Source organism: Pseudomonas sp. NBRC 111138, assembly GCF_001320835.1.
Classification (GTDB): domain Bacteria; phylum Pseudomonadota; class Gammaproteobacteria; order Pseudomonadales; family Pseudomonadaceae; genus Aquipseudomonas; species Aquipseudomonas paracarnis.
Map to the genome: position 1 here is coordinate 57,672 of NZ_BCBO01000096.1, position 51,339 is coordinate 109,010.

Consider the following 51,339-nt stretch of genomic DNA (forward strand, 5'->3'; position numbering starts at 1 on the left):
GCGGGATAGGTGCCCAAGCCCATTTCTCTTCGCTTTCCCGCAAGCTGGAAACGCAGCACCCAATATTTCTTCCCGTTGGGTTTGACCAAGAGGCGAAGGCCGTCTCCATCTTCGTAGGTGCCCGCGGTCGTTAGATTTTCAATTTGCTTAGCCGTCAGCTTTCCCAAGTGAGTATTCCTTTATCGATTCTGTCCCCCCACTTGTTCCCCCACAAAGGCTAGGAAGGTGACGAACGTTAGTGGATGTCTTGAGACGATGATAGGCTTATTATCCCTTTAAAATAAAGGGATAGCGAATTTTCATGGTTGTTGATGGATGTTAGTTGGGCGGACTCCTTCACCGCCAAATTCGATGTAAACAAAACCCCTGGTTTCGAAAGAAACCAGGGGTTTTGTGATTTCTGGGGTTTGAAAGGTACAACTTTTATCAGCTCAGTTGTCTGGCCTTTCAGTCTGCGGCCCCATGACGTCACACCCTATGCCTAAGCCCGCCCTCAATGCCTATGCCGATGATGCACATCCGGAAAGTGCGCATGGCTATGCCTCATCACTCCATGCGCATGCTCATGGCTATGAGGCACCTTCGAGTCCCACTCAAACCCATGCTCATGTTGATGATGCTCATCATGCACATGCCAGTGCCCATGTTGCGTTGCCTCATGCACATGCTCATGGGCATGCCGCTCCGTCAGGTGCAGCCACACGCCCACGGCCATCAGCGCCGAGGCAATCCAGAAGGCGACGGTCACCGACTCGCCAAACACCAGTAACGCCACTGCAGCACCGAGAAAGGGTGCCGTGGAGAAGTAAGCGCCGGTACGCGCGCTGCCCAGCCCGCGGAGGGCCAGCACGAACATCACCAGGCTGATGCCATAGCCGAGGAAACCTACCAGTAGAATCGGCGCCAGTTGCGCCATGCCCGGAATCTGCGCCCCCAGGTAAAGCGCCAGGCTGCAATTCACCAACCCCGCAATCAAACCCTTGGCGCCAGCGATAAAGAGCGCGTCAGACGCCGACACCTTGCGCGTCAGGTTGTTATCAATGCCCCAGCACAAACACGCCAGCGCAACGGCGAGCGGTCCGGTCCAGTCCTGATGGCTGCTGTCAGCACCGGACCACGACAACACCACGCCGCCCAGCACAATGGCGAGCATGCCGAGGACGATGCGTCGGTCGGCGTTTTCGCGGAACACGACCCAGGCGATCACGGCGGTCAGTACCGACTCAAGGTTGAGCATCAGGGAGGCGCTGGCGGTGGTGGTGCGGGTCAGGCCGAACATCAGTGCAACGGGGCCGAGGAGGCCGCCGAAGGCGATGGCGCCAAGTAGCCAGGGCCATTCCGATGGGGTTAGCCCGGTAGGTTTCCAGCCGCGATCACGGATCAAGCGCACACCGGCAAGGCCAATGCCGCTGCCGAGGTAGAGCAGGCCGGCGAGCAGGATGGGCGAGAGGCCCAGGCCAAGACTTTTGGCGAGCGGGGTGCTGGCGCCGAACAGGGCGGCGGCCGCGAGGGCGTAAATGATGCTGAGGTTCATGGGCCATCCTCGAAAGTCAGGCCCATGATACGTCGCTTGCCGGGGTCAGCGCCCTGGCAATTTCGTACTTTATTGCGCGGTTTTCAGCTTGATCACATCACCGGAGATTTTGGTGGTGTAACCGTTCAATACCCAAGCCCAGAACCACTTTTCCTGCACTTGTGTGTTGATCAACGCGTCGCCGCCCTTGGCCTTGATGGCTGCATCGTGGGCGCGTACGAAGCGGTTGTTCTGGCCGATGGGGATGACGCCCAGCAGCATGATGCCGGTGGCGCTGGCTTCGCTGTGGCCGAGGACGGTGTATTGGCTGGCGTCGTATTGCTGGGTTTTCATGGCGGTGCCGGTGCAACCTGCCAGGGTGAAACCAAGTACGGCTGCTGCAACGACTTTACTGACGTATTTCACTCATAACTCCATAGGTTCAATCTCGAGATTCAATTCTCGGGGGGGCGACACTCTAAGCGCTCAGTTGGCAGATTGAAATCAATCAGCGAGGCTGGGTCGCAGTCTGGCGGGTACTGCGCGGTGATCCCATTGCAGCCTGGTTGGGGCTCGACAGCGCCCACATTTATTCTTCGGCGTGTCAGAGATGCAGCCACGCCAGGCCACCCAACATCACCGCCACCCCGCCGGCGGTGTACGACATGCGTTTGAGCCATTCCTTGCGCGTGAGCAGGGTAATCGCCGCCAATGAAATCGCGATCTGAATCGCCGTCATCGCCTGGGCCCAGCGATGGTGCTGGTGCAGCGCTTCCTCGGATTTGTGGTCCCAGTCCCGTGAAGTGGCCTCAAGCGTTTCGGCCTGTTTACGCACTTCTTCCTTCTGGCGCTTGTAGCGCTCGATCTCCGCCTGGTAATGCGCCGCATCCACGCCGGGAATATGGCTGGCCAGTTCTGCCAGGTTCTGGCGGCTGGATTTGGCCTGGTAGTAGTTCCACTGGTTAGCGGCTTCGGTCTTGATGATGGCGGCGTTGTTCTTGTCCATCGCAGCTTCACTTTCGCTGGAGCCGGCCTGATAGCTGAGCATGGCACCGACGGTCGCCATGATCGCGGTCATCACGGCGATACGACTGGCAAAGCTATCGCCGCGGCCGTGAGCATGCTCGGTGGTGTGTTCAAGGTGTTTTTCGTGGGGGCTGGGAACTTCGAAGGCTTCGGACATGGGGCGACCGCGAACGGATTGAGGTGCGCTGATTGTTCACCAGCGCAGCTGTCTCAAGCCTGTACGTAACGCTGCAAACCTGCCACCAGTGCATCGAATGTCACCCGGCAGCGTGGGCTGTTGCGCAGGTCTTCGTGCATGCTGACCCAAGTGTCCATTTTAAACGCGAAGCCGTCAGGCAGCACTCGGCGCAGACGTGGGTCGCGCTGGGCCAGTTGTACCTGGCACCCACCGATGCCGGCACCGGCGCGGATCATTGCCAGTTGCGCCAGGTCGCTGTCGCTACTGATGGCGAAGGCGTTGCGCTCAAAACCCTTGATTGCCAGGCTGCGGATAAATGCAGTGGCTTGATCAAAGCCGATGACGGAGTGGCCGGCCAGGTCGTGCATGTGTTGGGGAATGCCGTGTTGCTGCAGGTAATCGTCACGGGCATGCAGGCCGACTTCGATCAGGCCGATACGCCGCGCCAGCAGCTGCTCCTGGCTGGGGCGCACCATGCGCACGGCAATGTCGGCTTCCAGCTGCAGCAGGTCGCTCAAGCGGTTGGTCAGCACCAGTTCCACCTTCAGGTGCGGGTGTTCCCGGTGCAATTGCGTGATGATCGGCGGCAGTACCTCCACACCCACCACTTCACTGGCCGATACTCGTACCACGCCGCGCACCTCATCGCCTTGGGACGAGGCGGCGCGTTCAAGGGCGGCGGCGGTACGCGCCATGGTTTCTGCATGCGCCCGCAGTGTGTGGGCGACCGTAGTGGGTAATAAGCCTGAGGGCGAGCGGGTGAACAACACGACGCCCAGCGCCGTTTCCAGCGCGGCGATGTGCCGCCCTACCGTGGGTTGGGTGATGCCGAGCTGCCGTGCGGCCCCCGACAGCGATCCTTCCTTGAGTACACCGAGAAATGACCGGTAAAGCTCCCAACCGATATTCGTAGCCATACATAAATGTATAGCGGCTCGATACTCTTGGGCAATTCCTCTATAGCTGTTCCGCATCCAACATACCCTCATCAACCAACAGTGGGAGAGGGTGATGAGCAAGGTTCTGGTTTTGGGTGCAACCGGTGGCATTGGTGGCGAAGTGGCGCGGCAGTTGAGCGCGGCGGGCTGGGAGGTGCGGGCGTTGACTCGGGATCTGATCAAGGCTCGCAGCCAAAATCCTGTTTTTACGTGGCTAAAAGGCGATGCCCTGAATCGCGACGACGTGATCGCGGCCGCCCGGGGCTGCGCGGTAATCGTGCACGGCGTCAATCCGCCGGGTTATCGCAAATGGGCCGAGTGGGTGTTGCCGATGATCGACAACTCCATTGCGGCGGCCATCTGCGAAGGCGCGACAGTCGTGCTGCCCGGCACGGTCTACAACTTCGGGCCGGATGCATTCCCTGTGCTGCACGAAGACTCACCCCAGCACCCGCTGACTCGCAAGGGCGCGATCCGTGTGCAGATGGAGCAGCGCTTGCGAGCCGCTTCCACTCAGGGCGCCCGGGTGGTGATTGTGCGCGCTGGGGATTTTTTCGGCGCCAGGGTGGCCAATAACTGGTTTGCCCAAGGCTTGGTCAAACCCGGCAAACCGGTGCACACCATCCGCTACCCAGGCGATTACGGCGTGGCCCATCAATGGGCTTATCTGCCGGACGTAGCGCGTACAATGCTTGAGTTGATTGAGCGTCGTGCCAGTCTTGGCGCCTTCGCCTGCTTTCATATGGCTGGGTACATGGATGCGGACGGTACGCAGATGGCTAAGACGATCCAGCGTGTGGTGCTGCGCAGGACGGGCCAGCAACCCAGGGTCGGCGCGTTTCCCTGGTGGTTGTTGAACTGGGCGGCGCCTTTTGTCGTCACCGTGCGTGAGATGCAGGAGATGCGCTACCTGTGGCAAACACCGTTGCGCCTGGATAACCAGCGCCTGCTCGCGACGCTCGGCCATGAGCCCCACACACCGCTGGAACAGGCGGTGGAGGCCACCCTGGTTGGCCTGGGTTGCCTGCCTACTTGCGTTTGATCAGGCGTGCATACACGGCGAGGTTGACCACCACCACCACGGCCCCCAGCACTAATTGAGTATTCGCAGTCAGCCCGGCTGGGTAGATCATCGTCAAAATGTAATGCTCGATAAACCCACCGCCATAACCATCCTGCCCTGCCAAGTGGCGAAACAGGTTTTCCCAACGGGTGAGTGGGCAGGGCAGGTGCAGCACCTCCACCGCGATGCCCCAGGCAACGGCGGGCAGGTGCAGCCACATTACCCTGGGCCACTTCAGGGTGAGCAGGCCGCCGAACAGCACGAACAGGATAAAGGCCAGGTGGAACAGCACGAGGCCGTCGGCGGCTAGGCGGTAGAGCATGTTTGAGCTCGATGTGAGGTGAAGGGGTACGTGAATTTTTGCAGCGCGCCGTTATAGCTCCAGTTGACTGGCATTGATACCGAACGCTTTGGCTATCTTTTCCCGCGTGGTGCGGCGGGGTTTGCTGACCGCTTCCTGCTGGGCAAATGCCGATTGTGAAATACCCAGGCGTTTGGCGACTTCTTCCTGGGTCAGGCTCAGATGCTCGCGCCACGCGCGAATAGGTGTTGCGCCATCCACCAGGCGGCTGACTACCGCATGGGGTATCAGGTTTGGATCGTTTTGCTGCGCCACATAGTGTTCATAGGGAATCACCACATAGGCTGGCTCGCCCTGCGTATTGTGGATGATCTGTACGGCAGTAGGTTCGCTCGTCACGTTTTTTACCCTCTTGGATGCTGACGACCTGGGTGCTGCCGTCCCAGTCGAAAATGCTGATGGTACGAATGCAACCGAAGCAATTATTTGACGGCTTTTCGCGTCCATTGGATTGAGTTTATGGAAGCTTAATAAGTCTTTTATAAGGTTTTCAATCGATATTTTCAGAACCGCGTCAACGGGTCATGAATCAACGGTCGTGGCCCACGAAGGTTGCTTGCAGGCAACGAGGGCCGTTATTGTGCTGAATCCTTTTAGTCCTCGCCCCAAGGTTGTGTTGTGATGAATGCACCGCGTACCGCTGTCCCGATCAAAGCCGTTATTTTCGATATGGACGGGTTGTTGCTGGATACCGAAGGCATCTACACCGAAGTCACGCAGATCATTGCCGAACGCTATGGTCGTACCTACGACTGGAGCATCAAGCAGCACATCATCGGGCGGGGTGCCCAGGATTTGGCCGATTACGTGGTCAAGGCCCTGGACCTGCCGATCACGCCCGCCGAGTTTCTGGAAATACGCGAACCGCTGATGAGCGAGCGCTTTCCCAAGGCCCAGGGCATGCCCGGCGCCGAGGCGTTGGTGCGGCATTTGAAGGCGCACAATATTCCGATTGCGGTGGGCACCAGTTCATCGCGTAACTCGTTTGGCCACAAGACCACCCTGCACCGTGAATGGTTTGGCCTGTTCGACACCATCGTCACCGCTGACGACCCGGAAGTAGGCGCTGCCAAGCCCGCGCCGGATATCTTCCTCACCGCCGCGCGCCGGTTGGGTGTAGCGCCTGAGGATTGTCTGGTGTTCGAAGATTCGCCTTTCGGCGTGACGGCCGCTAAGGCTGCGCACATGACCGCTATTGCGGTGCCCGATGAGGCGATGGCTGACAGCAAGTACCAGCATGCTGACCAGATTATTCGCAAGCTCGCCGACTTTGATTTGGCCGCCTACGGCTTGCCCCCCATGGCCTGACCCCGCGCGGTCAAAAATGTGGGAGCTGGCTTGCTCGCGAATGCAGGGTGTCAGTCAGTAGATTTATCAACTGACTCACCGTATTCGCGAGCAAGCCCGCTCCCACATTTGGGTTGCGGTTCTGCAAAAATCAGGCGCTGAAACCACCATCGATGGTCAGGCTGGCGCCCGTGATATAGCCGGCTTCCGGCCCGGCCAGATAGGCCACAAAACTGGCAATCTCCTCCACATGCCCATACCGTCCCACCGCCATCAACCCGATCAGACTTTCGGCAAAATCACTGTTCGCCGGGTTCATATCGGTGTCCACCGGCCCAGGCTGCACGTTGTTGATGGTAATGCCCCGTGGCCCCAGGTCCCGCGCCAATCCCTTGGTCAACCCCACCAGCGCCGCCTTGCTCATGGCGTAGGGCCCGCCACCGCCAAAGGGCATGCGTTCGGCGTTGGTGCTGCCGATATTGATCACGCGGCCGCCTTCACCCATGTGTTTGGCGGCTTCCTGGGTGGCGATAAACACGCTGCGTACGTTGATCGCCAGGGTCTGGTCGAAGTCTTCCAGCTTGAAGTCTTCCAGCGGCGCGATGGCCAGCACGCCGGCGTTATTCACCAGGATATCCAGGCGTCCAAACGCCTCGACCGTGGCGTTGACCGCAGCGCGAATCGCCGTGGCATCGGCGCTGTCGGCGTGAATCGCCAGAGCCTGACCCCCTGCGCTGATCACCTCGTTCTGCAGTGTTTCAGCCTTGGCGGCCGAGCTGACGTAGGTAAAGGCAACCGCTGCCCCCTGGTCGGCGAGGCGCTTGACGATGGCGGCGCCGATGCCGCGGGAACCGCCTTGAATCAAGGCGACTTTGCCGGTGAGGTTGTGTGTGGTCATGTCGATCTCCGAGGTAGTTGATGGAGCGAGTATCGACCTCACCCGCGCTGCTCGGTAGCCCGTGGTTGCTATAGTCTGTGTAAACCAAAAGTTTAGAGTTTGGCGATATGGAAAGCTTTGGCAGTATCGAATGCTTTGTGCGCAGCGCCGAGGGTGGCAGCTTTGCCGAGGCTGCTCGGCACCTGAGCCTGACCCCGGCTGCGGTGGGTAAAAGCGTTGCCAAGTTGGAGGCGCGTCTCGGTGTGCGGCTGTTCCAGCGCAGCACTCGGCGTCTGGCGCTGACCGAAGCCGGCAAGATGTTCCTGGCGGAAGTCAGCGGCAGCCTCACCACCATTCAGAATGCGGTCGCCAACCTGGCCAGTGCCGAAGGGCGGCCGGTGGGCACGCTCAAGGTCAGCATGGGGCCAGTGTTCGGTAACCGGTACGTGGTGCCGTTGCTGGGCGAATTTATGCGGCGTTGTCCGGATATCAGCCCGGACTGGCATTTCGATAACCGCCAGGTCGACCTGATCGGGCAAGGCTTCGATGCGGCCATTGGCGGCGGGTTTGAGCTGCCCCAAGGCGTGGTGGCGCGCAAGTTGACCCCGGCGCACCGGGTGCTGGTGGCGTCGCCGGATTACCTGGCGCGGTGCTCGCTGGTGCTGGCGCCCGATGACCTGTCGCACTGCCTTGGCATCTTGATTCGCTCGCCGCAGACTGGCCGGGTGCGTTCATGGCAACTGACCCACCGTGAGCGCGAGCACAGCCCACTGGTACTGAAGCCAGCCATGACCATGAGCGACTCCGAAGCCGCCTGCTGCGCCAGTGCCCAGGGCCTTGGCATCGCGCTGGTGAGCATGCCAATGGCCGTGCCGTTCCTGGACAGCGGTGCGTTGGTGCGTGTGTTACCCGACTGGTATGTGGACGACGGCAATATTTCCATCTACTACGCAGAGCATAAATTGCTGCCGGGCAAGACGCGGGCGTTTGTGGATTTCATTATTGAGCAGTTCGCCGAGCAGAAACTGGCTCAACGGTTCAGTGCTATCTGAGCAGGGCCTTGCATCGAGTCGTGGCCATCGCGGGCAAGCCCGGCTCCCACAGTGATCGCAATCCAATGTGGGGGCCGGGCTCACCCGCGATGCAGGCGCATCGGTCTACCGCCCGAACTTGCCCGGCCAGCCGATGACCTTCTTCGGCCGCGGTGTCGCATAAGTTCTGACCTTCGAAGTCGACAACCCCAACCGCACCAACGACTCGGCCACCATCACCGCCGCCGCTACCCCGTCCACCACCGGCACCCCGGTGCGCTGACGGATCTGCTCATCCAGCCCTGCCATGCCGCCGCAGCCCAGGCAGATCACCTCGGCCTTGTCGTCGCGGATGGCCAGTTCGGCCTGGCGCACGATGGCCTCCATGGCGCCCAGCGGGTCTTCTTCCAGTTCCAGCACCGCCATGCCGCTGGCGCGCACCGAAGCACAACGCTGGTAGAGGCCGGCGAGTTTCAGTCGGTCTTCAATCAGCGGCACAGTGCGGTCCAGGGTGGTCACCACCGAGTAGGCGTGCCCCAGGAACATCGCGGTGCTGGCCGCCGCTTCGGTGATATCCACCACCGGTACATTGAGCAGTTCCTGCAGGCCTTCACGGCCATGTTCGCCATAGCCGGCCTGGATCACCGCATCAAAGGGCTGGTCGTAGGCCATTACCCGATCCATCACGGCGATGGCTGCCAGATAGCTTTCAAAGTTGCCTTCCACCGATTCTGCGCCGAAGTACGGGGTGAGCCCGACAATCTCGGTGCCCGGTGAAGCCACGGCCCGTGCTTGCTGGGCAATGGTGTCGGTGATGGATTCAGTGGTGTTGACGTTGACCACGAGGATACGCATGGAAAGTCCTTGTTTAATGACTGACGTTATCGACGGCAATGCTTTCGCCGCTGACATCGGCGTAGTGCGGTTGACGCTTGGCAATCAGCAGGTACAGCAACCCGGCAATGCCGGCGCCAAACAACCAGGAAAACGGCGAGACGCTGGCAAACCCCGGCAGCAGCGCCAGTAAGATGGCGATCACCGCCGCAGGAATAAACGCCGCCACGGCGCGCATATTCACGCCTCGGCTGTAGTAATAAATGCCTTGGGGGTCTTCGCTGTACAGCTGCGGCACATCCACCTGGCTTTTACGGATCAGCCAGTAATCGACCATGATCACCCCGTACAACGGCCCCAGCAGCGCGCCGAGGCCAGAGAGGAAATACACGATCACCAGTGGGCTGTTATAGAGGTTCCACGGCAGGATCAGCACGGCAACGAAGGCGCTGATCAGTCCGGCGCGGCGAAAGTTCAGGTAGTTGGGCGCCAGGTTGCTCAGCACAAAGGCCGGGGCGACGAAGTTGGCCATGATGTTCACCGCCACGGTGACGATCAGGAAGGCCAGGCAGCCGAGCACGAGAAAGAAGGTGTTGGGGATCGCCGCGATGATTTCGGTCGGGCTTTCGATCACGCGGCCATTGAGCTGGAACTGTCCGCCGCACAGCAGCACGGTGATGGCGGCGAACACCAGGATATTCACCGGCAGGCCCCAGAAGTTGCCGACCTGGATAGTCCTGCGGCAGGGTGAGGAACGGGCGAAGTCGCAGAAGTTGAGGATCAAGGTGCCGTAGATGGCCAGCCACAGCGCGCCGCCGGCAAAGATATTGCGCCACATCTCCCCGCCACTCAGGGGCTCGCGGATCGACCAGGCAATCTGCCCGTTCGCCTGGAAGTACATCCAGCCGGCCAGCGCAGCCACGGTCAACAGAATCACCGGCCCGGCGAAGCCTTCATAGCGACGTACCATTTCCATGCCATAGGCGAGGATCACCAACTGCACCAGCCATATTGCCACAAAGCACGCCCAACCCAGGGTCGATAGCCCAAGAATCGAGTCGTGGTCATAATCGGCAAACCCTGGATGAATGGCCGTCAGCAGCACGCGGAAAACTACCGAGGCCAGGTAGGTCTGGATCCCAAACCAGGCAATCGCAATTACCGCCCGAATCAACGCCGGAATCTGCGCCCCGTGAATGCCAAAACTGATGCGGCTGATAACCGGAAACGGCACACCGGTCTTCTGCCCCATGTAGCCCGACAAGTTCATGAAGAAGTACACCAGCGCCGCGCCGATCCCCAGGGACAGCAATATTTGCCAGCCGCCCAGGCCCAGTGCATAGAGCCCAATGGCGAATGAATAGTTGGCGATGTTGTGCACGTCATTGGTCCACAGCGCAAAGATGCTATAGCGCCCCCAGCGTCGGCCTTCGACCTTGGTGGGCGCCAGGTCCTTGTTGTGCAGGCGCGGGCTGAGTACCAGCGGGCCGGGGCCTGTGGCTGCAGGATTCAGGGTGGAGGAGGGCAGATCCAGTGCGAGGGTGTTCGAGAGACTTGTACGCATTCCGGCAGGCTCCAGCGCATCTGCAGCAAAGCGGCGGATGGCAAAGTGTATGTAGGTTTTGTATTGATTGTATACAAAGCGTACTTCTGCCTAAGCCATATGCGTGCCAATTCTCGATATATGAAAATCTTGGCTAATTTCGTTTTTATATAGGTCGCGAATAACTTACTGAATTACGGGCACTATAAGTTGACCGTTTGAACAGGTATTTATTTTTTCATTAATTGCAGGGTTATTTATATGCAGCGCCATTGGCGCAGGGAGATGTTACGTTTTGGTGCGTTGTACATTAAGTTGCACACAAAAATGGCACCTATGGTTACAAGGTTGTGTACAGGTTTACCCGACCCCCAAAGCAAATATCGCGTTATGTAGGAGCGAGCTTGCTCGCGAAAAACGTCAACGATAACGCGGGCTTCCTGAATAAACGCGGCGTCCGTGAGTTTTTCGCGAGCAAGCTCGCTCCTACAGAGGCGGTGGCATCGGAGGCTCAAGCCTTGCTGATGATATTCCCCGCATGCAGCCCGCATTCCTTCTGCGTGGCTTCTTCCCACCACCAGCGGCCTTCGCGCTCATGCTGGCGGGGCAGTACCGGCCGGGTGCAGGGCTCGCAGCCGATGCTGATGAAGCCGCGCTCATGCAGGCTGTTGTACGGCAGCTCCAGCATGCGGATGTAGCCCCAGACCTCTTCGCTGGTCATCTGCGCCAGCGGGTTGAACTTGTACAGGGTGCGTTCCGGTGTGGAGAACGCCGTGTCGATTTCCAGCGCCGCCACCTGGCTGCGAGTGCCGGGGCTCTGGTCGCGGCGCTGGCCGGTGGCCCAGGCGCTGACGCCTGCGAGTTTGCGGCGCAGCGGTTCGATCTTGCGGATGCCGCAGCATTCGCCATGGCCGTCCTTATAGAAGCTGAACAGGCCTTTCTCTTTGACGAAGGGCTCCAGCTTGCTCGGGTCTGGCGAGACCAGCTCGATGTCGATCTTGTAGAACTCACGCACCTGCTCGATAAACCGGTAGGTCTCCGGATGCAGGCGGCCGGTGTCGAGGCTGAACACCTTGACGTTCTTGTTCAGCTTCCAGGCCATGTCCACAAGGACCACATCCTCGGCACCGCTGAAGGAAATCCACAAGTCATCGCCGAACTGGCTGAACGCCAGCTTGAGAATGTCCTGGGCAGACTTGTTGGCATAAGTCGTGGCGAGTTCAACGACGTCGAAGGCTTGGTTCATCAGGACGGTTCCTACAGGTCAGTGGCGCTGAGCGCTCTCTAGGAGGGCGATGGTATCAAAAACTGTCCCGCGTTGCGGCGGCGGGCTTGAGTCGCTAGAGTTCGGCAGTCCTTTTGCTCGCTCAACTAACAATATCTAACAGGAGTGTCGTGTGGAAATTGCCTGCCTTGACCTGGAAGGGGTACTGGTTCCGGAAATCTGGATCGCCTTTGCCGAGAAAACCGGCATTGAGTCCCTGCGGGCCACCACCCGTGACATCCCCGACTACGACGTGCTGATGCAACAGCGCCTGCGCATCCTCGACGAGCATGGGCTCAAGCTGGCCGATATCCAGGCCGTTATCGCCACGCTCAAACCGCTGGACGGCGCCATTGAGTTCGTCAATTGGCTGCGCGAGCGCTTTCAGGTGGTGATCCTGTCCGACACCTTCTACGAGTTCTCCCAACCATTGATGCGCCAGTTAGGTTTCCCGACGTTGCTGTGCCACCGATTGATCACTGATGAAAACGACCGGGTGGTGAGCTACCAGTTGCGTCAGAAAGATCCCAAGCGCCAGTCGGTTTTGGCGTTCAAAAGCCTGTATTACCGCGTGATCGCTGCCGGTGACTCCTACAACGACACCACCATGCTGGGGGAAGCGGACCGTGGGATTCTGTTCCATGCGCCGGACAATGTGATTCGCGAATTCCCGCAGTTCCCGGCGGTGCATACGTTTGAAGACCTGAAGAAAGAGTTTATCAAGGCGTCGAATCGGCAGTTGAGCCTGTAAGTTATGCGGCGCGGCTGATTGCCCCATCGCAGGCAAGCCAGCTCCCACCTTTGACCATGTAACGTCAAACGACGCGGTCAACTGTGGGAGTCGGGCTTGCCTGCGATGGCGCCGTCACCGCCTTACCCTCGGCCAGCAAGCGCTCATAAGGAATACGCAAGCCTTCATGCAGACGCTTGATCATCGACAGGCTCAGCTTGCGCTTGTGGTTCAGCACCTCTGACACCCGCCCACTGGTGCCGATAAACGGCTCCAGATCGCGGGCGGTCATGCCCAATTGCTCCATGCGAAACTTGATAGCCTCTACCGGATCCGAAGGGGGCATGGGGTAATGCTCGGCTTCGTACTTCTCGATGAGGACTGCCAGGATTTCCAGCTCATCACCTTCAGGCGAGCCGGGTGGTGCTCCCCATACCTGCTCGACTCGTACGAGTGCCGCAGTCAGGTCTTCCTGGGAGTGAATAGGTTTGATGTTCATCACACAGTCTCCGCGTTGATCTGGTCGTACTGAGCATGGGTTCCCACGAACCGTATAAACCCTAGTTGTCGCTGGTAGTCGATCGCCATGATCACTCGATACTTGTTGCCGCCAACGTTGAACACGACCCTGCCACCCTTAAGAATGCTCGCTGTTCTGAGTTCGGCCTTGAGTGCTTGCGGTGTTGGATAATTGGCCTTTTCCATGTGCCGATACAACTCGACCAGCGGTGTTCTGGCGTCGCTATAAGCTGAATGGCTTTCCCAGAATATTCGTAGGGTAGATAGAGCGATTATCCGCATCGCTTCAACCTCCCGTTTTGGGAGATCATAGGTGCGATTGCGTGGATAGGCAAACTCGGAAATATTTCCAGACGAGGAGGTAGTCGCTTCATGTGATCCTTCACAGGTGGCGGGTGGACGGTCGCTCCGGACGCTATCTGCAAGCGTCTATCCCGTCCACAGCGGTTCTGATTCAGGCTTTTTCTATCGCATGGCGTTCTACTCGAACGCTAGGAAGGGGCTGTGCCCTACAGATTTTCCAACGTTTGTAACAACACACGCACCTTTGTCAGCGACTCCTGATACTCCGCCTGCCACTCTGAATCCGACACAATCCCGCCGCCACCCCAGCAACACACCTGCCCATCCTTGACCAGCAAGCTGCGAATCGCGATGGAGCTGTCCATTTCGCCGCGCACGTCCAGGTACACCAGCGAGCCGCAATACAACCCGCGGCGGGTGGGCTCCAGCTCATCGATGATCTGCATGGCGCGAATCTTTGGCGCGCCGGTAATGGAGCCGCCAGGGAAGCTGCCGGCTATCAGGTCGAGGGCGTCTTTGTCGTCGGCCAATATGCCAGTGACACTGCTCACCAGGTGGTGCACGTTGGGGTAGCTTTCCAGGCTGAACAGCTCCGGCACTTTCACTGAGCCGATTCGGCAACTGCGGCCGAGGTCGTTGCGCAGCAGGTCAACGATCATCAGGTTTTCTGCGCGGTCCTTGGGGCTGGCGAGCAGCTCAGCGGCGTTGGCAGCGTCCTCTTCCGGTGTCAAACCGCGAGGGCGGGTGCCCTTGATCGGGCGGGTTTCGACCTGGCCTTCGCTGATGCGCACGAAGCGCTCCGGCGACAGGCTCAGCACCGCGCCGTCATCGGGCAAACTCTGGAACCCGGAAAACGGCGTCGGGCAGGCTTCGCGCAGCGCGCAGTAGGCTGCCCATGGATCGCCGATGCACGGCGCACGAAAGCGTTGGGCAAAGTTGACCTGGTAGCAGTCGCCGGCCTGGATGTAATCCTGGATACGCAGGATGGCCTGCTGGTACGCATCCACGCTGAGGTCCGGCGCCATGGTGCCCTGGAGCTTGAAGGTGGTGGGGGTGTCACCTGTTGCATGACTGAACAGGGCGATCAGACGTTGCCGCTCGCTATCGGCCAGCACCGGGTGAAACACCAGTTGGCTGGTGTGCGCCAGGTGATCGCTGACCAGTGCCCAGGCATACAGCCCCAGGCGCGCATCCGGCAGATGCAGGTCGTCCACGGCCAGGCGCGAGACCTGTTCCAGGTGCCGGCCGAAGTCATAGCTCAAGTAACCGATCAAACCGCCGGCAAAGGGCAATTCAACGCCAGCAGGCAGGGCCGCCTCACCCAACTGCGCCAGGTTCTCGCGCAGGCGTTGCAGGAAATCGCTGCCGCGTTCATCCGGCCCAACCGTCAAGGTCGCTTCGGGCCAGGCGCTGAGCAGGTCATAACGCCCCCGCTCGGCAGCCGGGCGGCCGCTGTCGAGCAGCACCGCGCCAGGCGCATGGCGAATAGCCGCAAAGTACTCGGCGGGGTTGGCCCGGTAGGGTAAGGGGTAAACGGAGCAGGTCGACATGCGAGGGTGAATCAGCCAGTGGCGGGGGGGAGGGGATTGTAGTCCTCTGTAGGACTTGCTCCTAGAGGGGATGTCGGTGATAGCTCGATAGAGGGTATAGCCTGAGGGGCAACTGGCTTGTCAGAAAGCTATCGCAGGCAAGCCAGCTCCCACCTATCGAGCCCGGGCTTGCCTGCGCTGCGCTGCTTAGCCTTCAACCGGCGGAATATGCCCGAACATCTCCTGCACGAACTTCACCCGTTCCTCGGGGGGTTCTGTCACCCCGGCTGCCTTGAACTCTTCAAGCCGTGCCTCCACCGCATGGGTGCGCAAAGTCAGGCCGCAATCGTTGGCAATCTGGATGTTCAGCCCAGGCCGTGCGTTCAGCTCAAGGATCAGCGGGCCTTTTTCCTGGTCCAGCACCATGTCCACGCCGATATAACCCAGCCCGCACAGCTCATAGCAGCCGGCGGCGAGTTTCATGAAACCGTCCCAGTTGGGCAGTTGCACGCCATCCACCGCGTTGGTGGTGTCGGGGTGCTTGGTGATGATGTTGTTCAGCCAGGTGCCGCGCAGGGTCAGGCCGGTGGCCAGGTCTACACCCACGCCGATCGCGCCCTGGTGCAGGTTGGCCTTGCCGCCGGACTGGCGGGTGGGCAAGCGCAGCATCGCCATCACCGGGTAGCCCATCAGCACGATGATGCGGATGTCCGGCACGCCTTCATAGCTGATGCTTTTGAAGATCTGGTCGGGCACCACGCGGTACTCGATCAACGCGCGGTCGCGGTGGCCGCCGAGGGAATACAGGCCGGTGAGGATGCTGGAAATCTGGTGCTCGATCTCCTCATGGCTGATGATTTTGCCGGACACCGTGCGATAGCGCCCTTCAAACCGGTCGGCCACCACCAGGATGCCGTCGCCACCGGCGCCCTGGGCGGGCTTGATCACGAAGTCGCTGCGCCCACCGATAATGTCGTCGAGCTTGTCGATCTCCTTTTCGGTGGAGATTACCCCGTACATTTCCGGCACGTGGATGCCGGCCGCCAGGGCCCGTTCCTTGGTGATGATCTTGTCATCAACGATGGGGTACAGGCTGCGCTTGTTGTACTTGAGCACGTAGTCGGCATTACGCCGGTTAATGCCCATGATCCCCCGCGCTTCCAGGGCCTTCCAGGTCTTCCAGAAGCCGAACATCAAGAGTCAGCCTTCAGGAACGCCTTGAAACGCACCAGCTCGGTGAGGCGATAGCCGCGGTAGCGACCCATGGCCAGCATGAAGCCCACCAGGATCAACAGGATCGCCGGGAAGGTGAACACGAAGTAGACCAACTCCGGCACGCTCATGATCAGGTGCGCCAGGGACGCAGCGAACAGCGTGCCAATCGCCACTTTCAGCGCATGGTTGGCGCCGCGTTCTTCCCAGGTAATCGAGAGGCGTTCGATGGTCATGGTCAGGATCACCATCGGGAACAGCGCCACCGACAAGCCGCGCTCCAGCCCCAATTTGTGGCTGAACAGGCTGATGGCGGCAATCAGCACCACCACGAAGGTCAGCACCACCGACAGCCTTGGCAGCATTTGCAGTTTCAAGTGTTCCAGGTACGACCGGAGCGACAGGCCCAGTGCCGTGATGATCGTGAACAGCACAATCCCGAAGCCCAACTGGGTCTCGCGGAATGCCAGGGCGATCAGTACGGGGGTGAAGGTGCCCAGGGTCTGCAGGCCGATGAGGTTGCGCAGGATCAAGATCACCAGCACGCCTATCGGGATCATCACCATGATCATGAAGGTCTGCTGGGTTTGCAGCGGCAGGCCGTACAGCGAGTATTCGAGGAAGTTGGCGTCGGTGTTTTCGTCCGTCAGCTTGGCCAGGCGGATGGCGTTCATCTCACTGTTGTTCAGGCTGAAGGTCACCATGGCTTTCTTGCCGCCATCGACGGTGATCAGGTTTTCATCGCCGGTCCACCACAGCAGGCGGTCGGCGGGCAGGCCCTGTTCACCAGTCTCCGGGTTGAAGTACAGCCAGTCGTTGCCGTTGAAACTGCGCAGCCACAGTTCCGGGGTTTGCGGCTGGTCGGCCACCAGGCGGATGGTGTGGACTTTCTCTACCGGCACGTGGGCGATGGACAGCAGCAGTTCGACGATCTTGGCTTTGTGCGGTGTCGAGGGGTCGCCGGCCAGCAGCAACTTCACATTGTCGTCGTTGAGGTTGTTGGTGCGCTTGATGGCTTCACTGATAAAGGTCTCGACGTCGGCCGAGTGCTGGCGGATCGGGGCCAGCAAGGCTTCGGCGGCGATCTTCTCGGGGCCTTCCACGGCGATGCTGTCGCGGAAGGTCGGGCCTTTGATCTTGACCTTTTCGCCGCTGTAGCGCTTGGTCAGCACCAGGCGGTAATAGAGGGTCTGGTTGCCCTTGGCCCGACGCGCCGACCAGGTGACCTTGCGGTTGCCGTCGATGCGGTTGACGCTCACCCCGTAGTTGTTCGAGATAAAGCTCTCATTGAGGCTGACGAAGTCGCGGCTCAAGGGCGGCACGAACATCTGGATCTTGACCGGGTCTTTCGGGTTGGCGACGAACTCGACCTTGGCGTCGATGTTCCACAAGTCGTCGGTGGCATCTTCGGTGACGGGAATTCCCAGCACGAAGATCTGATAAGCGGTGACCGAAATGCCCAGCACCACCAGCAAGGTGATCAGGATTTTCAGGTGCAGGGTCAGAGAGTGCATTCGGTTTACTCGGCGGTATTAAGCGTCGGCGGCGCAGGCGGGTTTGCCTGCTGCATATTTAAGACTGGGGTCGACCAGCGCATCAAAGCGTTTCAAGGCTTCGGAGCCAATCAGCAGCGGGTATTGGAATGCGCTGCGGTCAGTCAAGTTCACTTCGATGCTGCGTAAAGCACTGCCCATGCAGATATCCAGCGCAATCACTGGGCGGGCGGTGTAGTTCTTGTCCTCATCGGGGTCGTAGTCGCCGGCGCGGCGCTTGATCTTGCTGACACGCGCCAGGGGCAGTTCGATGGGGTGGGAATGGGCGGTGTCGATGGCCAGGTAGAAGCGTACCCAGGATTCGCCATTGCGCTTGAAGCGCTTGATATCGCGGGCACTCAACGAGGCGGTCTTGGCGCCGGTGTCGAGTTTGGCCGCCACTTCCAGGTCGATACCCGCAAGCTTGGCGTATTCATTCAGGCCGTACACGGTCTTCTCGGCGCCAGCGCCAAGGCTCGGTATGCACAGCAGGCACATCACTAGTAGGTAAGGCTTGAGTCTCATAAATCCTGAGGCAGGGCAGTGCACTGTTCATTTCATGGGGACTGGCATTGCTGCGCAATCTCGGGTGCGCCCTTTCATCATTTGATGTCAGGCAAAAGCGGCGGGCATTCTAACATGATGCTTTTTTGGCGCCAGCGCTGGCAGGCGGCCATGCCTTGGCAAGCGAATGAGGGGGTTATTAGACGATTGTCGACAATATGCATTTATTCTTTGACTGCGAGAGGCTTATTGGCTAGTTTTTGCGGCATAGATTTTAAAGGTGTCGACAATATGTTGGAGCAACTGGAAAAACCAGCGGTGGCACCAGACGATTCCCAGACCATGTCAGAGAACGTCTTCCGGCGTATCCAGGCCGCCATCGTCAAAGGCGAAATCGCCCCCGGCAGCAAGATTTCCGAGCCGGAGCTGGCGCGCACCTACGGCATCAGTCGCGGCCCGCTGCGCGAAGCGATCCATCGCCTGGAAGGCCAGCGCCTGCTGGTGCGGGTGCCTCATGTTGGCGCACGCGTGGTGTCTTTGAGTCATGCCGAGCTGGTCGAACTGTATGAGATTCGCGAGTCCCTGGAGGGCATGGCCTGTCGCCTGGCCGCCGAGCGCATGACTGACGCAGAGATCGAGGAGCTGCGCCAGGTGTTGCACACCCACGAACGGGATGCGGCGTTCCAGGCCGGTGTCGGCTATTACCAGCAGGAAGGCGACTTCGATTTTCACTACCGCATCATTCAAGGTGCCGGTAACCGCACCCTCACCCAAATGCTCTGCGGCGAGCTGTATCAACTGGTGCGCATGTACCGCATCCAGTTCTCCGCCACCCCCAATCGTCCACGCCAGGCCTTTGCCGAGCATCACCGCATTCTGGACGCGATTGCCGATCGCGACGGTGAACTGGCCGAACTGTTGATGCGCCGGCATATCGGCGCCTCCAAACGCAACATTGCCCGTCACTTCCCGGACGGTGCGCCTTCATCACGAGGTGAGTCATGAGTTCCAACAACAACAGCACTCCCGGCCAGCGTTTCCGTGACGCCGTCGCCAGTGAACAGCCCTTGCAAGTGGTGGGCGCCATCAACGCCAACCATGCGCTGTTGGCCAAGCGCGCCGGCTTCAAGGCGATTTATCTGTCAGGTGGCGGTGTAGCCGCCGGCTCCCTCGGCGTGCCGGACCTGGGTATCACCGGCCTGGATGACGTGCTCACCGACGTGCGCCGCATTACCGACGTGTGCGACCTGCCGCTGCTGGTGGACGTGGACACCGGTTTCGGCTCCTCGGCGTTCAACGTGGCGCGTACCGTCAAGTCGATGATCAAGTTCGGCGCCGCCGCCATCCATATCGAAGACCAGGTGGGCGCCAAGCGCTGCGGTCATCGCCCCAACAAAGAAATCGTGTCCCAGCAGGAAATGGTCGACCGCATCAAGGCCGCCGTGGATGCGCGCACCGATGACAGCTTCGTGATCATGGCGCGTACCGACGCCCTGGCAGTCGAGGGCCTGGAGTCCGCCCTGGAGCGTGCAGCCGCGTGCATCGAGGCCGGTGCCGACATGGTATTCCCGGAAGCCATCACTGAACTGGAGATGTACAAGCTGTTCGCCTCCCGCGTGAAGGCGCCGATCCTGGCGAACATCACCGAGTTTGGCGCCACACCGCTGTACACCACCGAACAGTTGAAATCTGCGGATGTATCCATTGTGCTGTACCCGCTCTCGGCCTTCCGTGCCATGAACAAGGCCGCCGAGAATGTCTACACCGCGATTCGTCGCGACGGTACCCAGCAGAACGTGATCGACACCATGCAAACGCGCATGGAGCTTTACGATCGCATCGACTACCACACCTTCGAGCAGAAGCTCGACGCGCTGTTCGCCGCGAAAAAGTAATTGCACTGTAGGAGCGAGCTTGCTCGCGAAGATCGCCAACGATAACGCGAGAAACCTGGAGAAACGCGATGCCCTTGCGTTTTTCGCGAGCAAGCTCGCTCCTACAGGGTGTGAGCTGGACGGCTCCCTGAATAATTACAAAATTGGAGAAGAACCATGGCTGAAGCAAAAGTATTGAGTGGTGCTGGCCTGCGTGGCCAGGTCGCCGGGCAGACTGCACTGTCCACCGTGGGCCAGGCCGGCGCCGGCCTGACCTACCGTGGCTACGACGTACGCGAACTGGCCGCTGACGCCCAGTTTGAAGAAGTCGCCTACCTGCTGCTGTACGGTGAATTGCCAACCCAGGCAGAACTGGCCGCGTACAGCGACAAGCTGAGCAAACTGCGTGACTTGCCCCAGGCCCTGAAAGAAGTGCTCGAACGCATCCCCGCCGACGCCCACCCGATGGACGTGATGCGCACCGGGTGCTCGTTCCTGGGCAATATCGAGCCGGAGAAAGACTTCAGCGTGCAGCGCGATGTCACCGACCGCCTGCTCGCCGCGTTCCCGGCGATCATGTGCTACTGGTATCGCTTCAGCCACGACGGCCAGCGCATCGACTGCGTGACCGACGAGCCGAGCATCGGTGGCCACTTCCTGCACCTGCTGCATGGCAAGAAGCCGAGCGAGCTGCACGTCAAAGTGATGAACGTGTCACTGATCCTCTACGCCGAACACGAATTCAACGCTTCGACCTTCACCGCACGGGTGTGTGCATCGACATTGTCCGACCTGTATTCCTGCGTCACCGCTGCCATCGGCTCCCTGCGCGGCCCGCTGCATGGCGGTGCCAACGAAGCGGCGATGGAAATGATCGAGCGTTTCTCCTCGGCCCAGGAAGCGGTTGAAGGCACCCTTGGCATGTTGGCGCGCAAAGACAAGATCATGGGCTTTGGCCACGCGATCTATAAAGACAGCGATCCGCGCAATGAGGTGATCAAGGGCTGGTCGAAAAAACTCGCTGACGAAGTGGGCGACACCGTGTTGTTCCCGGTCTCCGAAGCCATCGACAAGACCATGTGGGAACAGAAGAAGCTGTTTCCCAACGCCGATTTCTACCATGCCTCGGCGTACCACTTCATGGGCATCCCGACCAAGTTGTTCACGCCGATCTTCGTATGCTCGCGCCTGACCGGCTGGGCTGCGCATGTGTTCGAGCAGCGCGCCAACAACCGCATCATCCGTCCAAGCGCCGAGTACACCGGCGTTGAGCAGCGCAAGTTCGTGCCAATCGAACGTCGCTGAATGGGATGGGCTGTGCCCGCTGGCTCATGTGCTTGTTTGTGGGAGCTGGCTTGCCTGCGATGGCATCACTGTGGTGTGACAGGTACACCGAGGTGATGCCATCGCAGGCAAGCCAGCTCCCACAGGAAACAAAGCCAGTGTCGACAGCTCACCTTTCGAACTTACCGTGACCGAGTCCTGACGATGAACACTGAATTTCGCAAACCACTCCCCGGCAGCCGCCTGGATTTCTTCGACGCCCGTGCGGCGGTCGAGGCAATCACCCCCGGCGCCTACGCCACGCTGCCCTACACCTCGCGCGTGCTCGCCGAGAACCTGGTGCGCCGTTGCGACCCGGCCACCCTCGACGCGTCCCTGAGCCAACTGATCGAGCGCAAGCGCGACCTCGACTTCCCGTGGTTCCCGGCCCGCGTGGTGTGCCATGACATCCTCGGCCAGACCGCTCTTGTCGACCTCGCCGGCCTGCGCGATGCCATCGCCCAGCAAGGCGGCGACCCGGCGCAGGTCAACCCGGTGGTGCCCACCCAACTGATCGTCGACCACTCCCTGGCCGTCGAGGCCGGTGGCTTTGACCCGCAAGCCTTCGAAAAAAACCGCGCCATTGAAGACCGTCGCAACGAAGACCGCTTCCACTTTATCGAGTGGACCAAAAAGGCCTTCAAGAACGTCGATGTGATCCCGCCGGGCAACGGCATCATGCACCAGATCAACCTGGAGAAAATGTCCCCGGTGATTCAAGTGCGTGACGGTGTGGCCTTCCCGGACACCTGTGTTGGCACCGACAGCCATACCCCCCACGTGGATGCCCTGGGCGTGATCGCCATCGGCGTCGGTGGCCTGGAAGCCGAGAGCGTGATGCTCGGCCGTGCGTCGTGGATGCGCCTGCCGGAAAGCGTGGGCGTGGAATTGACCGGCAAGCTGCAACCGGGCATCACCGCCACCGATATGGTGCTGGCGCTCACCGAATTCCTGCGCCAGCAAAAGGTGGTCGGCGCCTGGCTGGAGTTCTTCGGCGAAGGGGCTTCGGCACTGACCTTGGGTGACCGTGCCACCATCTCCAACATGGCCCCGGAGTACGGCGCCACCGCCGCGATGTTCTACATCGACGCGCAAACCATTGCCTACCTCAAACTCACCGGTCGCGAAGACGAACAAGTCGCCCTGGTCGAGCAATATGCACGCCACACTGGCCTGTGGGCAGACGACCTGAAAGGCGCGCAGTACGAGCGCAGCCTGAGCTTCGACCTCTCCAGCGTCGTGCGCAACATGGCCGGCCCGAGCAACCCCCATGCCCGCCTGGCCACCCGCGACCTGGCGTCAAAAGGCATTGCCGGCCAATGGGATGACGTGCCGGGGCAAATGCCCGACGGCGCGGTGATCATTGCGGCCATCACCAGTTGCACCAACACCAGCAACCCGCGCAACGTGATCGCCGCCGGCCTGTTGGCACGCAACGCCAACAAGCTGGGGCTGACCCGCAAACCGTGGGTCAAGTCGTCCCTGGCGCCGGGCTCGAAAACCGTGGCCATGTACCTGGAAGAAGCCGGACTGGGCCATGAGCTGGAAAAGCTCGGCTTTGGCGTGGTGGCCTTTGCCTGCACCACCTGCAACGGCATGTCCGGCGCGCTCGACCCGGTGATCCAGCAAGAGATCATCGACCGCGACCTGTACGCCACCGCAGTGTTGTCGGGTAACCGCAACTTTGACGGGCGCATTCACCCCTACGCCAAGCAAGCCTTCCTGGCGTCGCCGCCGCTGGTGGTGGCTTATGCGATTGCCGGTACCATCCGTTTCGATATCGAGAAGGACGTGCTCGGCCTGGACGCCGACGGCAAGGAAATCCGCCTGCAAGACATCTGGCCGAGCGATGACGAGATCGACGCGGTGGTCAAGGCTTCGGTGAAACCCGAGCAATTCCGTGTGGTGTATATCCCGATGTTCGCCATCCACGAAGACACCGGGCCCAAGGTCACGCCGCTGTACGACTGGCGCCCACAAAGCACCTATATCCGCCGCCCGCCGTACTGGGAAGGCGCGCTGGCCGGCGCACGGCCGCTCAAGGGCATGCGCCCATTGGCGGTGCTGCCGGACAACATCACCACTGACCACTTGTCGCCGTCCAACGCGATCATGCCGGACAGCGCCGCCGGTGAATACCTGGCGAAAATGGGCTTGCCGGAAGTCGACTTCAACTCCTACGCGACCCACAGGGGTGACCATTTGACGGCGCAGCGCGCCACCTTCGCCAACCCGAAACTGTTCAACGAAATGGTGCAGGAAAACGGCAAGGTCAAGCAGGGCTCTCTTGCGCGTATCGAGCCGGAAGGCAAGGTCACGCGGATGTGGGAAGCGATTGAAACCTACATGGAACGCAAACAGCCGTTGATCATCATCGCGGGCGCCGACTATGGCCAGGGCTCGTCCCGTGACTGGGCGGCCAAGGGCGTACGTCTGGCCGGTGTGGAAGCCATTGCCGCCGAAGGCTTCGAGCGTATCCACCGCACCAACCTGGTGGGCATGGGCGTGTTGCCCTTGGAGTTCCTGCCGGGCACCGACCGCCACACCCTGCAAATCGACGGCAGTGAAACCTATGACGTGGTCGGCGAGCGCACCCCGCGTGCGCAACTGACCCTGGTGATCAACCGCAAGAATGGCGAACGTGTCGAGGTGCCAGTGACCTGCCGCCTGGACACCGCCGAAGAAGTGTCGATCTACGAGGCCGGTGGCGTGTTGCAACGTTTCGCCCAGGACTTCCTGGAATCAAAGGCGACCGCCTGAAGAGGATAACCATGGCACACGTAGCGCAAATCAAGATCCCCGCCACCTACATGCGTGGCGGCACCAGCAAGGGCGTGTTCTTCAGCCTCCAGGACCTGCCCGCAGCGGCGCAGGTGCCGGGCCCTGCACGCGACGCCTTGTTGCTGCGGGTGATTGGCAGCCCCGACCCCTATGACAAGCAGATCGACGGCATGGGTGGGGCCACCTCGAGCACCAGCAAGACCGTGATCCTGGCCAAAAGCAGCCGCGCCGATCACGACGTGGATTACCTGTTTGGCCAGGTCTCCATCGACAAGCCATTTGTCGATTGGAGCGGCAACTGCGGCAACCTGTCGGCGGCGGTGGGTTCGTTCGCCATCAGTGCCGGCCTGGTCGATGCGGCCCGCGTGCCCCATAACGGCGTGGCCGTGGTGCGGGTGTGGCAGGCCAATATCGGCAAGAGCATCATCGCCCACGTGCCGATCACTGACGGCGCGGTGCAGGAAACCGGCGACTTTGAACTGGACGGCGTGACCTTCCCGGCCGCCGAAGTGCAGTTGGAATTCATGGACCCGGCGGCGGAAGAAGAGGGCGGTGGTGGTTCGATGTTCCCCACCGGCAACCTCGTCGACGACCTGGAGGTGCCCGGCGTCGGTACCTTCAAGGCCACGTTGATCAACGCCGGTATTCCGACGATTTTCATCAATGCCCAAGACCTGGGCTACACCGGTACCGAGCTGCAAGGCGCGATCAACAGCGACCCCAAGGCCCTGGCGATGTTCGAGACCGTGCGGGCGTATGGCGCGTTGCGCATGGGCCTGATCCAACACCTGGACGAAGCCGCCCAGCGCCAGCACACGCCCAAGGTGGCGTTCGTCGCCAAGCCAGCCGATTACGTGGCCTCCAGCGGCAAGGCGATCAAGGCCGGCGATGTGGACCTGCTGGTGCGCGCCTTGTCGATGGGCAAACTGCACCACGCGATGATGGGCACTGCGGCGGTGGCGATTGGCACCGCCGCGGCGATTTCCGGCACCTTGGTCAACCTGGCGGCGGGCGGCGTAGAGCGCAATGCCGTGCGCTTCGGGCACCCGTCCGGCACCTTGCGTGTGGGGGCCGAGGCCAGCCAGGTGGACGGTGAATGGGTGGTGAAAAAAGCCATTATGAGCCGCAGTGCGCGGGTGTTGATGGAAGGCTACGTACGCATCCCCGGCGACGCCTTTTAGCTTGAACGTTCCCACGCTCCGCGTGGGAACGCCGCCTGGGACGCTCTGCGTCCTGCTGTGACGCAGAGCGTCACGGAATGCATTCCCACGCGGAGCGTGGGAACGATCAACATCAACCTTGACCTTGAGGAACAACCCCACCTTTTAGGAGAACTGCCATGAGCGCCAACGTCGACCAGAACAACCGCCCCGACTACGACCCGGTTTTGCAGGGCATCGCCGACTACGTCCTCAACTACCGCATTGACTCCCAGGACGCCCTGGATACCGCCCGCAACTGCCTGATGGACACCCTCGGCTGTGGCCTGCTGGCCCTGCGCTTCCCCGAGTGCACCAAGCACCTGGGGCCGATGGTAGAGGGTACCGTGGTGCCGTTCGGTGCACGGGTGCCGGGCACTTCGTTTCGCCTGGACCCGGTCAAGGCCGCCTGGGATATCGGTTGCATCGTGCGCTGGCTCGACTACAACGACACCTGGCTTGCCGCCGAATGGGGCCACCCTTCAGACAATCTTGGCGGCATCCTCGCCGTGGCCGATCACCTGTCGCAAAAGCGCCTGGCCAATGGCGACGCGTCGCTGACCGTGCGTGCAGTGCTGGAAGCGATGATCATGGCTCACGAAATCCAAGGCGTGATTGCCTTGGAGAATTCCTTCAACCGGGTAGGCCTCGACCATGTGTTGCTGGTGAAAGTCGCTACCACGGCGGTCACCGCCAAGCTGATGGGCGCCAACCGCGAGCAGTTGCTATCGGCGTTGTCCCACGCTTTTGTCGATGGTCAGGCGCTGCGCACCTATCGTCATGCACCGAATGCCGGCTCGCGCAAATCCTGGGCGGCGGGCGATGCGTCGAGCCGCGGCGTGCGCCTGGCAGACATCGCCCTGCGTGGCGAAATGGGCATCCCCGGCGTGTTGAGTGCGCCGCAGTGGGGCTTCTATGACGTGCTGTTCAGCCACACCAACAAGGACCTGGCGCTCAAGCCCGAGGACAAGCGAGCTTTCAGCCTGCCCCAAGCCTACGGCACCTATGTGATGGAAAACGTGCTGTTCAAGATCAGCTTTCCGGCCGAGTTTCACGCGCAAACCGCCTGTGAAGCGGCAGTCGCCCTGCATCCGCAGGTCAAGCATCGTTTACATGAAATCGACCGTATCGTGATCACTACCCATGAGTCGGCGATTCGCATTATTTCCAAGGTCGGCCCATTGGCGAATGCCGCCGATCGCGACCACTGCCTGCAATACATGACCGCCGTGCCCTTGGCGTTCGGCAATCTGGTGGCCGAGCAGTATGAAGATGATTTCCACGCGGCCCACCCGATCATCGATGAGCTGCGCGACAAGATGGTCGTCATCGAAGACCCGCGCTACAGCCGCGAATACCTGGAGGCCGACAAGCGCTCGATTGCCAACGCGGTGCAGGTGTTTTTCACGGATGGCACCTGCACCGAGCAGGTGGTGGTGGAGTACCCGATTGGCCATCGCCGCCGTCGGGTGGACGGCATTCCACTGCTGGAAGACAAGTTCAAGGCCAACCTGGCCACGCGGTTCACCGCGCAACGCAGCGCCGAAATCTTTGCGTTGTGCAAGGATCAGGCACGGCTTGAGGCTACTCCAGTCAACCGTTTCATGGACCTGCTCACTATCTGAAAAACAGCACAGTCACTGTAGGAGCGAGCTTGCTCGCGAAAAACGTCAACGATGCCGCGTGCTTCCTGAGTAAGCGCGGCGCCTATGGGTTTTTCGCGAGCAAGCTCGCTCCTACAGAGGCAATGACGCAGGCTCAAGCGTGTCCAAACCGCAGTATCACCCGGCGGTTGTGCTTGCTCTTTTTCTCGATCTTCTCGCAGAACACCCGGCCGATTTCCTCGGTATTGAGCACATGGGTACCGCCGCAGGGCTGGATATCGATGCCGGGGATTTCAATCACCCGTACCGAACCGGAGACCACCGGCGGCGCAACCGCCTGAGTGCGGGTGATCTGCAGCAGGGTCGCGTACTCGGTGGCAGGCATCGACAGCGTTTTCACCGCGTGGGCCTGCTCGATCAGGGCGTTGAGGTCACGGGTGAGGTCGTCTTTGTCCAGGGTCATCTCCGGCAGGTCGAAATCCAGTCGGCCTTTATCCGCACTGATGCTGCAACCGGTCACGGGCGCGTCGATGAGGGAGCACAGCAAGTGCAGGCAAGTGTGCATCTTCATGTGCTGGTAGCGCCGCTCCCAATCCAGCCCGGCGTCGACCTGGACGCCAGCGGCCAACTGTTCGGGGCAGTGATCCACCTGGTGCCAGATGATCGAGCGCAACACCGGATCGCGCACGGTGCCTGTCACCTCGACCCGTGTGCCATCGGCCAGGGTGAAGTGGCCGGTATCGCCTGGTTGCCCACCGCCGGTGGGGTAGAACAGGGTGTGCTCCAGGGCGATACCTTGTTCGCTGACGGCAATCACCCGGGCGCTGAAGGCGTTCTGGTAGGGCGCGCTGTCAAACAGCGCCAGGGTTTCCATGGTATGCACGGACATGTTCAACCTCCGACGATCAATGGGGTGGCTTGCAAGAGGTGGCGCACCAATGCGCTCAAGCCAGGGGGAGAGAGCAGGGTGATTTCAAATTCCGGCCCGCACACCTTCAGGTTCAGCGGCAGGCGTGGCAGTTGCTCGTCGTTGTCGAGGCGACGCAGGCGAAACTGCAGGTGGTGCCGCTCTTTCACCGTGGGTTCGAGCATCAGCCCTTGCAGCGGATGAAAGTCGGCGTCCAGCACGGTGACCTTGTGGCCGGCACTCACTTCGCCCACCACGTGCAAGCGCTCATCCAGGGCAAAGGCGCCGAGGTAGTTGCTGTGGTCCGATTCATCGTTTTTCTGCAGTTGGATCTGGTTGACCACCTTGACCTTGGTGCCTGCCGGCACGTCCTGGGTAATCACGCAGGAGGGGCTGATAAACACGTTATCGCCGATCGAAACATAGCCCAGCACCCGGGCGCCGGCGCCGACTTCGACGTTGTTGCCCAGGCGCGGGTGGCGTTTGCCGTCCGGGTTGTTGGCAATACCGCGCGCACCCAGGGTCACGCCGCAGAGGATATAGCAGTCGTTGCCGATCACGCAGGTCTCGCCGATGACCGTGCCGTAGCCATGGTCCAGCACAAAGCGCCGGCCGATGCGCGCTGCCGGGTGAATCTCGGCGCCGGAGAGAATCTTGCCCTGGTTACTCAGTTTGAGGGCCATGCGCGAAAAATCGCCGTGGTCAGCGGCCTGGAAATGCCACACCAGGTGCGCAAGGCGGTAGAACAGCACGGCCTTGAACGAGGCGTAGGATTCCAGGATCAACTCACCGCGCCCACGGGACGCGGGGTCGCGATAGGCATAGGCAATCAGGTCCTCGGCCACCGCCTGGGCGGCGGTCTGGATCAACGGTGCCAGGTGCGGCTCCAGCTGCTTCATCTGTCTGGGCGTCAGGGTGGTGATGAGGTGGGTGAGCAACTCATCGTGCAGCTGTTGCATGTCGATAAAGCCCCCCATGGAGACACCCCCGTACATTGAATGGTTGGAAGCCCCGTTATTCGAAACTGGGCAGGTAGCTGTCGGCATTGTCGTAGACCATGGTCAACACCACCGTTTCAGGCGGCAGTTCGGGGGCGAGTTGGGCGATGGCAACCATGTTGGCGGCCGAAGACAGCCCCAGGCTGATGGCATCGGTGCGCATGATGCGTTTGATCATGTCCAGGCAATCGGCGTGCGACACCTTGAGCATGCCGTCGATCACGTCCAGGTTGAGGATGCTGGGGATCAGGCCAATCGACAGGCCCTGGATCCCGTGCGCTGCGTGTTGGTCTTTGAGCAGGTCGCACTCTTCCGGTTCTACACCCATCACCCGCAGCGCTGGCCAGGCGGCCTTGAGGGTTTCGCCGATACCGGTGATGTGTCCCCCGGTGCCAATGCCGCTGACGAAGTAGTCCACGCGCTGTTCACCGAAGGCGCGAAGGATTTCCGGGGCGGTGGTGTCGCGGTGGGTTTGGGGGTTGGCGCCATTGCGTTGCTGGTTGAGCATCACGTAGTTGGGGTTCTCCAACTGCAGCTCCATGCACTTTTCGCCGTGGGAGTTATTGCCCAGGCGACTGTCGGACAGCACTACCCTGGCGCCATACAGACGCAGCAGTTTCTGTTTTTCCGGGCTGTAGTTGTCAGGGATCACCAGCACTACTTTGTAGCCCAGCACATTGCCGGCCATCGCCAGGCCAATGCCGGTGTTGCCGCCACTGGGTTCGATGATGGTCTGCCCGGAATCACGGATCAGCACGCCGCGGCGCTCGGCATCCAGGATCATGCCCAGGGCGATGCGCGCCTTGTGGCTGCCGCCGGGGTTGAGGGACTCCAGCTTGGCGTAGACCTCGATGCCGAGGTCTTCGGAAAACTGGGCCAGACGTACGATCGGCGTTTGGCCGATGACGTCGAGGATGGAGTTATGCAGCATCAGCACGTCCCCACTTTCAGTACAACGGCATGTCAGGTTCGACGTCGCGAACCCAATGTTTCATGCCACCCTGGAGGACTTTGGTGTTGGCAAAGCCGGCCGCCAACAGGGTGCTGGCGGCTTGCTCGGCACGGGCGCCTGCGTAGCAGATCAGGTAGTGGGTGTTGTCGCGGCTCAAGCTCGCGAGCTGTCCATCCAGTTCTGCCAGCGGGATATGCACCACGCCGGGTAATTTGCAGACCTCCAGTTCGCTGGCGTCGCGCACGTCGAGCAATACATCGGCGCTGCTGGGGTGTTCAAGCACTTGCTTGAGCACCTGGGGCTTGATGTAGCGTTCCGCGGCCAGGGAGGGCAGGCTCGGTACGGCATCGGCGCAGGTGGCCGGCGCGACGGTTTCGCTATGGCGCAGGTCCGAGCAGCAGGGGCAATCAGCGCGGCGCTTGAAGCGGATTTCGCTGAACTTCATCGCCAGCGCGTCGAAGCGCATCAAGCGGCCGGACAAGGGTTCGCCAATACCGATCAGCAATTTGATCGCCTCGGTGGCCTGGATCATACCGACCACGCCCGGCAACACGCCGATCACACCGCCCGCGCTGCAATTGGGTGCCAACTCTGCGGGTGGGGCCTTGGGGAACAGGCAGCGATAGCACGGCCCACCTTTATAGTTGAGCACGCTGATCTGCCCGTCGAAACGGTAGATAGCGCCGTACACCAAAGGTTTGCCCAACTGCACACAGGCGTCGTTGACCAGGTAGCGGGTGTCGAAATTGTCGGTGCCGTCGATCACCAGGTCATAGGCGCCCACCAGTGCCAGGGCGTTGTCGCTGTTGAGCGCGGTGTTGTACGCGTTGATCTGGATATGCGGATTGAGGTCCAGCAGGCGCTGCTTGGCGGACTCGACCTTGGGCATGCCCAGGGTGCTGTTGCCATGCACAATCTGGCGTTGCAGGTTGCTGCTTTCCACCACATCAAAGTCCACCAGCCCCAGGGTGCCGATGCCGGCCGCGGCCAGGTACAGGCTGATGGGCGAGCCCAGCCCGCCGGTACCAATGACCAGTACCTTGGCTTTCTTCAGGTTCAATTGGCCTTCGCGGCCCACGCCCGGCAGGGTGATGTGGCGCACGTAGCGCTGCACTTCTTCGTTGCTCAGGGTATCGATGTTCATGCCACCTGAGGTGGCGAGCAACACTTCGATCCGGGATTTCGGCGGCAGGGCTTCATCGGCTTCGATCAGCGCCTCCTCGGCGGTAAACAGGAAGTGTTCCTTGAGCTGGTTGTTCTTTTCATGGAACAGGTGCTGACGCAATTGGGGGTGATGGGTGCAGAGATTTTCAATGACTTCGCGCAATGTCGATCCGGCGCCCTCAAGGGTCGATTCCGGCAGCTTGGCCACGCGAACCAGAATGTCGGGGAAAGAGACAGCGTTCATGGACAACTCCGTGTGCAGGTCGTTGAAAGGTTGAAGGGAGAAATGCTTGCCATCCCAGGCAAACAGCTTGGAGCCCAGGGCCTGGCCCTGGCGGACATCCACCACCAAATAGCTGACGGGGAAGATCGGCTCGCCCAGAAACAGTGCCTTGTCCTGGTCTTCGTCACTGAAATAGGCGCCCACATCCGGGTGTGAGTGGTAAATCACTACCACCGGGTTGTCACTGCGAAACGCCTTGTTCATCAGCAGGGTGTCGGCCACCGAAAAGGTGTAGCCATTGGCCGCGCTGCGTGGGTACATCTCGGGGTTCTTGCGGTGCAGCTCATTCTGGATATTGCTGCCCAGGTACACGCTGCCGTCGGCGAAGACGAAACCACAGCACTCCTCGGGATAGCTGCGGCTGGCGTGGGCGTAGATCTGTTCCAGGGCGGTAGGGCGGAGGACGTCCATGTTTCTCTCGCGTTGGTTGAGGGTCACTTTTTCTTGGCCATGAGTTTTTCGATCGGCAATTTGGTGATCGCAAAGCCGGCCAGCAGGATCGCCGAGTACAGCATCAGGTCGCGGGAAATTTCCACGCCTTCGTACCAGGCTCCGATGATGACCGCGAACACCGGGAAGATGATGAAGACGAACGACAGGATGATCGGGCTCAGGCGCTTGAGCAGCATGAAATACACAATGAACCCGCCCACCGAGGCCACCAGCCCCAGGTAGAACAGCGCGCTCCAGGAGCGCAGGGTAATGGCGTCGAACGTCGGTGTTTCAAACCACAGGCCGGCCAGGAACAGCATCAGCCCGGCAATGCCGATGGGCAGGGTGTTGTAAGTGATGACGCTGATGGCGCTGCCTTTTTGTTTGGTAATGACATAGCACAAGGCGTGCATGATCGCGGCGCTCAGAATGGCCAGTACCCCGAAGAACTCGGCGTGGTCCAGATGCAGGCCCTGGCTCTTGATGATCATGTAAAGGCTGCCGAAACCAATGCCGATGCCGACCACCTGGGAGAAATAGATGCGCTCGCGCAGGAACAGCGCGGAGAAGATCAGGATGAACACTGGCATGCAGCTGAACAGCAGGGCCGTGAGGCCCGACGACACATGCATTTCGCCGTAATTGAGCAAATAGTAGGGAACGCTGAAGTAGGACAGGGTCACGAATACGAAGAACCAGCGGCTTTCCCGGGGAAACAGGATCGGCTCACGGCGCACCATGGCAAAACACAGGAACAGCGGAAACGCGATGAGAAAGCGCAGGCCGGCAGATGTCAGCGGCGGCACGCTCTCGACGGCGATCTTGATGCCCAGCCACGTAGTGCCCCAACTCAGGCACACGATAAGGAACATCACGCTGGTCACCAGCCCGGCGAGCCACTGTTTTTGCGTTTTTGTTTTTGCAGTGTTTTCGAGAACGGCGGACATTGGCATCGTTTATTGCTTCCCTGGGCCGAAATTGAACTCTATATTGAACTTGTAATGAGTTATGTTTATCGGCGATTGAACCCGTAAAAGCACACTATTAGGGCGAAAGATGGCTGTCAAAACAAATATTGACATGGTGTCAATTATGCGTGAGGGCCTGTCCAACGGGCAGGGCGTGAAGTACAAGCGCCTGTCTGATGTGATGGAACGGGGCATCCTCGAAGGCTTGATTGAACCGGGACGAAAACTGCCGCCCCATCGGGTGCTTTCCGACAATTTAGGCGTGACCATCGGCACCATCAGCCGGGCTTACGGTGAACTGGAACGCCTGGGCCTGGTGGTTGCACGGGTAGGTGACGGCACCTTCGTGCGCAAGCGTGGGATGGAGCGCCAGCGTGATGAGGGCTTTCGTAATTTCAGCGAGGAGCCGCGCCAGTACTTCGACATGAGCCGCAACATGCACATTCCCGGGCAAGAGACGGTGTTTCTCGCCCAGAGCTTCCAAACCCTGTCGACCAACGCCAAGTTCCTCCAGGACATCAGCGCCTACACCCCCGACGCCGGCCTGCCGCGTTACCGTGAAGCGGGCGCGCAATGGCTGGTACAGCGCGAGTTTCATCCGATTCCCGAGCAGGTCATCTGCGTCAACGGCGGCCAGCACGGCTTGCTGTGCGCCATGATGGCGTTGCTGCGTGCTGGCGATACAGTGGTGACCGAGCAACTGACTTACCCAGGGCTGATTACCGCCGCACGCATGTTGGGGGTGCGGCTGATCGGCCTGGAGATGGACGAGGAAGGTGTGCTGCCCACGGCGCTGGATGAGGTCTGTCGCAATCACCGTATTTCGGCGTTGTACTGCACGCCGACTATCCAGAATCCGACCACCGCTGTGTTGTCGGTGGCGCGCCGCGAAGCCTTGGCCAGGGTGTGTCGCGAACATAACCTGCTGATTCTGGAGGACGAAGCCCACGGTGTGCTGGTGGAGGACCGTCCGCCGCCCCTCAGTTATTTCGCGCCTGAGCGTACGATCTTGATCAGCAGCCTGAGCAAGGCGGTATCGGCCGGTTTGCGGGTGGGCTACGTGCATGCGCCGCCGGCGCTGGTCAGTCGCATTTCGGCGGCGTTGCGTTCGACCTGCTGGATGGCCACACCTGTGACCCTGGAACTGGCGACCCAGTGGATTGAAAACGGCACGGCGGAATATTTGTTGCGTCAGCAGATCAACGAGATCAGCCGTCGCAAGACGCTGGTCGAAGATTTATTGACCGGCCTGGCCTATCGCACCCACCTCAATAGCCCGCACTTCTGGATCGAAGTACCGGAGCCCTGGCGGGCCTCGGAAATCGAGGCAGAGCTCAAGCAGAATAATTACCTGATCGCCACCGCCGAGGCGTTTGCCGTGGGGCAGACGGCGGTGCCGCAGTTTATTCGGGCGAGTATCTGCAACACGTCGGGTGATGATCAGTTATTGCGCGAGGGGTTTGATGCGCTGGCGACGGCGTTGGGGCAGGGGGGCGGGCGGTTTCATCTGTAAATCCGCGTTACCGTTGCTCGTTTCCACGCTCTGCGTGGGAATGCATCTTGCGACGCTCCGCGTCGCTATTGCGGGACGCGGAGCGTCCCAGGCGGCGTTCCCACGCAGAGCGTGGGAACGATCAGATCAGGCGACAGAGATCACTTGAAGCGCCGCTCCACACCCTTCTCCACCAGAATCTTCGCCGAAATCTCTTCCACCGAAAAATGCGTGGAATTGATGTGCGCAATATTCTCCCGGCGAAACAGATTTTCTACTTCACGCACTTCAAATTCGCACTGGGCATAGCTGGAGTAGCGGCTGTTGGGCTTGCGTTCGTTGCGGATGGCGGTCAGCCGGTCCGGGTCGATGGTCAGGCCGAACAGCTTGTGTGAATGCGCGCGCAAGGCGGCGGGCAGGGTCAGGTGCTCCATGTCGTCTTCGGTCAGCGGGTAGTTGGCCGCACGAATACCGAATTGCATGGCCATGTACAGGCAGGTGGGGGTCTTGCCGCAACGCGACACGCCCACCAGGATCAGGTCGGCCTTGTCGTAGTAGTGGGTGCGGGCACCGTCGTCGTTGTCGAGGGCGAAGTTCACCGCCTCGATACGCTCCATATAGTTGGAGTTATGCCCGATGGAATGGGATTTTCCGACGGAATAGGACGAATGTTCACTCAACTCCTGTTCCAGCGGCGCCAGGAAGGTAGAGAAAATGTCGATCATGAAACCATTCGACGTTGCGAGAATCTCACGAATGTCTTGATTGACGATGGTGTCGAAAATGATCGGGCGAAAACCGTCTTTTTCAGCCGCCAGATTGATTTGTTGTACCATGGCCCGCGCTTTATCCACGCTGTCTATATAAGGCCGGGTGAATTTGGCGAAGGTAATGTTTTCGAACTGCGCGAGCAGGCTCTGGCCCAATGTTTCGGCTGTGATGCCGGTGCCGTCGGAAATAAAGAAAGCAGATCGTTTCATTTGAGCCCTGGGCCTTAAGCTGATGGCGAATCTTGGATATGATAGGCGCGATTTTGCCGTCCCGCAGTGGGCCGCATTCTCACTTATTTTCCAGGTCCAGGCCACAAGCGCTGGCGTTAGCTCCTACTGAGCAACCCGCGTCCTGAGCTTTTCCAACACAGAAAGTGGAGAGATCACCTTGGTAGAGTACGTAGTTTCCCTCGATAAGCTCGGCGTCCATGATGTAGAGCATGTGGGGGGCAAGAACGCATCCCTCGGCGAGATGATCAGTAATCTTGCAGGCGCTGGTGTCTCGGTGCCCGGTGGTTTCGCCACCACGGCCCAGGCTTACCGCGACTTCCTCGAGCTGAGCGGCCTCAACGCCCAGATCCACGCCGCGCTGGACGCCCTGGACGTCGATGACGTCAACGCCCTGGCCAAGACCGGCGCCCAGATCCGCCAGTGGATCATGGAAGCCGAGTTCCCCGAGAAGCTCAACGAAGAAATTCGCACCGCCTTCGCCACTCTGTCGGCCGGTAACCCGGACATGGCTGTTGCCGTGCGTTCCTCTGCCACCGCCGAAGACTTGCCGGACGCCTCCTTTGCGGGCCAGCAGGAAACCTTCCTCAACATTCGCGGCGTCGAAAACGTGATCCGCGCGGCCAAGGAAGTGTTTGCCTCCCTCTTTAACGACCGTGCGATTTCCTATCGCGTACACCAGGGTTTCGACCACAAGCTGGTGGCCCTGTCTGCCGGTGTGCAGCGCATGGTGCGTTCGGAAACCGGCACTGCCGGTGTGATGTTCACCCTGGATACCGAATCCGGTTTCCGTGACGTGGTGTTTATCACCGGCGCCTACGGCCTGGGCGAAACCGTCGTACAAGGCGCGGTCAACCCCGACGAATTCTACGTACACAAGGGCACCCTCGAAGCGGGCCGCCCGGCCATCCTGCGCCGTAACCTGGGCAGCAAGGCCATCAAAATGATCTACGGCGATGAGGCCAAGGCCGGTCGCTCGGTCAAAACCGTTGAAGTCGACAAGGCCGAGCGCGCGCGTTTCTGCCTGACCGACGCTGAAGTCAGTGAGTTGGCCAAACAAGCGATGATCATCGAAAAGCACTATAAGTGCCCGATGGACATCGAGTGGGCCAAGGACGGTGACGACGGCAAGCTGTACATCGTGCAGGCTCGCCCGGAAACCGTGAAGAGCCGCACTTCGGCCAACGTCATGGAGCGCTACCTGCTCAAGGAAACCGGCACCGTGCTGGTGGAAGGCCGTGCCATTGGCCAACGCATTGGCGCAGGCAAGGTGCGGATCATCAAGGACGTGTCCGAGATGGACAAGGTCCAGCCGGGTGACGTACTGGTTTCCGACATGACCGACCCGGATTGGGAACCGGTGATGAAGCGCGCCAGTGCCATTGTCACCAACCGTGGCGGGCGTACCTGCCACGCGGCGATCATTGCCCGTGAGCTGGGGATTCCGGCAGTCGTGGGTTGCGGCAACGCCACCCAACTGCTCAAGGATGGCCAGGGCGTGACCGTTTCCTGCGCCGAAGGCGATACCGGCTTTATCTTCGAAGGTGAGCTGGGCTTCGATATCAAGCAAAACTCCATCGACGCCATGCCCGACCTGCCGTTCAAGATCATGATGAACGTCGGCAACCCGGACCGCGCCTTTGATTTTGCGCAGTTGCCGAACGCCGGCGTGGGCCTGGCCCGCCTGGAATTCATCATCAACCGCATGATCGGCGTGCACCCCAAGGCACTGCTGAACTATGACGGGCTGCCGCTGGACATCAAGGAAAGCGTCGACAAGCGCATCGCCGGCTACAACGACCCGGTAGGTTTCTACGTCGAGAAACTGGTCGAAGGCATCAGCACCCTGGCTGCGGCGTTCTACCCGAAAAAGGTCATCGTGCGCCTGTCGGACTTCAAGTCCAATGAATACGCGAACCTGATCGGCGGCAAGCTCTACGAGCCGGAAGAAGAAAACCCGATGCTGGGTTTCCGCGGCGCCTCGCGTTACATCAGCGAAGCCTTCCGTGACTGCTTCGAGCTCGAATGCCGTGCGCTCAAGCGTGTGCGCAACGAGATGGGCCTGACCAACGTCGAGATCATGGTGCCGTTCGTGCGCACCCTGGGCGAAGCGAGCCAAGTGGTGGACCTGCTGGCCGAAAACGGCCTGACCCGCGGCGAGAACGGCCTGCGGGTGATCATGATGTGCGAATTGCCGTCCAACGCCATCCTGGCTGAAGAGTTCCTGGAGTTCTTCGACGGTTTCTCCATCGGCTCGAACGACCTGACCCAGTTGACCTTGGGCCTGGACCGCGATTCGGGGATCATCGCCCACCTGTTCGACGAACGTAACCCAGCGGTCAAGAAGCTGCTGGCCAACGCCATCCAGGCTTGTAACAAGGCTGGCAAGTACATCGGTATCTGCGGCCAAGGCCCTTCGGACCACCCTGACCTGGCCAAATGGCTGATGGAGCAGGGGATCGAGAGCGTCTCGCTGAACCCCGATTCCGTGCTGGAAACCTGGTTCTTCCTGGCTGAAGGCCAAGCGTCCGCCTAAGGTCGCGTGGTCAAAAGTGCCGGTCACTCGTTGCGGGTGACCGGCATTCTTATCTGTACAGGGCGGGAATCCTTGCGGACGCCGCCCTTTTTTGTGCAAGAGCATTATGCAAAGCAGCAGCCATCTGTTTCCTGTCGCCCTGATCAGTGCTGAACGTCGCGGCGACCTGAGTGAAGACGTCTACCGGCTCAAACCCGGTAACAGCCCGGACGGCACCGTCGAGCTGGCGGTTACCCGTTTGGGCCTGGCCGATGTCCCGGAAAACCGGGGCACGCCGATTATTTTGTTGCATGGCAGTTTTTCCAACCGGCGTTTCTGGTATTCGCCCAAAGGTATCGGCCTGGGGGCTTACCTGGCGCGTCGCGGATTTGATGTGTGGATCCCGGAAATGCGCGGCCATGGTTTGTCCAAACGCAATCAAGACTACGCCAGAAACCGTGTCGCCGATTACGCGCGCTACGATTTGCCGGCCGTGGGGGCGTTTGTGTGTGAGCAAAGCGGGCAGATTCCGCACTGGATCGGGCATTCCCTCGGTGCCACTACCCTGGCTGCGGCCTTGGGTGGGCGGCACTTGGATGCATCGGGGGTGGCCTCGGTGGCGTTGTTCGGCTGCCAGGTCAGTCGCACCCACTGGCCGTTGAAAATTCCACCGGTGGAGTGGAGCGGTCGCTTTATCCTCAAGCGCCTTGCCCATCTGTCCGGCCCGCGCTTCAAGCGTGGGCCCGAGGACGAGCCGGCCGGCGTGATGATCGAAGCGATGCGTTGGAACGGCCTGTTCGGCCGGTTTGGCGATGCCGAGCATGACTGGTGGAAAGGCTTGGCGCAGGTCGATGTGCCGCTGTTGGCGGTGAGCGCAGCGGGCGACCGGCAAGACCCGGACTGGGCCTGCCGCAAGCTCTTCGAGCAAGTGGGCAGCGAGCATCGCCAGTACCTGTGCCTGGGACGTCAGCAAGGTTTCAGCGAGGATTTCGGCCATGTGCAGATGCTGGTCAGCAAAGCGGCCCAGGCCCAAGTGTGGCCTTTGGTCGAGCGTTGGTTGAACGACCCGCTGACACCCTTGTTGGGTACGCAGCCCGAGGTGTCCGCAGCGGTTTGACGAAACGCTCTACCAAGGGCGTTTCACTCTTGAATGGTTGCGGCTAAGATATGACGCGCCACGCGCTTCTGGTCATATTCAGTCGCGTAACGTGTATTGCGTTGCGCTGATCGTGGTTTGATCATGGCCGCCGCCCACCCGCAGGCGCTTAAAGAATGCCTGTCGCGGGGCGTTTTCTTGATGTACACCGTGGATGTTCGACCTCTTCTTTGATGACAGGAGTTTCTCGATGAACCATTACGTGACCCCCGACCTGTGTGACGCCTACCCGGAGCTGGTGCAGGTAGTGGAGCCGATGTTCAGCAACTTCGGTGGCCGAGACTCCTTTGGTGGCGAGATAGTCACCCTCAAATGCTTCGAGGATAACTCGCTGGTCAAGGCGCAGGCTGACCTGCCGGGCGCTGGTAAAGTGCTGGTGGTAGACGGTGGTGGTTCGCTGCGCTGCGCGTTGCTGGGTGACATGATTGCCGAGAAAGCCGCGAAAAATGGTTGGGAAGGGCTGGTAATCTACGGGTGCATCCGTGACGTAGACGTCATCGCCCAGACCGACCTGGGTGTGCAGGCCCTGGCCTCTCATCCGAAAAAAACCGACAAGCGCGGCCTTGGCGACCTGAACGTGCCGGTGACATTCGCAGGCGTGACGTTCCGCCCCGGTGAGTACATTTATGCCGATAACAACGGGGTGATCGTGTCACCCAGCCCGCTGAAAATGCCTGAATAAACTGCCGCAACCGATCGGGGTGAGGATGTTCGAAGAAGAAAACGCGCAATGGGGGCTGGTGCATGCCCTGGTGCTGGACGGTAAAGGCGGTGCGCGTTCGATTGCCCGGACTGAGCTCGACGATTTGCAGTTGCAGCCCCAGGAAAGCCTGTGGCTGCACTGGGATCGCAGCCATCCTCAAACCCAGACCTGGCTGCGTAAATCCAGCGGCCTGAGCGAGTTTGCCTGTGACTTGCTGCTGGAGGAAAACACCCGCCCACGCCTGTTGCCGCTGCCGGACGCCGAATTGCTGTTGTTTCTGCGCGGGATCAATCTCAACCCAGGCGCGGAGCCGGAAGACATGGTGTCGGTGCGCATCTTCGCCGCCGCCAACCGAGTGATTTCCCTGCGTTTGCGCCCCTTGCGCGCTACCGATGAGTTGCTGGTGCAACTGGCAGACGGCAAAGGCCCCAGGACGGCGTCTGAACTCATCCTTTATATGGCTCAGTACCTGACCAACAAAGTGCAGGATCTGGTCGCTGGCTTGTCTGAAATCGTCGATTCCGAGGAAGAAAAACTCGATGCCGACGAACGGTATACCCCGGAGCACGGCAGCGTTCTGCAGATCCGTCGAAGAGCCGCCGGACTCAAGCGCTTCCTGGCCCCACAGCGGGATATTTTCGCCCAGCTGACACGAATCAAATTGGCGTGGTTCTGCGACGACGATGCCGACTATTGGAACGAACTGCACAACAGCCTGACCCGTTACCTGGAAGAGCTGGAATTGGCCAGAGAGCGCGTGGGGCTTGTGCTGGAGGCTGAAGACCGGCGCTTGAGCCTGCGCATGAACCGCACCATGTACCGCTTCGGGATCATCACCGGGATCTTCTTGCCGATGAGTTTTCTTACCGGTTTGCTCGGTATCAATGTGGGCGGCATTCCGTTCTCTGCCAGCCCTTATGGATTCATGATTGCGTGCCTGTTGATGGTGTCTGTGGCACTGGGGCAATGGTGGCTGTTTCGACGATTGCGCTGGGTTTGACCTGAATATGACCTGAACGTAAGAAAGGGCCGATGTGACCCGATGAATTTTACCCTCGTCTTTTAAATCACTTGCGAGAGGTCTCTATGCACGATCCGTTCGAACAATCTTTGCGTGACATGCTCAATGCTTCGCCATCCAACCGTGATGACGATGCCTGCCTGGGCCGCGTACTGAAAACCGCCAACCGTCAGGTAGGGGCGGGTGACCTGTTCGGTCTGCTCGGGCGTTGGTTGCCGGCGTTGATGATGGCCCTGAACAATGGTTCGGCCCATGTGTCACCGGTTTCCCGTCGTAAACCTCTTGCTAGCACTGCTGATAAGGCTGATTGAATATGGAACTTGATCTCTGGACCCAGAGCCTGGTCACCGCGATGACCGCATTGTGGACCAAGGTGGCGAATTTCATTCCCAACCTGTTTGGTGCCCTGGTCCTGGTATTGCTGGGTTTTGTCGTGGCCAAGCTGCTCGATACCCTGCTGTCCAAATTGCTCGCCAAACTGGGGCTCGATCGCCTGATGGCGGGCACTGGCCTGACCAAATTGCTCGGCCGCGCGGGGTTGCAAGTACCGATTTCGACCCTGATCGGCAAGATCGTCTATTGGTTTGTTCTACTTATTTTTCTGGTTTCTGCAGCGCAGTCCCTTGGACTTGAGCGAGTTTCAGCTACGCTCGACATGCTGGCACTGTATTTGCCGAAAGTTTTCGGCGGCGCGCTGGTGCTGCTGGTGGGGGTTTTACTCGCGCAACTGGCCAACGGGCTGGTGCGCGGGGCCGCCGAAGGCGTGGGGTTGGACTACGCGGCAGGCCTGGGGCGAATCGCACAGGGGCTGGTGATCATCATCAGTATTTCCGTCGCGATCAGCCAGTTGGAGGTCAAGACTGACCTGCTCAACCACGTTATTGTGATTGTTTTGATTACCGTTGGTCTGGCAGTTGCGCTGGCCATGGGGTTGGGAAGCCGGGAAATTGCCGGTCAGATTCTTGCGGGAATCTATGTGCGTGAGCTGTATCAAGTTGGGCAACAGGTGCGTGTGGGCGAGGTCGAAGGGCAAATCGAGGAGATCGGCACAGTCAAGACGACCGTGCTGACCGATGACGGGGAACTGGTGTCACTGTCGAACCGGATTCTCCTGGAGCAGCAGGTCAGTAGCCGCTAATCCGGCAAATCCTGCTAATGTACGCCGCCGCAAACCCGGGTGACCGGGTTGCAGCGGACATTGACCTGACTGTCGGCACGACTTGTTTTGAATAAAGCCCAAACGCTGTCCACGCGCTATGACCCCCGTGAGCTCTCTGATGAGGAGTTGGTCGCGCGCTCGCACACGGAGCTGTTTCACGTAACACGCGCGTACGAAGAATTGATGCGCAGGTATCAACGCACTCTGTTCAACGTTTGTTCAAGGTATTTGGGGAACGATAGAGACGCGGATGATGTCTGTCAGGAAGTGATGCTCAAGGTGCTATACGGCCTGAAGAACTTCGAGGGCAAATCGAAGTTCAAGACCTGGCTGTACAGCATCACGTACAACGAGTGCATCACGCAGTATCGGAAGGAACGGCGAAAGCGTCGCTTGATGGACGCTTTGAGTCTGGACCCCCTTGAGGAGGCGTCTGAAGAGAAGGCGCCGGCACCCGAGGAAAAGGGCGGACTTGATCGCTGGTTGGTGCATGTGAACCCGATTGACCGCGAAATTCTGGTGCTTCGATTTGTCGCAGAGCTGGAATTTCAGGAAATCGCTGACATCATGCATATGGGTTTGAGTGCTACAAAAATGCGGTACAAGCGTGCTCTTGATAAATTACGTGAGAAATTTGCGGGCGAGACTGAAACTTAGTGCGTAGCAAATATCTCTTACGTGTAGGCAAGTTCTGTTAGACTTGTCGCCGAGTTGTCCCCCGGTTTGTGGGACTGCTTTACAATCACCAGATGGGGATTTAACGGATGAAACTGAAAAACACCTTGGGCTTGGCCATTGGTTCTCTTATTGCCGCTACTTCTTTCGGCGTTCTGGCACAAGGCCAAGGCGCAGTTGAAGGCGAGCTGTTCTACAAGAAGCAGTACAACGATAGCGTTAAGCACATCGAAGACGGCTTCAACCCAGGCGCTCGCATTGGTTACTTCCTGACCGACGATCTGTCGTTGAATCTGTCGTACGACAAGACCAACCACACCCGTTCGAACGACGGCACTGGCAACCAGAAGATCAAAGGTGACACTGGCAGCCTCGTTGCTCAGTACCACTTCGGTCAGGCTGGCGTTGATAGCCTGCGTCCATACGTTGAAGGCGGTTTCGGCCACCAGAGCCGTACCAACGTTCAGGCTGACGGCCACAGCGGTCGCGACCAGACCACTTTCGCTACCATCGGTACCGGCGTGAAGTACTACTTCACCAACAACCTGTACGCTCGTGCTGGTGTTGAAGCTGACTACGGTCTGGACAACGGCAAGTGGGACTACTCCGCACTGGTTGGCCTGGGCGTGAACTTCGGCGGTAACGCTGGCGCAGCTGCTCCAGCTCCTACCCCAGCACCAGCTCCAGAGCCAGTTCCAGAGCCAGAAGCTCCGGTTGCTCAGGTTGTTCGTGTTGAGCTGGACGTTAAGTTCGACTTCGACAAGGCCGTTGTTAAGCCTAACAGCTACGGCGACGTTAAAAACCTGGCCGACTTCATGGCTCAGTACCCAGCTACCAACGTAGAAGTTGCTGGTCACACTGACTCCGTAGGTCCAGACGCTTACAACCAGAAGCTGTCCCAGCGTCGTGCTGACGCTGTTAAGCAAGTCCTGGTTAAAGACGGCGTTGCTCCTAGCCGTGTAACTGCTGTTGGTTACGGCGAATCCCGCCCAGTTGCTGACAACGCAACTGAAGCTGGTCGCGCTGTTAACCGTCGCGTAGAAGCGTCGGTTGAAGCTACCGCTCAGTAATTACTGAGTAGTAAAGAAAAGCCCGGCTCAGGCCGGGCTTTTTTTCGCCTGCGATTTGCCTCAGGCGCTTGCCGCAGCGGCGATGCTAGCCATCTGTGCGGCGCCGGCAACCTGGCCAATCACCAGGATGGCCGGGCTCTTCAGTGCAAAGGCTTTTGCAGCTTCATGCATGGCCGCCAGGGAGCTGCGGCATTCGCGTTGCTGGGGCAATGAAGCGTTTTCGATCATTGCCACCGGCATATCCGCAGCCATGCCGCCGTTGAGCAGCTGTTCGCGGATTTCTTCCAGCTTCGCCACGCCCATATATACCACCAGCGTGGTTCCACCCTCCGCCAGCGCACGCCAGTTCAAGCTACTGTCATCCTGGGTATGCGCGGTGACCAAGGTCACTCCACGGCTCACCCCGCGCAAGGTCAAAGGGATGTCACACTGGGTCGCCCCGGCCAGCCCTGAGGTGATGCCATTGACCAATTCCACATCGACTCCACGCTCGCGCAGCCAGGTTGCCTCCTCGCCACCGCGGCCAAAAATACACGGGTCACCGCCTTTAAGACGTACTACGCATTTGCCCTGGCGTGCATAACGCAACATCAGGCGGTGAATGAAATCCTGCGGTGTAGAGCGACATCCCCCGCGCTTGCCAACGGTAATCACCCGAGCGCTGGCGCAGTGTTCCAGTACTGCCGGGTTGACCAGATCATCAATCAGCACGACGTCCGCTGCCTGCAGAGCCCGGACCGCTTTCAGGGTCAGCAACTCCGGGTCACCCGGTCCTGCGCCTACCAGCCACACTTTTGCGCTCATGTTGTTCCCCTTACACACTGATGGCGATTGGCTGCGGGTTGCTGGCCAAAAGACGTTTGATTTCCGGCACGCAGGAGCCGCATTGGGTGCCGCAGCCCAGGGCCTGTTTGAGGCCATCCAGGTCCAGGCCGCTGCCGATACCGGCGCACACGGCGTTTTCGCTGACGTTCTTGCAGTTGCACACAATCTTGTTGCTGGCCGTTGCACCGCCCGGCGGCGCGCTCAAGGGCGCCAGCAACCAGCGCCGCAGTTGCTCGTCGGCCCGGCCTTCCAGCCACAGGCTTTGCAGCCAGTGACGGGCCAGGGTTTCGCCGGCCAGGCGCAGGGCGGTGATGCGACCTTTCTCGATTTTTACGCGCTTGCCGATTGAGCGGCGCGGGTCGTCATAGGCCATTACCGGGCCGTCGTTGAGGCCCAGCAGGTGGTCGATACGGGTCAAGAGTTGCAGGTCGGGCGCCTCGGTATGCGCGGCGCGCACCAGCAGCGCGGGGCGTTCACGGCCAGCCAGGCTCAGGCTGACGTAGGCAAAGGTTTCACACAGTGGGCGCAAGGCTTCGAAGTGTTGCTGTACATCGCCTTCGATCAGCGCAAACAGCTGCCACGGCAGTTGCACTGCTTCCAGGCGCACGCCGCTGTGCTTGAGCTCCGGCTGCTTGGACAATGGGTCGAACGCCGGTTGAGTGAGGGTATTGACGCCGCCCTTGAGAAAGCGGTCGCCCCAGTGCATGGGCAGAAACGCTTGGCCGGGACGCACACTGTCATCGCTGCCGACGACGACGATCACGCTGCCGCGACGGCTTTTCAGGCTGACCAGGTCACCCTCTTTGAAGCGGTGGCGGCGTAGCTCATCCGGATGCAGGCTCAACAATGCTTCACTGACGTGCCCGAACAGCTGCGCTGCCGTGCCGGTGCGGCTCATCCCATGCCATTGATCACGCAGGCGACCGGTGATCAGGGTCAGGGGGAATCGCGCATCGCGCTGTTCCTTGGCGGCGCGGTAAGGCTCGGCGACAAATCGCGCCCGGCCCGTGTCAGTAGGGAAAATGCCGTTGGTGTACAGGCGCGACGTACCCGCTTGCGCACCCTCGGGAAACGGCCATTGCTGCGGGCCGAGCTGGTCGAGCAGGGCGTGGCTGATGCCGGACATATCCAGGTCACGGCCTTGAGTCAGTGGCTTGAATTCATCAAACAGCTGCGCCGCTTGCTCAAAGGCGAACAGGCTCGGCAATCCCGGACGCAGACGACGCTCCAGGCGCTGTGCGAAATCCACGGTGATCGCCCAATCCGCGCGTGCTTCACCCGGTGGGTTGATGGCGCGGCGCACGTGGGAAATACGCCGCTCAGAGTTGGTCACCGTGCCGTCTTTTTCACCCCAACTGGCGGCGGGCAGTAGCAGGTCGGCATAGGCGGCGGTTTCGGTGGTACGAAACGCTTCCTGCAACACCACGAACGGGCACGCTGCCAAAGCGGCGCGCACCGCGTTCTGGTCGGGCAGCGATTGGGCAGGGTTGGTACAGGCAATCCACAACGCCTTGATCTTGCCAGCCTGCCCCTGTTCAAACAGTTCGATGGCGGTAAGGCCCGTAGTCGCGGGCAGTTGTTCCACGCCCCAATAGGCCGCTACTTCAGCGCGGTGTTCAGGGTTGGCCGCTTCGCGGTGGCCCGGCAGCAAGTTGGACAGGCTGCCGGTTTCGCGCCCGCCCATGGCGTTCGGTTGGCCGGTCAGGGAAAACGGCCCGCAGCCCGGCCGGCCAATGGTCCCCGTGGCTAAATGCAGGTTGATCAACGCGCTGTTTTTGGCGCTGCCAGCGGTGGATTGGTTAAGCCCCATGCACCACAGCGACAAAAAGCTGCTGGAGGTGCCGACCCACTGTGCGCACAGGCGCAGCTGTTCGACGCTGATGCCGCACAGCTGCGTGACCATCTGCGGCGTGTAGTCATGCACCAGGCGCTTGAGTTCGGCCAGGCCGTCGGTATGGGCCTGGATAAACGCACGGTCGACCCAGTCTTCCCACAGCAGTAAATGCAAAATGCCGTGGAACAACGCCACATCCGTTCCCGGCAAGATGGCCAAGTGCAGGTCGGCCAAGTCGCAGGTGTCGGTACGCCGAGGGTCAATCACCAGCACTTTCATCTGCGGGCGTTGTGCCTTGGCTTGCTCCAGGCGTCGGAACAATACCGGGTGGGCGTAGGCCATATTGCTGCCGACGATCATCACGCAGTCGCTGTTTTCCAGGTCTTCATAGCTGCACGGCGGCGCATCGGCGCCCAGGCTGCGCTTGTAGCCGACCACCGCCGAAGACATGCACAGCCGGGAGTTACTGTCGATATTATTAGTGCCCACCAACGCCCGCGCCAACTTGTTGAAGCTGTAGTAGTCCTCGGTCAGCAGTTGCCCGGAGATATAGAACGCCACGCTGTCGGGCCCGTGTTCGGCAATCGTCTCGGCAAACACGTTGGCCGCGTGTTCCAGGGCGGTGTCCCAGTCGGTGCGAGTGCGCGCCAGTTCTTTGCCCAAGCGCAATTGCGGGTAAAGAGCACGGGCGCTCAAGTCGCCGGTCAGGTGCAGGCTCGCGCCTTTGCTGCACAACTTGCCGAAGTTGGCCGGATGGCTGGGGTCGCCTTGCACCCCCAGGATCTGTTCATCGTCATGCTCGATCAGCACGCCGCAGCCCACCCCGCAATAACAACAGGTGGACGCGGTGGTCTGGCGGTTCATCAACCCGCGTCCCGCAGGGCCAGCATCACCCGGCCGTTTTCGACCCGGGCTTGATGATGGTGGGCGCAGCCGATATCCGGGGCCTGGGCTTGGCCAGTCGCCAGGTCGATCTGCCAGTTGTGCAGCGGGCAGGCCACCCGCTTGCCGTAGATCAAGCCTTGGGACAGCGGCCCGCCTTTGTGTGGGCAGCGGTCGTCGAGGGCAAAGACTTCATCGTCACTGGTGCGAAAAATCGCAATGTCACCTTTCGGCCCGCTGATGATGCGCGAGCCCAGGGCGTTGATTTCATCGAGCGCGCAGATATCCAGCCAGTTCATAGCGAGACCTCCAGTTGTTTGACGGGGATCACGTCGAATTCCTTTTTCAGCAGCGGCTGTTCCAGGCGTTCCTTCCATGGGTCCTGCTCGAATGACAACGAGAACTGCAAACGCTCATTGAGGGCCTGGCGGCGGGCCGGGTCTTCCAGCACAGCCTTCTTGATATGCTCCATGCCCACCCGCTGCAGGTAGTGCACGGTGCGCTCCAGGTAGAAGGCTTCTTCGCGGTATAGCTGCAGGAATGCGCCGTTGTATTCGCGCACTTCCTCTGCGGTCTTCACCTTGACGAAGAACTCCGCGACTTCGGTCTTGATCCCGCCGTTGCCACCGATGTACATCTCCCAGCCCGAGTCGACACCGATAATGCCTACGTCCTTGATGCCCGCTTCCGAGCAGTTGCGTGGGCACCCGGAGACCGCCAACTTGACCTTGTGGGGCGACCACATATTGAACAGGTCATGCTCCAGCTCGATGCCCAGTTGCGTCGAGTTCTGCGTGCCAAACCGGCAGAACTCGCTGCCCACACAGGTTTTGACGGTGCGGATGGATTTGCCATAGGCATGCCCGGACGGCATATCCAGGTCCTTCCATACCCCTGGCAAGTCCTGCTTCTTGATACCGAGCAAGTCAATGCGCTGGCCGCCGGTGACCTTGACCATCGGCACGTTGTACTTGTCGGCCACATCGGCGATGCGGCGCAACTCCGAAGGATTGGTCACGCCGCCCCACATCCGTGGGACCACAGAGTAGGTGCCGTCTTTTTGAATATTGGCGTGGGCCCGTTCGTTGATCAGCCGCGATTGCGGGTCGTCCTTGGCTTCACCGGGCCAGGTGGAGATCAGGTAGTAGTTGAGGGCCGGGCGGCAGGTGGCGCAGCCATTGGGGGTGCGCCAGTTCAGGTAACGCATGGTGCTGTCGATGGTCAGCAGGTGCTGCTCGCGGATGGCCTGGCGGATCTGCCCGTGGTTGAGGTCGCTGCAGCCACAGATGGCTTTTTCACTTTTGGGTTTGACGTCGGCGGCGCCGCCCACGGTGTTGATCAGGATCTGCTCGACCAGCCCGGCACAGGAGCCGCAGGAACTGGCGGCCTTGGTGTGTTTTTTCACCTCATCTACACTGAACAGCCCTTGTTCCTGGATCGCCTTGACGATGGTGCCCTTGCACACGCCGTTGCAGCCGCAGACTTCGGCGCTGTCGGCCATGCTCATGGCTTTGTCCTGGCCTTGGTGGCCGACATCGCCGAGTGCATTTTCACCGAACATCAGATGATCGCGGATTTCACCGATGGCGTGGTTCTCACGGATCTGGCGGAAATACCAGCCGCCATCGGCGGTATCGCCGTACAGGCAGGCGCCGACCAAGATGTCGTCCTTGATCACCAGCTTCTTGTACACGCCGCCAATCGGGTCGGAGAGCGTGATGGTTTCGGTGCCTTCGCCGCCCATGAAGTCGCCGGCGGAGAACAGGTCGATGCCGGTGACTTTCAGCTTGGTCGAGGTCACCGAGCCCTTGTAAGTGGCAAAGCCCAATTGGGCCAGGTGGTTGGCGCAGACCTTGGCCTGTTCGAACAAGGGCGCCACCAGGCCATAGGCGATGCCGCGATGGCTGGCGCATTCACCGATCGCATAGATACGCGGGTCGTAGGTTTGCATCGTGTCGTTGACCAGGATCCCACGGTTGCAGGGGATGCCGGACTTTTCCGCGAGTTCGGTATTGGGGCGGATGCCGGCAGCCATCACCACCAGGTCGGCGGGGATGATGTCGCCATTCTTGAACTGCACCGAGCCGACGCGGCCATTGCCGGCATCGTGCAGGGCCTGGGTTTGCTCGCACAGGCGAAACACCAGGCCGCGACTTTCCAGTTCGGTTTGCAGTAGCTGGCCGCTGGTCTTGTCCAGTTGCCGCTCCAGCAGCCATTCACCGATGTGCACCACCGTCACGTGCATGCCGCGCAGCATCAGGCCGTTGGCCGCTTCCAGGCCGAGCAGGCCGCCGCCGATCACCACCGCATGCTTGTGGGTCTTGGCGGTGTCTATCATCGCCTGTGTATCGGCAATGTCGCGGTAACCAATCACGCCCTGCAAGCTGTTGCCGGGAATTGGCAGGATAAACGGCGTGGACCCGGTGGCGATCAGCAGGCGGTCATATTCGGCCTCGCTGCCGTCTTCGGCGATGACTTTGCGCTTGACCCGGTCGATCTGCACCACTTTGCGGTTGAGCAGCAGTTTGACGTTGTTGTCCAGGTACCAATCCAGGTCGTTGAGCACGATCTCTTCGAAGGTTTGTTCACCGGCCAGTACCGGCGACAGCAGGATGCGGTTGTAGTTGGTGTGAGGCTCGGCGCCGAACACGGTGATGTCGTACAGCTCGTTGCTCAGCTTGAGCAGTTCTTCAAGGGTGCGAACCCCGGCCATGCCGTTGCCGATCATCACCAGTTTGAGTTTTTTCATGTCGTTCTCCGCAATGGCTCGACAAATCGTGCGCAAACAAAAAAGGCATCCCCGCTAGTCAGCTAGCGAGGACGCCTTTGTCCTGGTCCCGTTCTCTCGGGAAGCTCGGCCCTTCGTCGTTGAAGGAGCGGCTATATGTGGGGTGTTGGGAACGTTAATGCAGCAGCTGTGCCAAGTCCCTATAGCCCAGGTTTACTGAGCGTTTACACAGAGAGTCGGCGCATTCTGCCCGTTAGTGGTGCATCAGCCAGTACAGCAGCACCAGATTGAGTAGCAGCGAAGCCAACGCCAGGGTCTGCCAGACTTTCAAGGGTTCGCGTTCGAGCAAAGGGCGTGGGCGTACGCTCAATTCGCGGCGATCGGCCTGTTCCAGCACCAACAGCCATTCTTCGGCGGTTTCATAACGTTGGGCCGAGACAGCGGTCACCGCTCGTTCCAGGCTGTGTGGCAACCATTCCGGCAAGTCGGGGCGATAACGGCTGGCGCTGACGGGTTGGGAAAACCTGGGCCGTTGGAAGGCCTCGATTTCACCGTAGGGGTAATGCCCAGTCAGCAGGTAATACAAGGTCACGCCGACGCTATATAAGTCCTGTTGTGCCGTAGGCTGCTCGCCAGCGAACGCCTCGGGCGCGATGAAACTCGGGGTGCCGGGCAGCAGGTGCGCACGGTCCTCGGAGAGCCCGGGGCAATAGGCCAGGCCGAAGTCCAGCACTCGCAGTTCGCCATCTTCTCCCAGCAGCAGGTTTTCTGGCTTGATGTCGCGGTGCAGGATCTGCCGGCGATGCAACAGGCCCACGGCGCGCAGCAAGCGTTCGGCAATCGACTGCCATTGTGCCAACGGCAGCGGGCCCTGTTGTTGGAACAGTTGGGCCAGGGTTTGCCCGGCGTATTCGCGCATCACGTAGTACAAATGCTGACGGCCACTGGCGGCATGCACTTCGGGAAAGGCCCGGCCGGCGACCCGGCGCAGAAACCATTCCTCCGATAACAAGGCCTGGGCGGCGTCGGTATCGTCGCAACGCAACGGCAAGGTCTTGAGCAGCCAGGGTTGCCCCTGGGCGTCGTGCACGCGGTACAGCAACGACTGCCGACTCTGCGCCAGCACGCTTTGCACCTGCCAGCCTTCAAAGGTTTGCCCGACTTTCAGCGGTGGCGGCAGTGGCCATTGCTGCAACTGCACCAAGGCGTCGCCGAGGGTGGCCGCGCCGAGTTGATCGATGCGCACCAGCAAGGCGCTGGCGTTGTCTTGACTACCCGCTAGGTGGGCGGCGTTGACCAGGGTGTTGACGGCCAGCTCGAGGTCGCTTTGTTCGCGCAGGATCGCGCCGATGCTGTGATCGCCCAGCGTGGCCCACACCCCATCGCTGAGTAGCAGGAAACACTCGCCCTCGCGCAATGGGCCATCGAGGAAATCCAGCACCAGATGCTGATCCAGGCCGAGGGCGCGCTTGAGCACATGTTGCATGCCCGGCTGTTCCCACACATGGTCTTCGCTGATGCGTTGCAACTCTCCGTCAAGCCAACGATACGC

Annotated in this window: 47 protein-coding genes (1 of these 47 cut by a window edge); 19 read left to right on the forward strand and 28 right to left on the reverse strand. The window is 60.3% G+C overall.

The window, feature by feature from the left end; translation table 11 throughout:
* The 5 genes from APH41_RS18450 to APH41_RS18470 all read right to left on the reverse strand — a co-directional run.
* Window positions 1-167 carry the start of an integrase arm-type DNA-binding domain-containing protein gene (locus tag APH41_RS18450; protein ID WP_054920591.1) on the reverse strand. 1,093 nt of this gene lie to the left of the window's left edge, so only the first 167 of its 1,260 coding nucleotides appear in the window; its start codon is at window positions 165-167; the stop codon falls past the left edge of the window.
* A 326-nt stretch (window positions 168-493) separates the two neighbouring features.
* The gene (locus tag APH41_RS18455) at window positions 494-1,534 is read right to left on the reverse strand and encodes a DMT family transporter (protein WP_054920593.1); all 1,041 of its coding nucleotides are present in this window, start codon (window positions 1,532-1,534) and stop codon (window positions 494-496) included.
* Between the two features lie 69 nt (window positions 1,535-1,603).
* A complete protein-coding gene (locus APH41_RS18460) occupies window positions 1,604-1,939 on the reverse strand; it encodes a hypothetical protein (RefSeq protein WP_054920596.1) in 336 nt (111 codons plus the stop codon).
* A gap of 178 nt (window positions 1,940-2,117) precedes the next feature.
* Entirely contained in the window at window positions 2,118-2,696 is a 579-nt protein-coding gene (locus APH41_RS18465) for a DUF4337 domain-containing protein (RefSeq protein WP_003193347.1), read from the reverse strand.
* Between the two features lie 53 nt (window positions 2,697-2,749).
* A complete protein-coding gene (locus APH41_RS18470) occupies window positions 2,750-3,634 on the reverse strand; it encodes a LysR family transcriptional regulator (RefSeq protein ID WP_054920598.1) in 885 nt (294 codons plus the stop codon).
* Window positions 3,635-3,728: 94 nt separating this feature from the next.
* On the opposite strand from APH41_RS18470, the gene APH41_RS18475 reads away from it, so the two are divergent.
* On the forward strand, window positions 3,729-4,697 hold the full coding sequence (locus APH41_RS18475) for an NAD-dependent epimerase/dehydratase family protein (protein WP_014719514.1): 969 nt from the start codon (window positions 3,729-3,731) through the stop codon (window positions 4,695-4,697).
* Here the strand turns inward: APH41_RS18475 and APH41_RS18480 are convergent.
* The gene (locus tag APH41_RS18480) at window positions 4,684-5,040 is read right to left on the reverse strand and encodes a DUF2784 domain-containing protein (protein ID WP_014719513.1); all 357 of its coding nucleotides are present in this window, start codon (window positions 5,038-5,040) and stop codon (window positions 4,684-4,686) included. The genes APH41_RS18475 and APH41_RS18480 overlap by 14 nt on opposite strands.
* Before the next feature lie 51 nt (window positions 5,041-5,091).
* The gene (locus APH41_RS18485) at window positions 5,092-5,418 is read right to left on the reverse strand and encodes a helix-turn-helix domain-containing protein (protein WP_014719512.1); all 327 of its coding nucleotides are present in this window, start codon (window positions 5,416-5,418) and stop codon (window positions 5,092-5,094) included.
* Between the two features lie 282 nt (window positions 5,419-5,700).
* Between APH41_RS18485 and APH41_RS18490 the strand changes: the two genes are divergently transcribed.
* Window positions 5,701-6,387 (forward strand): HAD-IA family hydrolase, encoded by a 687-nt coding sequence (locus APH41_RS18490; protein WP_054920599.1) that lies wholly within the window; start codon window positions 5,701-5,703, stop codon window positions 6,385-6,387.
* Between the two features lie 130 nt (window positions 6,388-6,517).
* Here the strand turns inward: APH41_RS18490 and APH41_RS18495 are convergent, their stop codons facing one another.
* On the reverse strand, window positions 6,518-7,264 hold the full coding sequence (locus APH41_RS18495; RefSeq protein ID WP_054920601.1) for a 3-oxoacyl-ACP reductase family protein: 747 nt from the start codon (window positions 7,262-7,264) through the stop codon (window positions 6,518-6,520).
* A 107-nt stretch (window positions 7,265-7,371) separates the two neighbouring features.
* On the opposite strand from APH41_RS18495, the gene APH41_RS18500 reads away from it, so the two are divergent.
* On the forward strand, window positions 7,372-8,295 hold the full coding sequence (locus APH41_RS18500) for a LysR family transcriptional regulator (RefSeq protein WP_054920603.1): 924 nt from the start codon (window positions 7,372-7,374) through the stop codon (window positions 8,293-8,295).
* A 105-nt stretch (window positions 8,296-8,400) separates the two neighbouring features.
* Here APH41_RS18500 and APH41_RS18505 read toward each other — a convergent pair whose 3' ends face one another.
* From APH41_RS18505 to APH41_RS18515, 3 genes are all read right to left on the reverse strand, one after another.
* Entirely contained in the window at window positions 8,401-9,129 is a 729-nt protein-coding gene (locus APH41_RS18505) for an aspartate/glutamate racemase family protein (RefSeq protein WP_054920606.1), read from the reverse strand.
* Window positions 9,130-9,142: 13 nt separating this feature from the next.
* Window positions 9,143-10,672, reverse strand: a complete 1,530-nt coding sequence (locus APH41_RS18510; protein ID WP_054920609.1) for an NCS1 family nucleobase:cation symporter-1 — start codon at window positions 10,670-10,672, stop codon at window positions 9,143-9,145.
* Window positions 10,673-11,162: 490 nt separating this feature from the next.
* The gene (locus APH41_RS18515) at window positions 11,163-11,897 is read right to left on the reverse strand and encodes a phosphoadenylyl-sulfate reductase (RefSeq protein WP_054920611.1); all 735 of its coding nucleotides are present in this window, start codon (window positions 11,895-11,897) and stop codon (window positions 11,163-11,165) included.
* 151 nt (window positions 11,898-12,048) lie between these two features.
* Between APH41_RS18515 and thrH the strand changes: the two genes are divergently transcribed.
* Window positions 12,049-12,666 carry a bifunctional phosphoserine phosphatase/homoserine phosphotransferase ThrH gene (gene thrH, locus APH41_RS18520; RefSeq protein WP_054920615.1) on the forward strand — a complete coding sequence of 206 codons (618 nt, stop codon included), beginning with the start codon at window positions 12,049-12,051 and terminating at the stop codon, window positions 12,664-12,666.
* A gap of 64 nt (window positions 12,667-12,730) precedes the next feature.
* On the opposite strand, the gene APH41_RS18525 is transcribed toward thrH, so the two are convergent.
* The 6 genes from APH41_RS18525 to APH41_RS18550 form a co-directional block, all read right to left on the reverse strand.
* On the reverse strand, window positions 12,731-13,144 hold the full coding sequence (locus APH41_RS18525) for a type II toxin-antitoxin system HigA family antitoxin (RefSeq protein ID WP_054920618.1): 414 nt from the start codon (window positions 13,142-13,144) through the stop codon (window positions 12,731-12,733).
* Window positions 13,144-13,446 carry a type II toxin-antitoxin system HigB family toxin gene (locus APH41_RS18530; RefSeq protein ID WP_054920621.1) on the reverse strand — a complete coding sequence of 101 codons (303 nt, stop codon included), beginning with the start codon at window positions 13,444-13,446 and terminating at the stop codon, window positions 13,144-13,146. The genes APH41_RS18525 and APH41_RS18530 overlap by 1 nt, the downstream gene beginning before the upstream one ends.
* Window positions 13,447-13,673: 227 nt before the next feature.
* A complete protein-coding gene (gene pabB, locus APH41_RS18535; protein ID WP_054920624.1) occupies window positions 13,674-15,017 on the reverse strand; it encodes an aminodeoxychorismate synthase component I in 1,344 nt (447 codons plus the stop codon).
* A gap of 186 nt (window positions 15,018-15,203) precedes the next feature.
* Window positions 15,204-16,190 carry an alpha-L-glutamate ligase-like protein gene (locus tag APH41_RS18540; protein WP_054920626.1) on the reverse strand — a complete coding sequence of 329 codons (987 nt, stop codon included), beginning with the start codon at window positions 16,188-16,190 and terminating at the stop codon, window positions 15,204-15,206.
* A complete protein-coding gene (locus tag APH41_RS18545) occupies window positions 16,190-17,722 on the reverse strand; it encodes an inactive transglutaminase family protein (protein WP_054920628.1) in 1,533 nt (510 codons plus the stop codon). Before APH41_RS18545 ends, APH41_RS18540 begins: the two co-directional genes overlap by 1 nt.
* Window positions 17,723-17,740: 18 nt before the next feature.
* Window positions 17,741-18,265 carry an ATP-dependent zinc protease gene (locus APH41_RS18550; RefSeq protein WP_014719501.1) on the reverse strand — a complete coding sequence of 175 codons (525 nt, stop codon included), beginning with the start codon at window positions 18,263-18,265 and terminating at the stop codon, window positions 17,741-17,743.
* Between the two features lie 270 nt (window positions 18,266-18,535).
* Here APH41_RS18550 and APH41_RS18555 point away from each other — a divergent pair, with 270 nt between their 5' ends.
* The 6 genes from APH41_RS18555 to prpD all read left to right on the forward strand — a co-directional run bounded on the left by APH41_RS18555 (window position 18,536) and on the right by prpD (window position 27,046).
* Complete coding sequence (locus APH41_RS18555; protein ID WP_003193321.1) at window positions 18,536-19,249, forward strand: GntR family transcriptional regulator; 714 nt, start codon at window positions 18,536-18,538, stop codon at window positions 19,247-19,249.
* Window positions 19,246-20,139, forward strand: coding sequence for a methylisocitrate lyase (gene prpB / locus APH41_RS18560; RefSeq protein ID WP_003193320.1), 894 nt, complete (start codon window positions 19,246-19,248; stop codon window positions 20,137-20,139). The genes APH41_RS18555 and prpB overlap by 4 nt, the downstream gene beginning before the upstream one ends.
* A gap of 156 nt (window positions 20,140-20,295) precedes the next feature.
* Entirely contained in the window at window positions 20,296-21,423 is a 1,128-nt protein-coding gene (prpC, locus tag APH41_RS18565; RefSeq protein ID WP_054920630.1) for a 2-methylcitrate synthase, read from the forward strand.
* Between the two features lie 183 nt (window positions 21,424-21,606).
* The gene (gene acnD, locus APH41_RS18570; protein WP_054920633.1) at window positions 21,607-24,201 is read left to right on the forward strand and encodes a Fe/S-dependent 2-methylisocitrate dehydratase AcnD; all 2,595 of its coding nucleotides are present in this window, start codon (window positions 21,607-21,609) and stop codon (window positions 24,199-24,201) included.
* An 11-nt stretch (window positions 24,202-24,212) separates the two neighbouring features.
* Window positions 24,213-25,403 carry a 2-methylaconitate cis-trans isomerase PrpF gene (prpF, locus tag APH41_RS18575; RefSeq protein ID WP_054920636.1) on the forward strand — a complete coding sequence of 397 codons (1,191 nt, stop codon included), beginning with the start codon at window positions 24,213-24,215 and terminating at the stop codon, window positions 25,401-25,403.
* 158 nt (window positions 25,404-25,561) lie between these two features.
* Window positions 25,562-27,046 (forward strand): 2-methylcitrate dehydratase, encoded by a 1,485-nt coding sequence (gene prpD / locus APH41_RS18580; protein ID WP_054920639.1) that lies wholly within the window; start codon window positions 25,562-25,564, stop codon window positions 27,044-27,046.
* Between the two features lie 133 nt (window positions 27,047-27,179).
* On the opposite strand, the gene APH41_RS18585 is transcribed toward prpD, so the two are convergent.
* The 5 genes from APH41_RS18585 to APH41_RS18605 are packed head-to-tail and all read right to left on the reverse strand — an operon-like array spanning window position 27,180 to window position 32,708.
* Window positions 27,180-27,914 (reverse strand): alanyl-tRNA editing protein, encoded by a 735-nt coding sequence (locus tag APH41_RS18585; RefSeq protein ID WP_054920641.1) that lies wholly within the window; start codon window positions 27,912-27,914, stop codon window positions 27,180-27,182.
* A 2-nt stretch (window positions 27,915-27,916) separates the two neighbouring features.
* Complete coding sequence (locus APH41_RS18590; protein ID WP_034128354.1) at window positions 27,917-28,909, reverse strand: serine O-acetyltransferase; 993 nt, start codon at window positions 28,907-28,909, stop codon at window positions 27,917-27,919.
* A gap of 37 nt (window positions 28,910-28,946) precedes the next feature.
* Window positions 28,947-29,861 carry a PLP-dependent cysteine synthase family protein gene (locus tag APH41_RS18595; protein WP_034128415.1) on the reverse strand — a complete coding sequence of 305 codons (915 nt, stop codon included), beginning with the start codon at window positions 29,859-29,861 and terminating at the stop codon, window positions 28,947-28,949.
* A gap of 16 nt (window positions 29,862-29,877) precedes the next feature.
* Entirely contained in the window at window positions 29,878-31,740 is a 1,863-nt protein-coding gene (gene moeB, locus APH41_RS18600; RefSeq protein ID WP_054920644.1) for a molybdopterin-synthase adenylyltransferase MoeB, read from the reverse strand.
* A 23-nt stretch (window positions 31,741-31,763) separates the two neighbouring features.
* Window positions 31,764-32,708, reverse strand: a complete 945-nt coding sequence (locus APH41_RS18605) for a DMT family transporter (protein WP_019820549.1) — start codon at window positions 32,706-32,708, stop codon at window positions 31,764-31,766.
* Window positions 32,709-32,817: 109 nt separating this feature from the next.
* Between APH41_RS18605 and APH41_RS18610 the strand changes: the two genes are divergently transcribed.
* The gene (locus APH41_RS18610) at window positions 32,818-34,242 is read left to right on the forward strand and encodes a PLP-dependent aminotransferase family protein (RefSeq protein WP_054897194.1); all 1,425 of its coding nucleotides are present in this window, start codon (window positions 32,818-32,820) and stop codon (window positions 34,240-34,242) included.
* Between the two features lie 140 nt (window positions 34,243-34,382).
* Here APH41_RS18610 and APH41_RS18615 read toward each other — a convergent pair whose 3' ends face one another.
* Entirely contained in the window at window positions 34,383-35,201 is an 819-nt protein-coding gene (locus tag APH41_RS18615) for a pyruvate, water dikinase regulatory protein (RefSeq protein WP_003193298.1), read from the reverse strand.
* 178 nt (window positions 35,202-35,379) lie between these two features.
* On the opposite strand from APH41_RS18615, the gene ppsA reads away from it, so the two are divergent.
* The 8 genes from ppsA to APH41_RS18655 all read left to right on the forward strand — a co-directional run bounded on the left by ppsA (window position 35,380) and on the right by APH41_RS18655 (window position 43,518).
* Complete coding sequence (gene ppsA, locus APH41_RS18620; RefSeq protein WP_003193296.1) at window positions 35,380-37,755, forward strand: phosphoenolpyruvate synthase; 2,376 nt, start codon at window positions 35,380-35,382, stop codon at window positions 37,753-37,755.
* Window positions 37,756-37,861: 106 nt separating this feature from the next.
* Window positions 37,862-38,851: an alpha/beta fold hydrolase gene (locus APH41_RS18625; protein WP_054897193.1), complete on the forward strand. Its 990-nt coding sequence runs from the start codon at window positions 37,862-37,864 to the stop codon at window positions 38,849-38,851.
* Window positions 38,852-39,080: 229 nt separating this feature from the next.
* Entirely contained in the window at window positions 39,081-39,572 is a 492-nt protein-coding gene (gene rraA / locus APH41_RS18630; protein WP_014719488.1) for a ribonuclease E activity regulator RraA, read from the forward strand.
* Between the two features lie 25 nt (window positions 39,573-39,597).
* Window positions 39,598-40,593: a zinc transporter ZntB gene (locus APH41_RS18635; RefSeq protein ID WP_054897192.1), complete on the forward strand. Its 996-nt coding sequence runs from the start codon at window positions 39,598-39,600 to the stop codon at window positions 40,591-40,593.
* Window positions 40,594-40,679: 86 nt separating this feature from the next.
* Window positions 40,680-40,925 (forward strand): hypothetical protein, encoded by a 246-nt coding sequence (locus APH41_RS18640; protein WP_014719486.1) that lies wholly within the window; start codon window positions 40,680-40,682, stop codon window positions 40,923-40,925.
* Between the two features lie 2 nt (window positions 40,926-40,927).
* Window positions 40,928-41,752 carry a mechanosensitive ion channel domain-containing protein gene (locus APH41_RS18645; protein WP_003193288.1) on the forward strand — a complete coding sequence of 275 codons (825 nt, stop codon included), beginning with the start codon at window positions 40,928-40,930 and terminating at the stop codon, window positions 41,750-41,752.
* Between the two features lie 87 nt (window positions 41,753-41,839).
* Window positions 41,840-42,430, forward strand: coding sequence for an RNA polymerase sigma factor SigX (gene sigX, locus APH41_RS18650; RefSeq protein ID WP_003193286.1), 591 nt, complete (start codon window positions 41,840-41,842; stop codon window positions 42,428-42,430).
* 107 nt (window positions 42,431-42,537) lie between these two features.
* Window positions 42,538-43,518 carry an OmpA family protein gene (locus tag APH41_RS18655; RefSeq protein ID WP_019820540.1) on the forward strand — a complete coding sequence of 327 codons (981 nt, stop codon included), beginning with the start codon at window positions 42,538-42,540 and terminating at the stop codon, window positions 43,516-43,518.
* A 60-nt stretch (window positions 43,519-43,578) separates the two neighbouring features.
* Here the strand turns inward: APH41_RS18655 and cobA are convergent, their stop codons facing one another.
* From cobA to APH41_RS18680, 5 genes are all read right to left on the reverse strand, one after another.
* The gene (gene cobA / locus APH41_RS18660) at window positions 43,579-44,322 is read right to left on the reverse strand and encodes a uroporphyrinogen-III C-methyltransferase (RefSeq protein WP_054897190.1); all 744 of its coding nucleotides are present in this window, start codon (window positions 44,320-44,322) and stop codon (window positions 43,579-43,581) included.
* A 10-nt stretch (window positions 44,323-44,332) separates the two neighbouring features.
* On the reverse strand, window positions 44,333-47,041 hold the full coding sequence (locus tag APH41_RS18665; RefSeq protein ID WP_054920647.1) for a nitrate reductase: 2,709 nt from the start codon (window positions 47,039-47,041) through the stop codon (window positions 44,333-44,335).
* A complete protein-coding gene (nirD, locus tag APH41_RS18670) occupies window positions 47,041-47,358 on the reverse strand; it encodes a nitrite reductase small subunit NirD (protein ID WP_014719483.1) in 318 nt (105 codons plus the stop codon). Before nirD ends, APH41_RS18665 begins: the two co-directional genes overlap by 1 nt.
* Window positions 47,355-49,808 (reverse strand): nitrite reductase large subunit NirB, encoded by a 2,454-nt coding sequence (gene nirB, locus APH41_RS18675; protein ID WP_054920649.1) that lies wholly within the window; start codon window positions 49,806-49,808, stop codon window positions 47,355-47,357. Before nirB ends, nirD begins: the two co-directional genes overlap by 4 nt.
* A 232-nt stretch (window positions 49,809-50,040) precedes the next feature.
* The coding region (locus APH41_RS18680) for a bifunctional protein-serine/threonine kinase/phosphatase (protein WP_054920659.1) at window positions 50,041-51,339 on the reverse strand (1,299 nt) is incomplete at its 5' end.

What these genes read in the sequence shown, in the direction of transcription:
- APH41_RS18455 (WP_054920593.1), bottom strand. Translation starts at nt 1,534, where the DNA reads ATGAACCTCAGCATCATTTACGCCCTCGCGGCCGCCGCCCTGTTCGGC.
- APH41_RS18465 (WP_003193347.1), bottom strand. Translation starts at nt 2,696, where the DNA reads ATGTCCGAAGCCTTCGAAGTTCCCAGCCCCCACGAAAAACACCTTGAA.
- APH41_RS18470 (WP_054920598.1), bottom strand. Translation starts at nt 3,634, where the DNA reads ATGGCTACGAATATCGGTTGGGAGCTTTACCGGTCATTTCTCGGTGTA.
- APH41_RS18475 (WP_014719514.1), top strand. Translation starts at nt 3,729, where the DNA reads ATGAGCAAGGTTCTGGTTTTGGGTGCAACCGGTGGCATTGGTGGCGAA.
- APH41_RS18480 (WP_014719513.1), bottom strand. Translation starts at nt 5,040, where the DNA reads ATGCTCTACCGCCTAGCCGCCGACGGCCTCGTGCTGTTCCACCTGGCC.
- APH41_RS18490 (WP_054920599.1), top strand. Translation starts at nt 5,701, where the DNA reads ATGAATGCACCGCGTACCGCTGTCCCGATCAAAGCCGTTATTTTCGAT.
- APH41_RS18495 (WP_054920601.1), bottom strand. Translation starts at nt 7,264, where the DNA reads ATGACCACACACAACCTCACCGGCAAAGTCGCCTTGATTCAAGGCGGT.
- APH41_RS18500 (WP_054920603.1), top strand. Translation starts at nt 7,372, where the DNA reads ATGGAAAGCTTTGGCAGTATCGAATGCTTTGTGCGCAGCGCCGAGGGT.
- APH41_RS18505 (WP_054920606.1), bottom strand. Translation starts at nt 9,129, where the DNA reads ATGCGTATCCTCGTGGTCAACGTCAACACCACTGAATCCATCACCGAC.
- APH41_RS18510 (WP_054920609.1), bottom strand. Translation starts at nt 10,672, where the DNA reads ATGCGTACAAGTCTCTCGAACACCCTCGCACTGGATCTGCCCTCCTCC.
- APH41_RS18515 (WP_054920611.1), bottom strand. Translation starts at nt 11,897, where the DNA reads ATGAACCAAGCCTTCGACGTCGTTGAACTCGCCACGACTTATGCCAAC.
- APH41_RS18525 (WP_054920618.1), bottom strand. Translation starts at nt 13,144, where the DNA reads ATGAACATCAAACCTATTCACTCCCAGGAAGACCTGACTGCGGCACTC.
- APH41_RS18530 (WP_054920621.1), bottom strand. Translation starts at nt 13,446, where the DNA reads ATGCGGATAATCGCTCTATCTACCCTACGAATATTCTGGGAAAGCCAT.
- pabB (WP_054920624.1), bottom strand. Translation starts at nt 15,017, where the DNA reads ATGTCGACCTGCTCCGTTTACCCCTTACCCTACCGGGCCAACCCCGCC.
- APH41_RS18540 (WP_054920626.1), bottom strand. Translation starts at nt 16,190, where the DNA reads ATGTTCGGCTTCTGGAAGACCTGGAAGGCCCTGGAAGCGCGGGGGATC.
- APH41_RS18545 (WP_054920628.1), bottom strand. Translation starts at nt 17,722, where the DNA reads ATGCACTCTCTGACCCTGCACCTGAAAATCCTGATCACCTTGCTGGTG.
- APH41_RS18550 (WP_014719501.1), bottom strand. Translation starts at nt 18,265, where the DNA reads ATGAGACTCAAGCCTTACCTACTAGTGATGTGCCTGCTGTGCATACCG.
- APH41_RS18555 (WP_003193321.1), top strand. Translation starts at nt 18,536, where the DNA reads ATGTTGGAGCAACTGGAAAAACCAGCGGTGGCACCAGACGATTCCCAG.
- prpB (WP_003193320.1), top strand. Translation starts at nt 19,246, where the DNA reads ATGAGTTCCAACAACAACAGCACTCCCGGCCAGCGTTTCCGTGACGCC.
- prpC (WP_054920630.1), top strand. Translation starts at nt 20,296, where the DNA reads ATGGCTGAAGCAAAAGTATTGAGTGGTGCTGGCCTGCGTGGCCAGGTC.
- acnD (WP_054920633.1), top strand. Translation starts at nt 21,607, where the DNA reads ATGAACACTGAATTTCGCAAACCACTCCCCGGCAGCCGCCTGGATTTC.
- prpF (WP_054920636.1), top strand. Translation starts at nt 24,213, where the DNA reads ATGGCACACGTAGCGCAAATCAAGATCCCCGCCACCTACATGCGTGGC.
- prpD (WP_054920639.1), top strand. Translation starts at nt 25,562, where the DNA reads ATGAGCGCCAACGTCGACCAGAACAACCGCCCCGACTACGACCCGGTT.
- APH41_RS18585 (WP_054920641.1), bottom strand. Translation starts at nt 27,914, where the DNA reads ATGTCCGTGCATACCATGGAAACCCTGGCGCTGTTTGACAGCGCGCCC.
- APH41_RS18590 (WP_034128354.1), bottom strand. Translation starts at nt 28,909, where the DNA reads ATGGGGGGCTTTATCGACATGCAACAGCTGCACGATGAGTTGCTCACC.
- APH41_RS18595 (WP_034128415.1), bottom strand. Translation starts at nt 29,861, where the DNA reads ATGCTGCATAACTCCATCCTCGACGTCATCGGCCAAACGCCGATCGTA.
- moeB (WP_054920644.1), bottom strand. Translation starts at nt 31,740, where the DNA reads ATGGACGTCCTCCGCCCTACCGCCCTGGAACAGATCTACGCCCACGCC.
- APH41_RS18605 (WP_019820549.1), bottom strand. Translation starts at nt 32,708, where the DNA reads ATGTCCGCCGTTCTCGAAAACACTGCAAAAACAAAAACGCAAAAACAG.
- APH41_RS18610 (WP_054897194.1), top strand. Translation starts at nt 32,818, where the DNA reads ATGGCTGTCAAAACAAATATTGACATGGTGTCAATTATGCGTGAGGGC.
- APH41_RS18615 (WP_003193298.1), bottom strand. Translation starts at nt 35,201, where the DNA reads ATGAAACGATCTGCTTTCTTTATTTCCGACGGCACCGGCATCACAGCC.
- APH41_RS18625 (WP_054897193.1), top strand. Translation starts at nt 37,862, where the DNA reads ATGCAAAGCAGCAGCCATCTGTTTCCTGTCGCCCTGATCAGTGCTGAA.
- rraA (WP_014719488.1), top strand. Translation starts at nt 39,081, where the DNA reads ATGAACCATTACGTGACCCCCGACCTGTGTGACGCCTACCCGGAGCTG.
- APH41_RS18635 (WP_054897192.1), top strand. Translation starts at nt 39,598, where the DNA reads ATGTTCGAAGAAGAAAACGCGCAATGGGGGCTGGTGCATGCCCTGGTG.
- APH41_RS18640 (WP_014719486.1), top strand. Translation starts at nt 40,680, where the DNA reads ATGCACGATCCGTTCGAACAATCTTTGCGTGACATGCTCAATGCTTCG.
- APH41_RS18645 (WP_003193288.1), top strand. Translation starts at nt 40,928, where the DNA reads ATGGAACTTGATCTCTGGACCCAGAGCCTGGTCACCGCGATGACCGCA.
- APH41_RS18655 (WP_019820540.1), top strand. Translation starts at nt 42,538, where the DNA reads ATGAAACTGAAAAACACCTTGGGCTTGGCCATTGGTTCTCTTATTGCC.
- cobA (WP_054897190.1), bottom strand. Translation starts at nt 44,322, where the DNA reads ATGAGCGCAAAAGTGTGGCTGGTAGGCGCAGGACCGGGTGACCCGGAG.
- APH41_RS18665 (WP_054920647.1), bottom strand. Translation starts at nt 47,041, where the DNA reads ATGAACCGCCAGACCACCGCGTCCACCTGTTGTTATTGCGGGGTGGGC.
- nirD (WP_014719483.1), bottom strand. Translation starts at nt 47,358, where the DNA reads ATGAACTGGCTGGATATCTGCGCGCTCGATGAAATCAACGCCCTGGGC.
- nirB (WP_054920649.1), bottom strand. Translation starts at nt 49,808, where the DNA reads ATGAAAAAACTCAAACTGGTGATGATCGGCAACGGCATGGCCGGGGTT.